General features: G+C 67.3%; 53 protein-coding genes (1 of these 53 cut by a window edge). 21 read left to right on the top strand and 32 right to left on the bottom strand.

What is annotated here, in order from left to right:
* Nucleotides 1-508 precede the first annotated feature (508 nt).
* Both gabT and AC1DBN_RS07445 read right to left on the bottom strand, forming a co-directional pair.
* On the bottom strand, nucleotides 509-1879 hold the full coding sequence (gabT, locus tag AC1DBN_RS07450) for a 4-aminobutyrate--2-oxoglutarate transaminase (RefSeq protein ID WP_477722913.1): 1371 nt from the start codon (nucleotides 1877-1879) through the stop codon (nucleotides 509-511).
* Between the two features lie 14 nt (nucleotides 1880-1893).
* Nucleotides 1894-3324, bottom strand: coding sequence for an aminobutyraldehyde dehydrogenase (locus tag AC1DBN_RS07445; protein ID WP_091724078.1), 1431 nt, complete (start codon nucleotides 3322-3324; stop codon nucleotides 1894-1896).
* Between the two features lie 166 nt (nucleotides 3325-3490).
* On the opposite strand from AC1DBN_RS07445, the gene AC1DBN_RS07440 reads away from it, so the two are divergent.
* Nucleotides 3491-4927, top strand: coding sequence for a PucR family transcriptional regulator (locus AC1DBN_RS07440; protein ID WP_477722912.1), 1437 nt, complete (start codon nucleotides 3491-3493; stop codon nucleotides 4925-4927).
* A gap of 36 nt (nucleotides 4928-4963) precedes the next feature.
* Here the strand turns inward: AC1DBN_RS07440 and AC1DBN_RS07435 are convergent, their stop codons facing one another.
* Nucleotides 4964-5263, bottom strand: coding sequence for a helix-turn-helix domain-containing protein (locus AC1DBN_RS07435; RefSeq protein ID WP_477722911.1), 300 nt, complete (start codon nucleotides 5261-5263; stop codon nucleotides 4964-4966).
* A 113-nt stretch (nucleotides 5264-5376) separates the two neighbouring features.
* Here AC1DBN_RS07435 and map point away from each other — a divergent pair, with 113 nt between their 5' ends.
* Nucleotides 5377-6159 (top strand): type I methionyl aminopeptidase, encoded by a 783-nt coding sequence (map, locus tag AC1DBN_RS07430; RefSeq protein ID WP_091722230.1) that lies wholly within the window; start codon nucleotides 5377-5379, stop codon nucleotides 6157-6159.
* A gap of 73 nt (nucleotides 6160-6232) precedes the next feature.
* On the opposite strand, the gene AC1DBN_RS07425 is transcribed toward map, so the two are convergent.
* Nucleotides 6233-7855: a CYTH and CHAD domain-containing protein gene (locus AC1DBN_RS07425; protein WP_477722910.1), complete on the bottom strand. Its 1623-nt coding sequence runs from the start codon at nucleotides 7853-7855 to the stop codon at nucleotides 6233-6235.
* 151 nt (nucleotides 7856-8006) lie between these two features.
* Here AC1DBN_RS07425 and AC1DBN_RS07420 point away from each other — a divergent pair, with 151 nt between their 5' ends.
* The 3 genes from AC1DBN_RS07420 (at nucleotide 8007) to AC1DBN_RS07410 (ending at nucleotide 11237) form a co-directional block, all read left to right on the top strand.
* Nucleotides 8007-9278, top strand: coding sequence for an MFS transporter (locus AC1DBN_RS07420; protein WP_477722909.1), 1272 nt, complete (start codon nucleotides 8007-8009; stop codon nucleotides 9276-9278).
* A 6-nt stretch (nucleotides 9279-9284) separates the two neighbouring features.
* Nucleotides 9285-9965 (top strand): FadR/GntR family transcriptional regulator, encoded by a 681-nt coding sequence (locus AC1DBN_RS07415; RefSeq protein ID WP_477722908.1) that lies wholly within the window; start codon nucleotides 9285-9287, stop codon nucleotides 9963-9965.
* Nucleotides 9966-10073: 108 nt separating this feature from the next.
* Complete coding sequence (locus tag AC1DBN_RS07410) at nucleotides 10074-11237, top strand: AI-2E family transporter (protein WP_477722907.1); 1164 nt, start codon at nucleotides 10074-10076, stop codon at nucleotides 11235-11237.
* A 94-nt stretch (nucleotides 11238-11331) separates the two neighbouring features.
* Here the strand turns inward: AC1DBN_RS07410 and AC1DBN_RS07405 are convergent, their stop codons facing one another.
* A complete protein-coding gene (locus AC1DBN_RS07405; protein WP_091722242.1) occupies nucleotides 11332-11868 on the bottom strand; it encodes a hypothetical protein in 537 nt (178 codons plus the stop codon).
* A 156-nt stretch (nucleotides 11869-12024) separates the two neighbouring features.
* On the opposite strand from AC1DBN_RS07405, the gene AC1DBN_RS07400 reads away from it, so the two are divergent.
* The 3 genes from AC1DBN_RS07400 to AC1DBN_RS07390 are packed head-to-tail and all read left to right on the top strand — an operon-like array spanning nucleotide 12025 to nucleotide 14398.
* On the top strand, nucleotides 12025-12315 hold the full coding sequence (locus AC1DBN_RS07400) for a hypothetical protein (protein WP_091724080.1): 291 nt from the start codon (nucleotides 12025-12027) through the stop codon (nucleotides 12313-12315).
* A gap of 3 nt (nucleotides 12316-12318) precedes the next feature.
* Entirely contained in the window at nucleotides 12319-13149 is an 831-nt protein-coding gene (locus AC1DBN_RS07395) for a DUF1206 domain-containing protein (RefSeq protein ID WP_091722244.1), read from the top strand.
* 28 nt (nucleotides 13150-13177) lie between these two features.
* Complete coding sequence (locus AC1DBN_RS07390) at nucleotides 13178-14398, top strand: SRPBCC family protein (RefSeq protein WP_314214137.1); 1221 nt, start codon at nucleotides 13178-13180, stop codon at nucleotides 14396-14398.
* An 83-nt stretch (nucleotides 14399-14481) separates the two neighbouring features.
* Here AC1DBN_RS07390 and AC1DBN_RS07385 read toward each other — a convergent pair whose 3' ends face one another.
* The 6 genes from AC1DBN_RS07385 to AC1DBN_RS07360 form a co-directional block, all read right to left on the bottom strand.
* Entirely contained in the window at nucleotides 14482-15948 is a 1467-nt protein-coding gene (locus AC1DBN_RS07385; RefSeq protein WP_477722906.1) for an FAD-dependent oxidoreductase, read from the bottom strand.
* An 87-nt stretch (nucleotides 15949-16035) separates the two neighbouring features.
* Complete coding sequence (gene cobA, locus AC1DBN_RS07380; protein WP_477722905.1) at nucleotides 16036-17298, bottom strand: uroporphyrinogen-III C-methyltransferase; 1263 nt, start codon at nucleotides 17296-17298, stop codon at nucleotides 16036-16038.
* A 74-nt stretch (nucleotides 17299-17372) separates the two neighbouring features.
* Nucleotides 17373-17858, bottom strand: a complete 486-nt coding sequence (locus tag AC1DBN_RS07375; protein WP_477722904.1) for an SRPBCC family protein — start codon at nucleotides 17856-17858, stop codon at nucleotides 17373-17375.
* 215 nt (nucleotides 17859-18073) lie between these two features.
* Nucleotides 18074-19111 carry an ABC transporter permease gene (locus AC1DBN_RS07370; RefSeq protein WP_477722903.1) on the bottom strand — a complete coding sequence of 346 codons (1038 nt, stop codon included), beginning with the start codon at nucleotides 19109-19111 and terminating at the stop codon, nucleotides 18074-18076.
* Complete coding sequence (locus AC1DBN_RS07365) at nucleotides 19101-19826, bottom strand: ABC transporter ATP-binding protein (protein ID WP_056075674.1); 726 nt, start codon at nucleotides 19824-19826, stop codon at nucleotides 19101-19103. Before AC1DBN_RS07365 ends, AC1DBN_RS07370 begins: the two co-directional genes overlap by 11 nt.
* Nucleotides 19827-19853: 27 nt before the next feature.
* Nucleotides 19854-20990: an ABC transporter substrate-binding protein gene (locus AC1DBN_RS07360; protein ID WP_091722258.1), complete on the bottom strand. Its 1137-nt coding sequence runs from the start codon at nucleotides 20988-20990 to the stop codon at nucleotides 19854-19856.
* Nucleotides 20991-21283: 293 nt separating this feature from the next.
* Here AC1DBN_RS07360 and AC1DBN_RS07355 point away from each other — a divergent pair, with 293 nt between their 5' ends.
* Complete coding sequence (locus AC1DBN_RS07355; protein ID WP_091722262.1) at nucleotides 21284-21721, top strand: SRPBCC family protein; 438 nt, start codon at nucleotides 21284-21286, stop codon at nucleotides 21719-21721.
* Nucleotides 21722-21811: 90 nt separating this feature from the next.
* Here AC1DBN_RS07355 and AC1DBN_RS07350 read toward each other — a convergent pair whose 3' ends face one another.
* From AC1DBN_RS07350 to AC1DBN_RS07330, 5 genes are read right to left on the bottom strand one after another with little or no spacing between them, the layout of a single operon-like run.
* On the bottom strand, nucleotides 21812-23221 hold the full coding sequence (locus AC1DBN_RS07350) for a sulfate adenylyltransferase subunit 1 (RefSeq protein ID WP_477722902.1): 1410 nt from the start codon (nucleotides 23219-23221) through the stop codon (nucleotides 21812-21814).
* On the bottom strand, nucleotides 23221-24168 hold the full coding sequence (gene cysD, locus AC1DBN_RS07345) for a sulfate adenylyltransferase subunit CysD (RefSeq protein ID WP_091722267.1): 948 nt from the start codon (nucleotides 24166-24168) through the stop codon (nucleotides 23221-23223). The genes AC1DBN_RS07350 and cysD overlap by 1 nt, the downstream gene beginning before the upstream one ends.
* Nucleotides 24165-24956, bottom strand: coding sequence for a phosphoadenylyl-sulfate reductase (locus AC1DBN_RS07340; RefSeq protein ID WP_477722901.1), 792 nt, complete (start codon nucleotides 24954-24956; stop codon nucleotides 24165-24167). Before AC1DBN_RS07340 ends, cysD begins: the two co-directional genes overlap by 4 nt.
* Complete coding sequence (locus tag AC1DBN_RS07335) at nucleotides 24956-26701, bottom strand: nitrite/sulfite reductase (RefSeq protein ID WP_314214144.1); 1746 nt, start codon at nucleotides 26699-26701, stop codon at nucleotides 24956-24958. The genes AC1DBN_RS07340 and AC1DBN_RS07335 overlap by 1 nt, the downstream gene beginning before the upstream one ends.
* Nucleotides 26702-26755: 54 nt before the next feature.
* Nucleotides 26756-27625, bottom strand: coding sequence for a sirohydrochlorin chelatase (locus AC1DBN_RS07330; protein ID WP_477722900.1), 870 nt, complete (start codon nucleotides 27623-27625; stop codon nucleotides 26756-26758).
* A 60-nt stretch (nucleotides 27626-27685) separates the two neighbouring features.
* On the opposite strand from AC1DBN_RS07330, the gene AC1DBN_RS07325 reads away from it, so the two are divergent.
* Together AC1DBN_RS07325 and AC1DBN_RS07320 are read left to right on the top strand one after the other, a co-directional pair.
* Entirely contained in the window at nucleotides 27686-28342 is a 657-nt protein-coding gene (locus AC1DBN_RS07325; protein ID WP_477722899.1) for a trimeric intracellular cation channel family protein, read from the top strand.
* A gap of 59 nt (nucleotides 28343-28401) precedes the next feature.
* Complete coding sequence (locus tag AC1DBN_RS07320) at nucleotides 28402-28827, top strand: hypothetical protein (protein WP_091722276.1); 426 nt, start codon at nucleotides 28402-28404, stop codon at nucleotides 28825-28827.
* Nucleotides 28828-28928: 101 nt separating this feature from the next.
* Here the strand turns inward: AC1DBN_RS07320 and AC1DBN_RS07315 are convergent, their stop codons facing one another.
* From AC1DBN_RS07315 to AC1DBN_RS07300, 4 genes are all read right to left on the bottom strand, one after another.
* A complete protein-coding gene (locus AC1DBN_RS07315; RefSeq protein WP_231994317.1) occupies nucleotides 28929-29426 on the bottom strand; it encodes an endonuclease domain-containing protein in 498 nt (165 codons plus the stop codon).
* A gap of 829 nt (nucleotides 29427-30255) precedes the next feature.
* Complete coding sequence (locus AC1DBN_RS07310; protein ID WP_477722898.1) at nucleotides 30256-31356, bottom strand: polyprenyl synthetase family protein; 1101 nt, start codon at nucleotides 31354-31356, stop codon at nucleotides 30256-30258.
* Nucleotides 31353-32684: a geranylgeranyl reductase family protein gene (locus tag AC1DBN_RS07305; RefSeq protein ID WP_477722897.1), complete on the bottom strand. Its 1332-nt coding sequence runs from the start codon at nucleotides 32682-32684 to the stop codon at nucleotides 31353-31355. Before AC1DBN_RS07305 ends, AC1DBN_RS07310 begins: the two co-directional genes overlap by 4 nt.
* A gap of 3 nt (nucleotides 32685-32687) precedes the next feature.
* The gene (locus tag AC1DBN_RS07300; protein ID WP_231994318.1) at nucleotides 32688-33461 is read right to left on the bottom strand and encodes a demethylmenaquinone methyltransferase; all 774 of its coding nucleotides are present in this window, start codon (nucleotides 33459-33461) and stop codon (nucleotides 32688-32690) included.
* Nucleotides 33462-33584: 123 nt separating this feature from the next.
* On the opposite strand from AC1DBN_RS07300, the gene AC1DBN_RS07295 reads away from it, so the two are divergent.
* The 6 genes from AC1DBN_RS07295 to AC1DBN_RS07270 all read left to right on the top strand — a co-directional run bounded on the left by AC1DBN_RS07295 (nucleotide 33585) and on the right by AC1DBN_RS07270 (nucleotide 40040).
* Nucleotides 33585-35033 (top strand): isochorismate synthase, encoded by a 1449-nt coding sequence (locus AC1DBN_RS07295; RefSeq protein WP_477722896.1) that lies wholly within the window; start codon nucleotides 33585-33587, stop codon nucleotides 35031-35033.
* 168 nt (nucleotides 35034-35201) lie between these two features.
* Nucleotides 35202-36002, top strand: coding sequence for an ABC transporter substrate-binding protein (locus AC1DBN_RS07290; RefSeq protein ID WP_091722289.1), 801 nt, complete (start codon nucleotides 35202-35204; stop codon nucleotides 36000-36002).
* 116 nt (nucleotides 36003-36118) lie between these two features.
* Nucleotides 36119-36910, top strand: coding sequence for an amino acid ABC transporter permease (locus AC1DBN_RS07285; RefSeq protein ID WP_091722292.1), 792 nt, complete (start codon nucleotides 36119-36121; stop codon nucleotides 36908-36910).
* Nucleotides 36911-36921: 11 nt separating this feature from the next.
* Complete coding sequence (locus tag AC1DBN_RS07280; RefSeq protein ID WP_091722293.1) at nucleotides 36922-37710, top strand: amino acid ABC transporter ATP-binding protein; 789 nt, start codon at nucleotides 36922-36924, stop codon at nucleotides 37708-37710.
* 261 nt (nucleotides 37711-37971) lie between these two features.
* The gene (locus tag AC1DBN_RS07275; protein WP_314214157.1) at nucleotides 37972-39183 is read left to right on the top strand and encodes an aminotransferase class I/II-fold pyridoxal phosphate-dependent enzyme; all 1212 of its coding nucleotides are present in this window, start codon (nucleotides 37972-37974) and stop codon (nucleotides 39181-39183) included.
* A gap of 29 nt (nucleotides 39184-39212) precedes the next feature.
* Nucleotides 39213-40040 carry a VOC family protein gene (locus tag AC1DBN_RS07270; RefSeq protein WP_477722895.1) on the top strand — a complete coding sequence of 276 codons (828 nt, stop codon included), beginning with the start codon at nucleotides 39213-39215 and terminating at the stop codon, nucleotides 40038-40040.
* Nucleotides 40041-40057: 17 nt separating this feature from the next.
* Here AC1DBN_RS07270 and menD read toward each other — a convergent pair whose 3' ends face one another.
* The 4 genes from menD to AC1DBN_RS07250 all read right to left on the bottom strand — a co-directional run bounded on the left by menD (nucleotide 40058) and on the right by AC1DBN_RS07250 (nucleotide 46459).
* Nucleotides 40058-41896: a 2-succinyl-5-enolpyruvyl-6-hydroxy-3-cyclohexene-1-carboxylic-acid synthase gene (menD, locus tag AC1DBN_RS07265; protein WP_390896667.1), complete on the bottom strand. Its 1839-nt coding sequence runs from the start codon at nucleotides 41894-41896 to the stop codon at nucleotides 40058-40060.
* A gap of 171 nt (nucleotides 41897-42067) precedes the next feature.
* Entirely contained in the window at nucleotides 42068-44149 is a 2082-nt protein-coding gene (locus tag AC1DBN_RS07260) for a PhoX family protein (RefSeq protein WP_091722298.1), read from the bottom strand.
* 228 nt (nucleotides 44150-44377) lie between these two features.
* Nucleotides 44378-45379 carry an o-succinylbenzoate synthase gene (locus tag AC1DBN_RS07255; RefSeq protein ID WP_091722301.1) on the bottom strand — a complete coding sequence of 334 codons (1002 nt, stop codon included), beginning with the start codon at nucleotides 45377-45379 and terminating at the stop codon, nucleotides 44378-44380.
* Nucleotides 45380-45442: 63 nt separating this feature from the next.
* Nucleotides 45443-46459 (bottom strand): magnesium and cobalt transport protein CorA, encoded by a 1017-nt coding sequence (locus tag AC1DBN_RS07250; protein WP_091722304.1) that lies wholly within the window; start codon nucleotides 46457-46459, stop codon nucleotides 45443-45445.
* Nucleotides 46460-46584: 125 nt separating this feature from the next.
* Here AC1DBN_RS07250 and AC1DBN_RS07245 point away from each other — a divergent pair, with 125 nt between their 5' ends.
* From AC1DBN_RS07245 to AC1DBN_RS07230, 4 genes are all read left to right on the top strand, one after another.
* Nucleotides 46585-46926, top strand: coding sequence for an ArsR/SmtB family transcription factor (locus AC1DBN_RS07245; protein WP_091722306.1), 342 nt, complete (start codon nucleotides 46585-46587; stop codon nucleotides 46924-46926).
* 12 nt (nucleotides 46927-46938) lie between these two features.
* Complete coding sequence (locus AC1DBN_RS07240; RefSeq protein WP_091722309.1) at nucleotides 46939-47448, top strand: SRPBCC family protein; 510 nt, start codon at nucleotides 46939-46941, stop codon at nucleotides 47446-47448.
* Nucleotides 47449-47495: 47 nt separating this feature from the next.
* Nucleotides 47496-48683: an MFS transporter gene (locus tag AC1DBN_RS07235; protein ID WP_314214164.1), complete on the top strand. Its 1188-nt coding sequence runs from the start codon at nucleotides 47496-47498 to the stop codon at nucleotides 48681-48683.
* 68 nt (nucleotides 48684-48751) lie between these two features.
* Nucleotides 48752-49642: a phosphatase PAP2 family protein gene (locus AC1DBN_RS07230; protein WP_091722311.1), complete on the top strand. Its 891-nt coding sequence runs from the start codon at nucleotides 48752-48754 to the stop codon at nucleotides 49640-49642.
* A gap of 22 nt (nucleotides 49643-49664) precedes the next feature.
* Here AC1DBN_RS07230 and AC1DBN_RS07225 read toward each other — a convergent pair whose 3' ends face one another.
* The 8 genes from AC1DBN_RS07225 to AC1DBN_RS07190 form a co-directional block, all read right to left on the bottom strand.
* Nucleotides 49665-50015, bottom strand: a complete 351-nt coding sequence (locus AC1DBN_RS07225; protein ID WP_314214167.1) for a hypothetical protein — start codon at nucleotides 50013-50015, stop codon at nucleotides 49665-49667.
* A 562-nt stretch (nucleotides 50016-50577) separates the two neighbouring features.
* Nucleotides 50578-51027 carry a hypothetical protein gene (locus AC1DBN_RS07220; protein ID WP_314214169.1) on the bottom strand — a complete coding sequence of 150 codons (450 nt, stop codon included), beginning with the start codon at nucleotides 51025-51027 and terminating at the stop codon, nucleotides 50578-50580.
* Nucleotides 51028-51060: 33 nt separating this feature from the next.
* On the bottom strand, nucleotides 51061-51714 hold the full coding sequence (locus AC1DBN_RS07215; RefSeq protein ID WP_314214171.1) for a signal peptidase I: 654 nt from the start codon (nucleotides 51712-51714) through the stop codon (nucleotides 51061-51063).
* A complete protein-coding gene (locus AC1DBN_RS07210) occupies nucleotides 51704-52309 on the bottom strand; it encodes a hypothetical protein (protein WP_314214173.1) in 606 nt (201 codons plus the stop codon). The genes AC1DBN_RS07215 and AC1DBN_RS07210 overlap by 11 nt, the downstream gene beginning before the upstream one ends.
* A 71-nt stretch (nucleotides 52310-52380) precedes the next feature.
* Nucleotides 52381-52926, bottom strand: a complete 546-nt coding sequence (locus tag AC1DBN_RS07205; protein WP_314214174.1) for an alternate-type signal peptide domain-containing protein — start codon at nucleotides 52924-52926, stop codon at nucleotides 52381-52383.
* Between the two features lie 174 nt (nucleotides 52927-53100).
* Nucleotides 53101-53817, bottom strand: a complete 717-nt coding sequence (locus tag AC1DBN_RS07200) for an esterase/lipase family protein (protein ID WP_314214176.1) — start codon at nucleotides 53815-53817, stop codon at nucleotides 53101-53103.
* Nucleotides 53818-53882: 65 nt separating this feature from the next.
* Nucleotides 53883-55097: an FAD-dependent oxidoreductase gene (locus tag AC1DBN_RS07195; RefSeq protein WP_314214178.1), complete on the bottom strand. Its 1215-nt coding sequence runs from the start codon at nucleotides 55095-55097 to the stop codon at nucleotides 53883-53885.
* Between the two features lie 88 nt (nucleotides 55098-55185).
* Nucleotides 55186-55843: the 3' portion of an MFS transporter gene (locus AC1DBN_RS07190; protein WP_477722894.1), read on the bottom strand. Its footprint extends 560 nt past the window's final position; the window shows 658 of its 1218 coding nt (coding positions 561-1218); its start codon lies off the right edge, out of view — the gene reads right to left on this strand; it ends in the stop codon at nucleotides 55186-55188.

Genomic DNA, 55843 nt, shown 5'->3' with positions numbered 1-55843 from the left:
GCATCGCGTCGTTTCCCCTCTGTGTTGTGCAGGATGTCCTTTGCCGGTTTGGGGTGATGCCGCTGCCGCCGCTCGAACCCTGTGCCGCCGTCCGGATGTTGGTAGGCGCTTACTCGCTTCGCTGTGAGGCGTTCGTCATTGTGGAGGGGCTTCGCCGTCCGGAAACTCCTCAAAGATGCACTCCAGGGGCCGCTTTCCGGGGTCCCGGTGTGTCCAAGTTACGAGTAGCTGAGGATGGTTAACACGAGTACCAAGTACTCCAAAAAATTCTTGGGGATACTTACCGCAACCTGCCTTAACTACCGGGTGGTTAGGTGTTTGCCGGGCAGGCAAGTAGGGGGCATTAGGTAGTCCGCCTTCCCCGGCGCGGGGAGTGGGTAGTTACCCCGGTAGAAGGGCACCGAAAACGCGAAAATACTTGTTAACCAAAAAGCAGCACCCCCGCAGTGCGGGGGTGCTGCCGTGGTGCTTGGCGGCCTGCTGTTGAGGCGTTGGCCGTGGTGCCTGCCTAGGCGTTGGCCTTGATGGCGGCGGCCAGGACATCGAGGCCGTCGTTCAGCAACTCATCGGTGATGACCAGCGGCGGGAGCAGCCGGATGACGTTGCCGTAGGTGCCGCAGGTGAGGATGATGACGCCTTCCTTGAGGCAGGCGGCGGCAACGGCCTTGGTCAGTTCCGGGTTGGGCTCCTTGGAGCCGGCCTGGACCAGTTCGATGGCGAGCATTGCGCCGCGGCCGCGGATGTCACCGATCACTGCGGAGCCGGCGCCGGCCAGTTCCTCCTGCAGGGCGCTGAGCCTGGTGGTGGCCAGTTCCTCGATGTGCTTGGCGCGGGCGTTGAGGCCGTACTCCTCCATGGAGCCGATGGAGGCCAGCGCAGCGGCGCAGGCCACCGGGTTGCCGCCGTAGGTGCCGCCGAGGCCGCCCGGGTGGACGGCGTCGAGCAGGTCTGCCCGGCCGGTGATGGCGGACAGCGGCATGCCGCCGGCAATGCCCTTGGCCATGGTGATGATGTCCGGGACGACGCCTTCGTGGTTGACGGCGAACCATTCACCGGTGCGGCAGAAGCCGGACTGGACCTCGTCGGCGATGAAGACGATGCCCTTGTCCTTGGCCCAGGCGGCCAGGGCCGGCAGGAAGCCCTCGGCCGGGACGATGAACCCGCCTTCGCCCTGGATGGGTTCGATGATGATCGCGGCAACCTGGTCGCCGCCGATCTGCTTCTCAATGGCAGTGATGGCGCGCTTGGCTGCCTCGACACCGGTGATCGAGGGGTTTTCCTCGCGGTACGGGTAGCTCATGGGCATCCGGTAGACCTCGGGGGCGAAGGGGCCGAAGTTGGTCTTATACGGCATGGCCTTGGCGGTCAGCGCCATGGTGAGGTTGGTGCGGCCGTGGTAGGCGTGGTCGAAGGCCACGACGGCGTCGCGCCCGGTAGCCAGGCGGGCCACCTTGACCGCGTTTTCCACGGCCTCGGCGCCGGAGTTGAAGAGGACGGTGCGCTTCTCGTGGTCGCCCGGGGTGAGCCGGTTCAGCTGCTCGGCCACAGCCACGTAGCCTTCGTAGGGCGTGACCATGAAGCACGTGTGGGTGAAGTGCTCCACGGCTTCCTTGACGGCACCGACGACGGCGGGATCGGACGCTCCCACGCTGGTCACCGCGATGCCCGAGCCGAGGTCGATGAAGGAGTTGCCGTCGACGTCCTGGATGATGCCGCCGTCAGCGTCCGCCACGTAGACCGGGACGCTGGAGGCGACGCCGGCCGCGACGACCGACTTGCGGCGTTCGGTCAGTGCCACGGACTTGGGGCCGGGGAAGTCGGCCTGGACGCGGCGCTTCTGCTCCAGGCGGTAAGTGATGTCTGCTGCAGTGGTGGTCATGAGGGGTTTTCCTTCTAGGAGTCGAGGGCGGACATGACGTGCTTGATGCGCGTGTAGTCCTCCACGCCGTACATGGAGAGGTCCTTGCCGTAGCCGGACTGTTTGAAGCCGCCGTGGGGCATTTCGGCTGTGAGGAGGATGTGGGTGTTGATCCAGACAGCGCCGAAGTCGAGGTCCCGGCTGAGGCGCATGGCAGTGCCGTGGTCGGTGGTCCAGACGCTGGAGGCGAGGGCGTATTCAACCCCGTTGGCCAGCTCCACGGCTTCCTCCTCAGTGCTGAACTTCTGGACGGTGATAACGGGGCCGAAAGTCTCCTGCTGCACCACGTCATCGGTCTGCTTGGCGCCGGTGATGATGGTGGGCTCGAAGAAGTAGCCCTTCTCCCCCGCCCGGTGGCCGCCGGTTTCGATGCGGCAGTTGGCCGGCAGGTTCTCCACCACGGACGTGACGGCGTTGAAGTGGTTCACGTTGTTCAAAGGCCCGAAGTAGTTGTCTTCGTCGTTCTGCGAACCGGTGTGCAGGGTCCGGGTGTGCTCCACCATGGCGGCGACAACGTCATCGTGCACGGAGTCCTCCACCAGGACGCGGGTGATGGCGGTGCAGTCCTGGCCGGCGTTGAAGAACGCGAATTCGGCGATGGCCGCGGCGCTCTTCTTGATGTCGGCGTCCTTGAAGACGATGGCGGGTGCCTTGCCGCCAAGTTCCAGGTGGGCGCGCTTGAGGCCCTTGGCGGCGCCGGAAGCGACGGCAATGCCGGCGCGGACCGAGCCGGTGATGGACACCAGGCCGGGGACCTTGTGGTCCACCATCATGGCGCCGGTTTTGCCGGTGCCAAGCACCACGTTCAGGACACCTGCCGGCAGGATCTCTCCAGCCAGCCGGGCGAGGACCAGCGTGGACTCCGGGGTGGTGTCCGAGGGCTTGAGGACCACGGTGTTGCCGGCGGCCAGGGCCGGGCCGATCTTCCAGATGGCCATGAGGAACGGGTAGTTCCACGGGGCCACCTGCGCCACCACGCCGATGGGCTCGCGTCGGACGTACGAGGTGTGGCCCTCGAAGTACTCACCGGCGGACTTGCCCTCAAGGATGCGGGCGGCACCGGCGAAGAACCGCAGCTGGTCGGCGCCGGCAGCAACTTCCTCGGACGCGATCAGGGAGCGGACCTGGCCGGTGTTGCGGTGCTGCGCCTCGACGAGTTCGTCGCTGTTGGCCTCGACGGCGTCGGCGAGCTTGAGCAGCATCAGCTGGCGCTGGCCGGGGGTTGCGTGCTTCCAGCTCTTGAACGCCTCCGCGGCAGCAGCCATGGCGGCGTCCACGTCCGCCTGCACAGAGATCGGCGAGTGGGCCACGACTTCCCCGTTGGTGGGGTTGACCACGTCCAGCACCTCGGTGCCGGCGGGGGTGACGAACTTCCCGTTGATGAAGTTCTGCAAGGTTTGGACCACGGTGTGCAACCTCTTTCTTAGGGGCCAACGCGCCCGGCGGAGACCACGGCGGATGGATGGAACTGCCTTGAGCCTATGCCAGCCCCCAACCCGAGTGAATAGCCACCTGCACACCCTTCGCGCAAGGGCTTAGTGCGGTTGTCCAGCATCCCCGTATCCTTGTTCCATGGCCATTTCCCTCGCCGCCCTGCTGGGCGTGAACTCCCTGAAGCTGTCCAAGGCAGGGGTTGCGGAGACCACCTGGCACCAGGACATCAACTGGGTTGCCGTTACGGAGCTGGAAGACCCGCAGCGGTTCCTCAACGGCGGCGAACTGATCCTCACCACGGGGCTGAGATTGAAGTCCGCCCCGGAGCAGCGACGCTTTGTCCGCCAGGTCCAGCGGGCCGGCGCCGTGGGGATCGGATTCGGAGTGGGGCTCTCGCACGAGGCGGTGCCGCCGGCGCTGCTGGCGGAGGCAAACCGCTGGGGCCTGCCCGTGGTGGAAGTCCCGTACGAGACCCCCTTCATCGCCATCACCAAACTGGTGGCGGATGCGCAGTCCGCGGACCACTACTCCAAGCTCGAACGCCTGATCGCCGGGCACCAGATCCTGGCCCGTGCGCTGCTCACCGGCGGCGGCCTCGCCGAACTGCTCAAGCAGCTCGGCAGCATGCTCCGCACGGACATCGCACTCACGCAGTTCACAGCACAGCTGTACAACAGCAGCACCGCCGCCCCCGCAGCCGATGCCTGGTCATCCTTTCCCATCCCCACCGGCCGCCGCGACGCCTGCACGCTCTGGGTCCGCCAGCCGTTCGAGGACACGGGAATCGTGGGCTATGCGCAGAACCTCATCAGCGTGGAGCTGAACAACATGGTCAAGCAGCGGCAGGCGCAGCGTGCCCTGTGCGGCCAAGTGCTCGAGGACGTCATCCACGGCGCCCTTGAGACCAGTGAGGCGCAGCGGAGGCTGGCCGGGGTGGGCATCAACAGCACCCGCAAGAACGTGGTGCTGCTGGCTGTCTCCCCTGCCCACAACAAGGCCTTGGGGAGCACATCGGTTCCGCGTGCGCTGGAAGGAACCGTGGCCGCCGTCGTGGGCAAGGACCTGGTGGTGGTGATCAACGACGACGGCGGCGCGGCGCCGGCCCTGGCGCGCCAGCTCAGCGACCACCTGGCTGAGGCGGGCATCCACGCCACCATCGGCATCGGCGGCGCCTACACGAAGCCGAACGGCCTGCGCTGGAGCTACTTCGAGGCCCGCGATGCCGCAGGCCACGGGCTGCCGGTCAACGAGCCTGAACGGTTGAGCCTGACCTCGCTCCTGCTGGCCAGCGAGGACGTGCCCCTGGCGGACATGGCCCACGAATCGCTGAACCCGCTGCGGGCCTTCGATGCCGCGCACGGCGCCGAGCTGATGACCACGCTGGAGAGCTACCTGACCAACAACGGCTCGGTGGCGGCCGTGGCGGAGCAGCTCACCCTGCACCGGAACACTGTCCGGTACCGGCTGGCCCAGATCACCGAACTGACCGGGTACGATCCCTCGGTCACGGCGGACCGGGTGCAGCTGTGGCTGGCCCTGGCCGTGGCCCGTCTGTCCGCGCGGCAGGGGAAATAGCCGCCCGACCGCGGGGAGCGGGCACGGTGCCGGAGCCTAGGACGCGAGCCGCTGTGGAGCCGTGCGGGCGGTGGCCCGGCCGGTCCCTGACGGCGGTTCATTGATCTCGGCCCACACGGCGTCGAGGGAAAGCCCCAGGACGTCGGCGATGGCCGCAATGGTGGGAAAAGCAGGCGTGGCCACGCGGCCCGACTCGATCTTCCGCAGGGTCTCCGGAGACACCAGGGCGTCGAGCGCCGTCTCAAGCATCGAGCGGTCGCCCCGGGCACGCCGCAGCAGCGCACCGAGGCGCTGTCCGCGCTGGACTTCTTCGGGGGTAAGCGGCAGTCTGACCATAGTTCCAATGATAATACCGGGATAATATGACCGGTATAGTTATTGGCCGTGAACCCTGCTGGAAACACAGGAAGCCACCTACGGAACCAGCCAGCCACCGGAAAGGGCACCGCATGATCGAAATCCTCAACCCCGCCGAGATCGCCAAGGCCCGGGTCACGGGCGCCCTGGTGGCCGACATCCTCCAGGCAATGAAGGGCCGGGCCACCGTGGGTACGAACCTGCTGGAGATCGACCGCTGGACCGCGGAGATGATTACCGAGGCGGGCGCCGAATCCTGCTACGTGGACTACGCACCGTCCTTTGGGCGCGGGCCGTTCGGGCACTACATCTGCACCGGCGTCAATGACGCCGTGCTGCACGGGCTCCCCCGCGACTACGCGCTGGCAGACGGGGACCTGCTGACCCTTGACCTCGCCGTCGTCAAGGACGGCATTGCCGCAGACGCCGCCATCAGCTTCCTGGTGGGCGGTTCAGGGCCAGCCGAAAGCGTGGCCATGATCGATGCCACCGAGCGCGCCCTCGCCGCAGGCATCGCAGCCGCAGGCCCGAATGCCAAGATCGGGGACGTTTCCTACGCCATCGGCCGCGTCCTCACCGATGCCGGCTACCCCATCAACAGGCAGTTCGGCGGCCACGGCATCGGCTCCACCATGCACCAGGATCCGCACGTGCCCAACATGGGCCGGCCCGGACGCGGCTTCAAGCTCCGCCCCGGACTGATGCTTGCGTTGGAACCGTGGATCATGGCGGATACGGCCGAACTCGTCACTGACGCGGACGGCTGGACGCTCCGCAGCTCCACGGGCTGCCGGACGGCGCACACCGAACACACCATCGCCATCACCGAGGACGGGGCCGAGATCCTCACGCTGCCCACGGGAACTCGCCCCTGACCCGCGTTGCGCTATCAGATCGGGTCCCTGACACAGGGTTTCAGGGACCCGATCTGATGACGCAAACAGGGGGTTAGAGGACGCCGCCCCGCAGGAGGTGCCGTGACTTCCTGCGCGCCTTGCGGTACTTCTTCTCCGCTGCGGACATCAGCTCATGCTGCCTGGCCAGCAGGGCCGCAAACGCATCTGCGGCCGCCGGCGGCGCTTCGGAGCCCAGTCCGGCCAGTAGGTCCCGGGCAATGACGGCGTCGTGGTAATCGCCGAGGATCTTCTGCTGCCGGTGCGCGGCCTTGGCTACCTTTCGGGCGCGTTTGCCGCTGACTGCCGCCGCAGATTCTGCGACATGCCGCAGCCGCTTGGCATCCTTGCGCACCTGGTGGAGGGCGGTTTCACGCTCGCTTCCCCGGCGGGCGTGCGAGGCCGCCTTATGGGAACGCCGGATCCGCTTGGCCGCCTTGTCCACCGCTTTCGCCACCGCGCGCCGCCCCGGCTCCACGGCGGTGCCGCGGACCGGCGGGGTGTCCCGGAAATCCTCGAGGCTGTCCAGGAGCCGGAAGTAGCGCTCGGACGCCAGCGCCTCCTGCAGGAGCCGGTACCCGGCGTCGAACGTTGCTCCGGCGCGGCGGTCCAGGAAGTCCCGGGCTGCTTCGGTCCCCTCGCCCGGCGGCAGTTCAGCCACCTGGCCCAGCAAACGGGAGCGCAGCACCTCGGCATCCCGGGGCGCACCGAGCACCCCGCCCAGCCATGAGAGCTCGTCACGCAGGCGACGCACGGGAACGGCACGGTAGAGCTTGCGGTAGGCGGCGAGCGCAGACCGCATCCGGCGGGCGGCCGAGCGCATGTCGTGAATCGCTTCCGGCTCCTCCAAGCGCACTCCGGCGTCGCGCTCAAGAAGCTGATTGAGCTGGCCCGCAAGGAAGACGGTGACGACGGCGGCTGCCGGAGCCTTCTTCCCCGCCAGCAGGGCGGTGCCGCCGCCCGTTTCGCTGCCCGGGACCTTCGCCGTTCCGCCCGCCCCGAGCGCCTTGGCCAGCTTGGACGCGTGGCCGGCCGGGCGGGCGCCGGCGGCGGCGAGGACGTGGCCGGCAGGTTCAAACAGGCTGGCCGATCCATGGACCAGCTCCAGTTCCCATTCGCGCCAGCGCTTCCCGCCGGCGGCCGCGCCGCCGCCGAGGGGTTGGGCGTCCACCCTGTCGTCTGCGAGGTCGGCCAGGTGCACGCCGTCAGGTCCGTAGAGCGGGTAGGTTGTCCGCTCGGTCTTCAGCCGTACCACGGGCACGAGGGGGTTCCCGCGCACAAAGGCCTGCACGTAGGCCAGCAGGCTGTCGGGAACGACGTCGGGCTGGCCCAGCGGGGCGTGCAGCTCGCGCCGCCGCGGGGGTTCGGACTCCGCCTTGGGCGCACCTTCAGGAACGGCGCCCTGCACGAGATTCCGGGGGCCGGCTTCCCCGGGTGACGTCGCTTCCGCCGGAAGCTTAAGGTGCCATCCGGCGTCGGCCCCTCTTGTCCGCCGCCGCAGGGTGATGCGGCAGGACTGCAGGGTCCGCTGGCCTGTGTCGAAGTAGACGGCTTCCAATTCGGCGGTGTGGGCCTCCCCCACCCTCGCTACTCCGGGAAGGTCCTGGAGCTGCGGCACTACGGCATCATCGCCGACGTCGTACTTCTTCTCGACCTCCACTGCCTGCACAGCCTTCACAACCGCTCCTCCCACGCATCCGGTACCGGCTGCGGCCGGATCAGCCGGGCCGCCGGGCTCCCGCTCGCATTCTATGGCCCCCACCTTCAGGGCCGGGAGAGCTTCCCCACAAAACACTAGACATCAAACGTCTAACCTTTACTCTGGAGAGATGTCCGCTTCTCCGCCCCCTGCCGCCACACGCACATCACACCCGCCAGCATCTGTCGCCGCACCTGAGGACGCCCTCAACACCGCAGCGCAAGGATTGGCAGCGCCGAAGACGCGTACCGCCGTCGTGTTCAGCGTCGTCGCCCTGGTGCTCATCGGGCTGAACCTGCGCGCCGGCATCACGGGCGCGTCAGCGCTGCTGCACGACCTGCAGCTGATACTCGGCTATGGCCCGCTGGTGGCGGCCATCATCCCGTCCATCCCCACACTGTGCTTTGCGCTGGCGGGTGCGGCGACGTCGTGGCTGACGGGCAAGGTGGGCGTGGAGAAGGCCATCCTTCTCTCCCTGGCCCTGCTGGCCGGCGGGCTCCTCCTGCGGGGCATTCCCGCCACCGGAATGCTGGTGGCCGGAACCGTGGTGGGCATGTCCGGGCTGGCTGTATGCAACGTGGCCATGCCGTCCTTCATCCGCGAACACTTCGCGGCCCGCACGTCGCTGATGACGGCGGTCTACACCGTCACCATGACCACCGGCGGCACCGTGACGTCCGTAGCCGTGGTGCCGCTGGCGCAGGCCCTCGGCTCGCCGTCGGCAGCGGTGGGCTCCATCGGCATCATGGCCCTGGCCGCGCTGCTGGGCTTCCTGCCCGTTGCACTGCACGCCCACCGGCACAGCGCCCGGCCCGCGGGCGCCGGCACCTTGCCGTGGCCGCTGCTGCGGACCCGCAAGGGCGCACTCCTCACCGCAATCTTCACGCTGCAGGCGCTGCTCGCCTACGCACTCCTGAGTTGGTTCCCCTACATGCTCACCACGCTGGGCCTCAGCGCCTCGGAGAGCGGGCTGTTGTTCGGCGTGATGCAGCTGGTGTCCGTGCCCGCCGGCGTGCTGCTGATTGCGCTGGGTTCCAGGCCGGGCATGCTGCGGCCCGCGTTCTACCTGGTCAGCACCACCATGGCCGCGGGCGTGGCGCTGCTGCTGTTCCTGCCCGTCAGCCTGTCACTGATTCCGGCGGTGCTGCTGGGATTCGGGCTGGGCATTTTCCCGCTGGTCATGGTGATGATCAGCCGCAGCGGAAGGGACACTGCCGAGACCACGGCGCTGTCCACGCTGGCCCAGTCCACCGGCTACCTCCTGGCCACAGCCGGCCCGTTCGGCATGGGCATGCTGCACAGCGCCACCGGCGGCTGGACACTGCCGCTGGCACTGCTGCTGGTGCTGGCCGTGGTGCAGATGGCGGTGGCGCATCTGCTCACGTCCGGGAAAGTAAAGTAGCAACCCATGAGCCTTAGCCCGTCCGTCCGGCCCGCGCTTGCCGACGAGGTCACCGCCAAACTGCGCGCCATGATCCACTCCGGCGAGTGGCCGCTCCAACAGCGGATCCCCTCCGAATCTGAGCTCATAGCCCGCCTGGGCGTTTCGCGCGGCACGCTCCGCGAGGCGGTCAAGGCCCTGGCGCACAGCGGGATGCTGGAGGTCCGGCGGGGCGATGGAACTTACGTGCGCGCCACCAGCGAAATTTCCGGCGCCGCCCGCCGGCTGTTCCAGGACCACACCGCCGAACACATCCTGGAGGTACGGCTGGGCCTGGACACCCAGGCGGCCCGGCTCGCTGCCAAGCACGCCACGGCCGACGACGTCACAGCACTCCGGGCGCTCCTCACCGCCCGGGACCAGGCCTGGCGCAGCGGCGACTGCGAGGCCTGGGCAACGGCGGACTGGGGCTTCCACGCACGGGTGGCGCAGGCGTCGGGCAATCCCCTGCTGCATGAGCTGTACGTCAGCTTTGGCCCGGCCCTGCACCAGGACCTCCTGGCGCAGCAGAAGAGGCCGGGCTTCGACGGGCTTCCCCTCGAGGGGCATGGCGTCCTGGTGGATGCGATCGAGCGCGGCGACGCTGATGCCGCGGTGGCCACTGTCAACCGGAACCTGAACTCCTGCGCCGAATGGCTCACCACATAGGCGGCCCGTTTCGCCTGGGCCGGACCGGTCAGTAGGCTTACTAGCTGACCCAGCTCCCCTCTTCCGCCGTGTTCCGGTGGAATTCGCTTACCCCTGAGGACCCTCGCCATGGCCCTGTTCTCCCGCCATCCCCGCCGCACATGTTCCGAGCATGGAACTGCCGCCACCCCGGAGGGCGGCAGCAAGACCCCGCAGCAACTGTGGGGCGATGGCTACGGCCGTGTGGGTATACGCGCAGCCCAGACCTTGCTCATCCTTGCGGTGTCCGTAGTAACGGTCTTCGCACTCCTGCAGGTCAAGCTGCTGGTAATCCCCATGCTGATCGCCCTGATCCTGGCCGCCGCCATCAGCCCGTTCGTGAACGTCCTCAAAAGGCGCGGCATTAACGACGCCCTTGCCACAGTCATTGCTTTCGTGTCGCTCCTGGTTGTCCTGGGCGGGGTTTTCACCGTTATCTATTTCTCGGTCCGGAGCCAATGGGACGACCTGGTCCAGCAAGCCAGCTCGGGGCTGGACCAGCTGCAAAGCTTCCTTCAAAGCGGGCCGCTGCACGTTGACGAAGCGCAAATCGATGCTGCCCGGAACGCGATCGTGGACTTCGCCACCAGCAGCCAGACCCGCTCCGGCGCCATCACCGGACTGTCCGTGGTGACGGAATTCCTGACCGGAGCCGTGCTCCTGGTGGTCATCCTGTTCTTCTTCCTCAAGGACGGCGAGCGGATCTGGAGTTTCCTGATCAGCCCCTTTACGGGCGCTCGCGCCAGCCGCCTGCGCCGTGTGGGTACCCGCAGCCAGGAAGTGCTGGGCGGCTACGTCCGCGGCACCGCCATCGTTGCCCTGGTGGACACAGTGGGCATTGGCGCCGCACTGCTGATCCTCCAGGTTCCGCTGGCGCTGCCCCTTGCCATGGTGGTGTTCATCGGCGCGTTCATTCCGATTGTCGGTGCCACCATGGCAGGCATCCTCGCCGCCCTGGTAGCCCTGGTAGCGAACGGTCCGGTGGTGGCGTTGATCGTGGTGGCAGTGGTGGTGGCCGTCAACCAGCTTGAGGGCAACCTGCTTCAGCCGGTGGTCATGGGCAAGTCGCTGCAGCTGCACGCGCTGGTCATCCTTCTTGCCCTCACCGCGGGCACCCTCCTGGCCGGCATTGTGGGCGCGGTCCTGGCTGTACCCATCACTGCCGTTGCCTGGGCCATCATCAAAGTCTGGACCACCGACGACGGGCAGGGCGCCGGCCGGGACCCGATGGTTGCCGGGACCGCGGCTAAGTAGCCCCTAACGCACGACGGCGGCCCCGCACCTTTCGCCTTGAAGGGTGCGGGGCCGCCGTCGTGTGCCTTGCCCGCTTCAGCGAGCAAGGCCGCGGTCAGCGCTGCAGGCCCGCGAAGACGTTTTTGGGCCGCTGCATCTCGCCGTGCTTGGCGCCAAGAACCACCACTGCCCCCGCGAAGGCGGGGATGACCCACTGGAGGGCCTTGAGCTGCTGCTGCGCGGCCTTCAGTTCATCGGATGCGCCGGGCCGCGGCTCGGTGGCACCTTCGGACCCTTCACCGGCGAGCTTCTCCACCTTCTTGCCGAGGATGCCGGAATAGAGCGTGACGGCCGCGCCTGCCACGGTCACGGCGGTCTTGATGACCGTGTCCCGGGCAACGCCGTCCTGCTTGGCGATGCGGCCCTTGTTCTCGAAGGCTATGGCGAGGTCGGCGGCGAGGTGCGTGGCGAACGCTGCCGTCTGGACCGGAGCCCACCGCATCCAGCCCGCGCTCGAAAGCCGGGTGCGTTCGGAGGGGTCCTTTGCTTCCGCTGCCGCGCCGTTCAATCCGATGGCGCCCATCAGGGAGCCGCCGAACCATGCTGCTGCCGTCAGATCGTGGACTGACCGGGCAATGAGGTTTCCTGCCATGTTGTACATTCCTAACGTTGAACTGGTTCCGAGCTGCCGCCGGAGCGGCGTTGGCTTTCCGTGGCCCAACCATGGCCACTGTCCGCCCATGGTAAGCACACTTACTAATGTTACGAAAGCCCGTCCCTGTCGGCGGGAACGCGTAATATCGTGGCCATGGGAAATACAGGGACATTGTTCGGCTGGGCCTTCGGGGACCCGGCCCGCGAAAGTGATGGCACGTACGTTGGCGGCCTCCAGGACGAGGCGCTGCGCAACGCCCGCGAGACCGCGCAGGCCAAGCACGTGGACGTGGTGGCAGGCTCGGAAGTCTTCACGGTCCTCAGCGGCAACGATTCCCTGGTGGAGCTGGACAACGCGCCGGGACGCCTGGTGGTCCGCTGCACCGTCCACGTCGAAGGACCCGGTGCGGAGAAGCTGCGCGCCGAAGGGCCCATGAACGGCTGACCTGTGTCCGATGGCGAATCCACGCTCAGCCAGGCGGCAGATGCCGTCGAGGAAGCGTCAAACCACAAAGTCCTGGACGTCCTGGCCCGGCTGGGCTTCGCGGTCATGGCCCTGCTGCATGTGATTGTGGGGGCCATTGCCGTTGCCATTGCCTTCGGCCAGCCCGGCCAGGCGGACGCCACCGGAGCCATTGAACAGCTGGCCGCCAACCCCTGGGGCCCTGCCGTCATGTGGGCCTGCGTTGCGGCCTGCACCGGGCTGTCCCTGTGGCAGGCCAGCGAGGCCACCCTCAGGATGCGCGGCGAACCACGCAAGGAACGTGTGGCAAAGCTGGTGTCCTCCGGCTTCCTGGCCATCGCCTACGGCAGCGTGGGGCTCAGCTTTGCCGGCTTCGCTGTGGGGCTCCGCGGGGATTCCGGGGACAGCACGCGGGACTTCAGCGCAGCACTGATGGGCCATCCGCTGGGACCGTGGGTGCTCGTGGCGTTGGGGCTGACCATCATCGGAATCGGCGTCTACTTTGTGGTCAAGGGAGTCACCCGCGGCTTCAAGAAAGAGGAACTCTTTCATTTCAACGGGACCAGGCGCGGCAGGATAGTTGACAGCCTGGGAGTGGTGGGGCACATCGCCAAAGGCATCGCCCTGGGCCTCACCGGGCTGCTGTTCATCATCGCCGCGGCGAAGCACAGCCCTGAAGAGTCCACCGGCCTGGACGGAAGCCTCCAGGCCCTGCGCGACCACCCCTTCGGCCCCTACCTGCTGGTGGCCATTGGTGCCGGCTTCATCGCCTACGGTATCTTCGCCCTGATCCGGGCCCGGTTCGGGCACATGTAGCCCGCGTGATTATGGGTAGGGAGTAAATATGACCCAGCACCCGGGCGGCGCGCCCGCCGCCACACGCAGCGCCGGGCAGGCGTTCGCCGCCCTGTTCCGGCTCCTGAAGGTTGCCCGGCCGGAGCGGCCCATCCATCCTCACGGGCTCGGCCTGTCCGGCGAGCTCACCCGCACCGGCAGCCCCGCAGCCCCGAGCGGCATCGACTGGCTCGACAACGCCGGAGTGGATGCCGTGGAGGCCCGCTTCTCCCGGTCAATAGGCCTGCCCCAGACGCTGCCCGACATCCTGGGGCTCGCACTGAGGGTCACCCCTCCAGGTGACGGCGACGCTCCTCCCGGCCCGGCGGACGTTCTGTTCGCCTCCACCGGGTGGCGCCTGCCCTGGCGTTTCCTGCTGCGGCCGCGGCTGGACGTTGCCGGCGCCACCATGACCACGCTGATGCCCTACCGCGGCCGGCAGGGCCCTGTCCTCCTGGGCCTGCGCACCCGCAGCCTCCCGCCCGGATCCCTCGCGTCAGGCGAGTGGGTCCTCGGACTGCACTGGACCACCCCGTCAGGGCGGTGGCGGGAGTGCGGCGAACTGCGGCTGCACGCCGGACCCCATCCAACGGACACTCCCCTGCGCTTCGATCCACTCGGAAACCAGCCGCCGGGGGCACAGGCCTACGCGTGGACCCGGCGCCTGCGGAAGCCCTCGTACCGCGCGGCCCAGCGGACAGCACCTCCCGCCGTCGCACGCCCCGGCGGCGGCCAGCCGGAACGGCCCAAGCAAAGCACTGCCAGCACCCCCGCAACCGGAAGGAACGCCATGTCCACCGTTTCGCAGCACTTCAGCTCCCCGCCCGGCGACGTCTGGCGGGTCATTGCCGACGGCTGGCTGTATTCCGGATGGGTGGTCGGCGCGTCACGCATCCGGGATGTGGACGCCGAGTGGCCACAGGTGGGATCCCGGCTGCACCATTCCGTGGGCGCCTGGCCGCTGGTGATCGATGACAGCTCCCGGGTAACCGCCGTGGAACCCAACCGTTCGCTGGAACTGGTTGCCCGGGGCTGGCCGATGGGCGAGGCCAAGGTGGAGATCACCCTTGAGGAGGCTGGGGACGGCTGCCGCGTGACCATCGCCGAGGACGCCATCCGCGGACCGGGCAAGCTGGTGCCCAAGGTCCTGCGGGACGCCGCCATTTCCGCCCGCAACCGTGAGACCCTCCGCCGGCTGGAACTGATGGCGGCCGGCGGTGCGGGCAAATAGAGCAGCAGGGTTAAGGGCCCCACGGCCCGGTTAACGCCAAAGGCCCGCGGAACCGGGAGGTTCGGCGGGCCTTTGGACGGGCTTTAGACCTGTGCTGCGACGCCGTCGCGGGAGATGGCAACCATGTCCTCGCGCGGCACCACCTTGATGCGCTCACGCTTGACCTCAACACCGTGCGATCCGCCGGCCTCCGTGGCTGCGGCACCGAGGGCGAGCTCGTGGGCGTCCAGGGCCAGCCAGCCTTCCCAGCTGGTGAACTTCACGCCGCGGGCGTCCAGGAGTTCGACGACGGCGTCCTCGGCGGGTGCCGCGGCAACGGGCAGGTTTTCGCGGTCCTCGAGGAGGTAGGTCACGGTCTCGAGGGCGTCGCCCTTGGTGTGGCCGATCAGTCCCACGGGTCCGCGCTTGATCCAGCCGGTGGCGTAGATGCCCGGCACGTGGTTGCCATCAGCGTCCAGGACGCGGCCGCCGTCGTTCGTCACGACGCCCTTCTTGTGGTCGAACTCCACGTCCGGCAGGGCGGAACCGAAGTAACCGATGGCCCGGTAGACGGCCTGGACCGGGTAGTCCACAAACTCGCCGGTGCCGCGGGCGTTGCCCGTGCCGTCCAGCTCGGTGCGCTCGAACTTGATGCCAGCCACCTTGCCGGGGGCATCGGCGTCGTCGTAGATCTCCACCGGGCTGTGCAGGAAGTGCAGGTGCAGGCGGCGGGACGCCTTGAGCTCGGAAAGGTCCTCAGGCTGCTCGGCGATCCAGTTGGTGAGAGTGCCCACCATGGTCTTGGTCTGGTTGTTCGTCTGGATCTGGCGGTCCGATTCCTCGTCGAACTCGAAGTCCTCCGGGTACAGGATGATGTCCACGTCCTTGGAGTGGGACAGTTCGCGCAGCTCCAGCGGCGTGAACTTCACCTGAGCCGGGCCGCGGCGGCCGAAGACGTGCACGTCGGTGACCGGAGAGTTCTTCAGGCCCGCATAGACGTTGTCCGGGATCTCGGAAACCAAGAGGTCATCGGCGTGCTTGGACAGGACGCGGGCCACGTCCAGGGCCACGTTGCCGTTGCCGAGCACGGCGATTTCCTTGGCCTCGAGCGGCCATTCACGGGAGACGTCCGGGTGGCCGTCGTACCAGGACACGAAGTCTGCGCCGCCGTAGGAGCCGTCCAGCTCGATGCCGGGGATGTTGAGGTCCGCGTCCTTGATGGCGCCGGTGGCGAAGATGACGGCGTCGTAGTGCGTGCGGAGGTCCTCGATGGTGAGGTCCGTGCCGTAGTCCACGTTGCCGAAGAAGCGGATGTCGCCGCGGTCCAGCACCTTGTGCAGGGCGTTGACGATACCCTTGATGCGGGGGTGGTCCGGGGCCACGCCGTAGCGGATCAGGCCATAGGGTGCCGGGTAGCGGTCAAAGAGGTCGATGCTCACGGTCAGCTCGCCGCTCTTGACGGCTTCGCTCTTGGTGAGGATGTCTGCGGCGTAGACGCCGGCCGGACCGGAACCCACGACGGCGACGCGCAGCGGACGCTCGGCAGAACCTACGGTGGTGCTAGATGACACGGCTGTGTTCCTTTTCTTCTGCATCGATTGCTGAGTAACGGCCGTTTTGAAGGGTCATAACGGACGTTACGGAGCAGTCGATGGGTTTCAGGTGGTGAAGACGGTCTTGCGGGGCTGGTTGGGGCTGGTGGTGCTGTAGTCAGCGGTTTTGAAGTGCGACGGCGCGAACGGGCTCACGCGCACCACGTCACCGATGACAATCACTGCGGGATTCGCGACGCCGGCGGCTTCGGCCTGGTCCGCAATGGAACCGAGCGTTCCGATGGTGACACGCTGGTCCGGCAAGTAGCCGTTTTCCACGATACCAACAGGGGTCCCGGCGGGCAGTCCGGCTTCGCCCAGCGCGGATGCCGATTCCCGGAGCTGGCCCACTCCCATGAGCAGGACGATCGTGTGGTCTGCGCGGGCGGGAACTTCGGACAGTTCTTCGTGGCCGGTGACCACGCTGAAGCCCTTGGCGAGGCCGCGGTGGGTGACGGGGATGCCTGCCGCCGCGGGCACCGAGATGGCGGACGTGACACCGGAAACCACTTCAACCTCGACGCCGTGCCGGCGGCAGTGTTCGGCTTCCTCGCCGCCGCGGCCCAGGACGTACGGGTCGCCGCCCTTGAGCCGGACCACCCGGTGGCCCTTGAGCGCTTCCTCGACCAGAATGCGGTTGATGTCGGCCTGCGGAACGGGGTGGTGGCCGGGGGTCTTGCCCACTTCGATGACGCGGACGTCCGGGGCGAGTTCGTTGAGGAGTTCACGGGGGCCCAGGCGGTCGGCAACCACGACGTCGGCCTGGCCCAGGAGCCGGCGGCCGCGGACGGTGATGAGGCCGGTATCGCCGGGGCCGCCGCCCACCAGGGCAACGGAGCCGCGGTGGGCGCGGCGACGGCGGAGCGGAAGGTCCCCGGTTTCCAGGGCGGTGGCGACGGCGTCGCGGACGGCCATGGCGCGGCGCGGGTCTCCCCCGGCGTTCACGGCAATCTTGACGTCATCCACCACGGCGACGGCGGGCGTCCAGGCGGCGGAGGCTTCATGGTCGGAGGCGTTGACGCACCAGACGCGCTGCGCCTCGCCGTCGGCCGATACCTGGGCGTCCACGGCGGGATCGCCGGTGGCGGTCTGGACGAACCACGCGCCGTCGACGTCCGTGGATTCGTAGGGGCGCGCTGCCCAGGTGAGCAGGCCGGCGCCGGCCATGTCCTGCAGCGCGGGAGAGGCAACGGGTGCCACGACGGTGACCACGGCACCGGCGTCGAGCAACCCCTTGGCGCGGCGGGTGGCTACGGGTCCGCCGCCCACCACCAGCACGGGGCGGCCGAGCAGCCGCAGCGCCGTGGGGTAAATATCCTGAATTGCCATGGATCAACGGTAGGGCTGCGTCACAATGGCCCACAAAGGCTCAGCAACACCAGTTCACGTAAGGTAACGCTGCGTCACATAGCCGGACTGCCGCCGTCGTGCCTGCTGCCGTCCTGTCCCGCGGCCGCGAGGAAGCGGCCGCGGTCCCGGATGAGCCGTTCCAGGTATGGCCTGAGGACCAGGCGTTCGACGACGCGGCCCGCGGCGCCGAGCGGGGCACTGAACTCCACCCGGTCGGTCATGATGCTGCCGGTGGCCGTGGCTTCAAAGTCGTGGACGTGCCGGAAGGCCTTGAAGGGGCCCTTCACCTGCTCGTCCGTGAAGCTGCGGGGGAAGTCCAGGTGCGTGACCCTGCTGGTCATGGTGAGGGGGACGCCAAAGTGCCGTGCCCGCCAGGTAACCTCCTGGCCGCTCCCGATCAGCCCTTCGGTGATTCCCGCTACGGCCCGCTCCCCCGAGGTCCGCTGGGAATCCAGGTGCAGGTCGATGCTGCGGGCCCGGTCAAACAGCAGCTCCACTGGAAGAGGGGACTCGGTGCGGCACACGAAGCTGACGGTCATGGCGCCAGTCTGCCATTCTTCCCGGCCAGCTTGGGCCCCGCCGTGGGGCACTTAGGCGGGCTTCGGCGTCGTATTGTCCTGGTTCCCCGGCGTGTCCGTGCCGAAGTGCCCCGGTTTGCCGGTGGGACCGGCGGTGGAGCTGCGCCAGGAAACAGCAGGGCCCGACGGCGGGAGGTCGCCGTCGGGCTCGTGCGGTGCGTTGGGAAGGTGTTGGGTCAGCGGGTGCTGCCGGCCAGGAGGCCGCGGCGGCGCAGGAGGCGCTTTTCGATGGGCGCGAACACCAGCAGTTCAATCAGGATGCCGACGCCGAGGATCAGCAGGATCGCGGACATCACCACTGTCATGTCGGACAGCGCCCGGCCCTGGTCGAGCAGCGAGCCGAGGCCAAAGCCAATGGTCCCGCCCACGGCAATGATTTCCGCGGCCATGAGGGAGCGCCAGGAGAAGGCCCAGCCCTGCTTGAGGCCGCCCAGGTATCCGGGCAGCGCGGCCGGCAGGACCACCTGCAGGGCCATCTGCAGCCGGTTGGCGCCGAGGACGGTTCCCACCCGGCGGAACTGCGGCGGGATCTGGTCCACACCGGAGATCAGCCCGTTGATGATCGAGGGGATGGCGCCCATGAACACCACGAAGTAGACGGTGGCGTCGGTGAGGCCGAACCAGATGATGGCAGCGGGGACCCAGGCAACCGACGGCAGCACCTGCAGGCCCGAGATCAAGGGGCCGAAAGCTCGGCGCAGCGGCGCCACCTGAGCCAGCAGCAGTCCCACGGGCGTGGCGATGGCCACCGAGATCAGGAACCCAACCAGGCCGCGCTGCAGCGAGGTCCACATGGCTTCCTGCAGCTTGCCTTCTGACCACAGGACGCCCATCTGGCCCGCCACATCCAGCGGGCCGGGAACCAGGTCGCGGCGCTTGACGCCCAGCGACACGTAGAACTGCCAGACGAGCACCAGGACCACCAGGGCGGCCACGGGCAGGAGGATGCGGCTCCAGTCCACCCGGTGCTTGCGCTCGGCGTCGGACTGCAGCGAATCGAGCCCGGACTCGAGCTCCCGGAGGTCCTCGTTTCCGCTCGAAGTCCTTGTCAAAGCGGCATGCACGTGAGGTGACGAGGGCGTAGCGCCGGATGCCGCCGTGGGAGTGGCATCGGGCCTGTCGGAGCCGGACGCTTCGTCCGAAGGACGAAAGCCGTCCGGCGAAGGGGCGGGGGCGGCATCCGGCGCGGAGCCGGACAGGAACTTACTTGGCATGGCGGCGAATCTCCTCACGCAGCCGGGCGGTGATGACCCCGGTGAGCTGGCCGGCGAGCCCGGCGTCGGTTCGGTGTTCCTCGGTGACGTCCCATTCCTGGACCACGCGGCCGGGGCGGGAGGAGAGCAGCAGCACGCGCTGTCCCAGCCGGACGGCCTCGCGGACGTTGTGGGTGACGAAGACGATGGTGCGCCCGGTTTCCTTCCAGATGCGCTCCAACTCGTCATGCAGCAGGTCGCGGGTGATCGCGTCCAGGGCGGCGAACGGCTCGTCCATGAGCAGCAACTGGCGGTCCTGGGCGAGCGAACGGGCCAGTGAGACGCGCTGGCGCATGCCGCCGGACAGCTCGTGCGGCCGCTTGTCCCCCGCCGTGCCCAGGTGGACCAGTTCCAGGAGTTCCTGTGCCTTGGTGCGCCGGTCGGCCTTGCCCACGCCGCGCAGTTTCAGTGCCAGCTCGATGTTTTCCCGGGCCGTCAGCCAGGGGAACAGTGCGGCGTCCTGGAACATGAAGGCTGCGCCGTCGCTGGGGACTTCGAGGGCGCCCGACGACGGTGCCTCCAGTCCCGCGATGATGTTCAGCAGGGTGGATTTGCCGCAGCCGGACGCACCGAGGAGGGCGACAAACTCGCCTTTCCCGATGTTGGCGTTGACGTCGTCCAGCACCGGGGCGCCGTCGCCGAAGCGCTTGCCCAGGTTTTCCAGTACGACTGGCATGGTGCCGTCCTTAGGTAGTGGGGTGGTTCAGTCCTGGCCGAGGCCGGCTGCTGAAATCTTGCTGGTGCCGGTGGCAGCGGCAACCTCGTTGAGGGCGCGGAGGTCGAATAGCCCGCTGAGGTCGGCCTTCTTGGTGGTCCCTGCTTCGACGCCGTCCTGCAGCAGCCGGGGGTAGCTTCCGGCCAGCGGGTCCAGGGTGAAGGTGATGTTGGCCAGCGAGCGGGCCAGGACGTCGTCGGCGAGTGTGGCACCGGCGGACTCCTGCAGGCCCGCGTTGATGACACTGGCCTTCTCGGCCTCCGGAGCTTCGTTGAGCCAGGCGACGGACTTTGCGTGGCCGGCCAGCAGTGCCTTGACGGTGTCGGGGTGGTCGGCGGCGTACTTCTGGTTGACGATCAGGATGGTGGTGGGGAACTCGCCGGGCTTGCCGGTGCCGGTCCCGTCCCACAGGTCCTTCTCATCCACCAGGACCTTGGCGCCGGCCTGGAGCACCAGGCGTGAGGCCCACGGCTCAGGCAACCACGCGCCGTCGAGCTTTCCGTCCTGGAACAGCTTGAGGGTCTGGGCGTTGTCCGTGGGGTTGATGGCGACGTCGCCGCTGCCGTCCACATTGGTCTTGTAGCCCTGCCCGGAGAGCCAGGCGCGGAGGGCCACGTCCTGGGTGCCGCCCAGTTGCGGGGAAGCGAGGGTCTTGCCACGGAGGTCCGCGGCGGAATCGATCCCCGGCTTAACCACCAATTGGGCCCCGCCTGCTGCCGCGCCGGCGATGACCTTCACGGACTGGCCGGAGCTCTTGACGAAGGAGTTGATGGCCGGGTTGGGGCCGATGTAGGCAGCGTCGATGGCCCCGGCATTCAGCGCCTCGATGGCGGCCGGGCCGGCGTTGAACGATTCCGTGCTCAGCTGGGTGCTGCCCAGGGCTTCGGCGAGGAAACCCTTCTTGATGCCCACCAGAGCGGGGGCGTGCGTCACATTTCCGAAGTAGCCGAGCTTCAGCGCAGCTGCCGGCGTCGGTTCGGCTGCCTGGGCCTCGGTGTTGCGGGCAACGGAGGACGCCACCACGGCGCCGACGGCGATCAGCAGGACCAGCCCGATGGCCAGGGCGGCCTCGATGGCACGCTTGCGCTTGGGAACAGCGCTTTCGCCTGCCACGATGCGGGTCATCCCGGGCTTGGAACTAGTCATTGTTTCACCATAGGGAGTGGCCCAAAGCCGTTCAATGGAGCCTCAACGGAGGGTCACGCAGGTTCATGCGGCGTCATATTCGGCCGCACCGTCACCGGGTTTTGACGCGCCGGCTGCCCTTAACGTTGACCAACCGGCGCAGCTTGTGCCGCACCGCGACGGGGCCGGACGCGCCCAGACTCCGCGGTTCCCGCATCCTGGCTCCGCGGCTAACGTGGCATCAGGGCAACAGCCACAACCGGCCGCCGCCGGACGCCGGAAGGAGACGCAACATGGTGAACGTGCAGACCCGGATCCACATCGACAGGCCCCGCGCCGAAGTGGCGGACTTTGCTGCCAACCCGGACAACGCCCCGCAGTGGTACGTGAACATCCACAGCTCGCAGCGGCTCACCGGCGGGCCCTTGGGCGTTGGTTCGAAGGTGGCCTTCAACGCCGCGTTCATGGGCCGGGAGCTCAGCTACACCTACGAGTTCGTGGAGTACGTCCCGGGCGGGAAGCTGGTGATGCGCACCGCGCAGGGCCCGTTCCCCATGGAGACCACCTACACCTGGGCGGACGACGACGGCGGCACGGTGATGACGCTCGGCAACACCGGGAGCCCCTCGGGTTTCCCGCGGCTGGCCGGGCTGGTTATGGCACCGATGATCCGCCGCCAAACCCGGAAGGACCTGCAGAAGCTCAAGTCGATCCTTGAGCGGCGGCAGTAGCCCTGCCGAAACGACAAAACCGCGGCTTGTTCGCAAGACCCAACCTTGAAGGCCGGGTTTTGCGAACAAGCCGCGGTTTCATTGCGGAACCTAGATGCTGTAGCGCTCATCCTCATGGTCGCCCGGGTGGTCCTTGACCAGGCCGGCTGCCAGCGTGTTGCCGTCCAGCGGGTCGATCACCAGGAACGCACCGGTGCGGCGGTGGTGCAGGTAGTTCTCCAGCGGCAGCGGCGCGGCGAGCCGGAGCTGCGCGTGGCCAATGTCGTTGAGCTCCAGGCTGGAGGCGCCCTCGAGCTTGAAGGAGGCCAGGTCCAGTTTCCCGGAAACGCTGCGGACCAGCGCCTGGACGGTGCGGGTGCCGTGCTTGACCAGGACCTTCTGGCCCTCACGGAGGGGCTTCGGCGACAGCCAGCACAGCGCTGCGTACAGGTCTGCGGTGGCTTCACGGACGGTGCCTGCCGCGGCGATGGTGTCACCACGGGCGACGTCGAACTCGTCAGCCAGGCGGACAGCCACGGACTGCGGGGCGGCGGCTTCTTCCAGGGACTTTCCGGCGAAGTCGATGCCCACCACGGTGGTGGTGCGCGGGGCCTGGCCCGGCGTCAGCACGGATACCTGGTCCCCCACCTTCACGGAGCCCTCGGTGATCTGGCCGGCGTACGCACGGTAGTCGCGGTAAGCCTCCACTTCCAGGCCGGCTGCCACAGCGTCGGGAGCCAGCGCACCCTGTGGGCGGACCACCAGCTGCACCGGGAAGCGGAAGCTTTCGAGGTGGCTTTCCAGCTCATCGGCGGCAGGCAGGGTTTCCAGGACCTCCAGCAGCGCGGGGCCGGTGTACCAGGGGGTGCGGTCCGAGCGCTCCACCACGTTGTCGCCGTCGAGGGCGGACACGGGAACCACCAGCAGGTCGCTGATTCCATCGGAACCCAGGCCCAGCTCGCGGCCCACCTGCTGCACGTCGGCTTCGATGTCGCGGAACACGGACTCGCTGAAGTCCACCAGGTCGATCTTGTTGACGGCCACGATCACGTGGGCCACGCGCAGCAGCTGCAGCACGGACAGGTGCCGGCGGGTCTGCTCCAGCACGCCCTTGCGGGCGTCGATGAGGACGACGACGGCATCCGCGGTGGACGCGCCGGTCACCGTGTTCTTCGTGTACTGAACGTGCCCGGGGCAGTCCGCCAGGATGAAGCTGCGGCGGTCGGTGGCGAAGTAGCGGTAGGCCACGTCGATGGTGATGCCCTGTTCGCGCTCGGCGCGCAGGCCGTCGGTCAGCAAGGCGAGGTCGATGCCGCCCTTTTCGCCGCCGAAGCCGCGGTCCGCGGACGTACGGGCCACCGCGTCGAGTGTGTCAGCGAGGATGGCCTTGGAATCGTGAAGGAGGCGGCCCACCAAAGTGGACTTGCCGTCGTCGACCGATCCTGCGGTGGCGAAGCGGAAGAGTGTGGTGGGCAGGTTCTCGTTGATTGAGCCCGCCGGGATCTCAGAAATCGTGGTCATTAGAAGTACCCGTCCTTCTTGCGGTCTTCCATGGCGGCCTCGGAGATGCGGTCATCTGCTCGGGTGGCGCCACGTTCGGTCAGGGTGGAGGCGGCAACTTCAACAACGACGTCGGCCACGGTGAAGGCGTTGGACTCGACGGCGCCGGTGCAGGACATGTCGCCCACGGTGCGGTAACGGACGGTCTTGGTGATGATGTCCTCGCCGTCGCGCGGCTGGGAGACCTCGCCCACTGCGCGCCACATGCCGTCGCGGGCAAAGACTTCGCGCTCGTGGGCGTAGTAAAGGCCGGGGAGCTCGATGTTCTCGCGCTCGATGTAGCGCCAGATGTCCAGCTCGGTCCAGTTGCTGATGGGGAACGCGCGGACGTGCTGGCCCACCGTGTGCCGGCCGTTGTACAGGTTCCACAGCTCGGGGCGCTGGTTGCGCGGGTCCCACTGGCCGAACTCGTCGCGGAGGCTCAGGATGCGCTCCTTGGCGCGGGCCTTGTCCTCGTCGCGGCGGCCGCCGCCGAAGACGGCGTCGAACTTGTTCTGCTGGATGGCGTCCAGCAGCGGGACGGTCTGCAGCGGGTTGCGGGTGCCGTCGGCGCGCTCGGCAAGCTCGCCACGGTCAATGAACTCCTGGACGGAGCCGACGACGAGCTTCAGTCCCAGGCGCTCCACGGTGCGGTCGCGGAAGTCGATGACCTCGGGGAAGTTGTGGCCGGTGTCCACGTGCAGCACGGGGAACGGGACCTTGCCCGGCCAGAAGGCCTTGGTGGCCAGGTGCAGCATCACCACGGAGTCCTTGCCGCCGGAGAACAGCAGGGCGGGCTTTTCGAACTCGGCAACAACCTCGCGGATGATGTGGATGGCCTCGGACTCGAGGGTGTCCAGGCTGGAGAGTCGCGTTGAGACGGCGGAGTCAGTCACCTGGGTGGTCTCCTCGGTTAGTGAAGTGCTCATACGTGTAGTCCGCATTCTGTCTTGTCGGAGTTCGCCCAGCGGCCGGCGCGGGGATCCTCGCCGGGTGCCACCTTGCGGGTGCAGGGCTGGCAGCCGATGGAGGGGTATCCCTGGGCGAGGAGCGGGTTGACGGGCAGGAGGTTGTCTTCGGAGTATTCGACCAGCTGGTCGAAGGTCCAGGCAGCCATCGGGTTGACCTTGACCAGGCCGTTCTTGTCATCCCAGCTGACCAGCGGCGTGTTGGTGCGGGTGGGGGCTTCGTCGCGGCGCACGCCGGTGAACCAGAGTTCGTACCCGGCCAGGGTGCGCTGCAGCGGCGCCACCTTGCGGAGGGCACAGCACTGGGCGGCGTCGCGGGCGAAGAGGTCCTTGCCCAGCAGCCGGTCCTGCTGCTCCACGGTGGTCTCCGGAAGGACGTCCACCACGTTGACGCGGAGGTTTGCAGCCACCTCGTCACGCGTGGCGTAGGTTTCCGGGAAGTGGTAGCCGGTCTCCAGGAACAGGACGTCGACGCCGGGCATCTGGTCCGCGACCAGCGCCGGCAGGACGGCGTCGGCCATGGAGCAGGCCACGGAAACGGCGGGCAGGTCGAAGTTCCGCTCCACCCAGGCGATGACGTCGCGGGCGGGGGCGTCCCAGCCGAGCTCGGCGGCACCGGCTTCGGCGAGGGCCTTCAGTTCTTCGTTGGAGCGTTTCTTAGGCGCTGCGGTGGCCACTGTGGCCTCGACCTGGGCCGAAGCCTCGGCCGGGGCCGCAACGGGGTCAACTCCGAGTGCGTGCTTGGACATTACTGCAGTGCCTCCTCGTCTGCTGCGTGGGCCCACTCGGCGAAGGTCTGGCCTTCGGCACGCTGGGCCACGAACGTGCGGACCACGCGTTCCACGTAGTCGGGCAGGTCGTCAACGTACACCTTGAGGCCGCGGACCGTACGTCCCAGGCCGGCCTCGCCGCGTTCGTTGGATGCCAGCCCGCCGCCCAGGTGGACCTGGAATCCCGGGGAGGGATCGCCGTCGGGCGTGGGAAGCATCATGCCCTTCAGGCCAATGTCCGCCGTCTGGATGCGGGCGCAGGAGTTGGGGCAGCCGTTGATGTGCAGCGACAGTGCCTGCGGCAGTTCACCGGACGTGGCCAGGTCCCCCAGGCGGCGTTCCAGCTCGGCCACGGCGGTGGCAGCGGTGTGCTTGGTCTCCACGATGGCAAGCTTGCAGTACTCGATGCCGGTGCAGGCGATGGTGCCGCGGCGGAACACGGACGGGCGGGCGGACAGGCCCAGCTCGTCCAGTTCAGCCACCAGCGGCTCCACCTGATCCTTCTCGACGTCCAGGACAACGAGCTTCTGGTGCGGGGTGGTGCGCAGGCGGTAGGAGCCGCGGGCCTCCAGGGTGTCCGCGAGCTTGACCAGGCCCGAACCGGACAGCCGGCCGGCCAGCGGGGTGGCACCGATGAAGAACTTGCCGTCCTTCTGCTCATGCACGCCGATGTGGTCGCCGGGGGTAGTGGGCTTCGGCGCGGCAGGACCGTCGGCCAGTTTGTAGCCCAGGTATTCGTCTTCGAGGATCTGGCGGAACTTCTCCGGGCCCCAGTCGGCCATCAGGAACTTCAGGCGGGCCTTGGTGCGCATGCGCCGGTAGCCGTAGTCGCGGAAGATGCTGGTGACGCCGAGCCACACGTCGGCAGCTTCTTCGGGCCTGACGAAAGCACCCAGGCGCTTGCCGAGCATGGGGTTGGTGGACAGTGCGCCGCCGGCCCACAGGTCGTAGCCGATGCCCAGTTCAGGGTGTTCCACGCCTACCAGCGCGAAGTCGTTGATCTCGTGGACCACGTCCTGGCTGGGGTGGCCGGTGATGGCGGTCTTGTACTTGCGCGGCAGGTTGGACAGCAGCGGGTTGCCGATGAATCGCTCGCCCAGCTCGGCGATCAGCGGGGTGGGGTCGATGATCTCGTCCTTGGCGATGCCGGCAACGGGCGAGCCCAGGATGACGCGGGGCACATCGCCGCAGGCCTCGGTGGTGGACAGGCCAACACCTTCAAGGCGGTTCCAGATCTCGGGGATATCCTCCACCCGGATCCAGTGCAGCTGGATGTTCTGGCGGTCGGTGAGGTCGGCAGAGTCGCGGGCGAAGTCCACGGAGATCTGGCCGATGACGCGCAGCTGCTCGGTGGTGAGCGCGCCGCCGTCGATCCTCACGCGCAGCATGAAGTACTTGTCTTCGAGCTCGTGCGGCTCAAGGGTTGCGGTCTTGCCGCCGTCGATCCCGGGCTTGCGCTGTGTGTAAAGGCCCCACCAGCGGAACCGGCCGTGCAGGTCCTGGCCGGGGATCGCGTCGAAGCCTTCTTTGGCGTAAATGGTCTCGATACGCTCGCGCACGTTCAGGCCGTCGTCTTCCTGTTTCCAGGTTTCGTTGGCGTTCAGGGGCGTCTTGCCGTCCACTTTCCACTGCCCGTGCGGCTTTGCAGCGGGGCGGGACGGGCGGGCGGGGCGCTTGGAGGCAGCGGAGTCCGCGGACGCTCCGGCTAGAGCTGTATCAGTCATGAAACGACTGTAGGTCCCGCTCGAATAGCGTCACAAAGGACCGGAAATGCGAGGTCACCTAGGGAAATATTTCGTCACGAAACGCCGCAGGGCCTTGAACAAGCCACCCTCGTGTGCATTTGCAGCCGGTCCCGGCGGGGTTTCTTGGGGGGCTTGGGCTGCTGTTTCGGCCGGCGTATGGGCGGCCGCTTCACGGGCTTTTTCGACGGCCTCGTCGTACCTGTCCAATGCAATCTCGGCGAGCACGCGGGACGGGAGCAGTGGCTCGGTGATGACGTCCGCACCCGCCTTGCCCAGCTGATCGTGGAAGAAGCCCGGCGCCAAGAGGTAGGAGGCGATCACTACCCGCCCGCCGACGTCGACCGCTCCCGCGGACTCCCCCGCGCCGGCACCCCCGTCCAGCTCCTCGCGAAGCATCGCGACGGCGTCGGGCACGGACGGCTGGGCGGAGGCACCGTAGGCGGCCACCATCCGGTTGGACCGCAGCTCCCGCAGCTGGCCGAGGAGTTCCTCGACGCTGACGGCGGCATTGGGGTTGGAGGAACCTGCGGCCGCCAGGACAATGACGTCGTTATCCGTGGTGCCTGCCTCGCGAAGCCTTTGGTCCAGCAGCTGGGCCAGCCGGGGGTCCGGGCCCAGGGGCGCGGCCGCCGCACTGCCCGGGCGGCTCTTCACGGCCCGCGCAATGTCCACCTTCACGTGGTATCCCACGCTGAGCAGCAACGGCACCACCACTGCGGGTTCCCCCTCAGGCAGGCCTGCCACCACGTCCACCAGGTCCGGCTGCTGCACATCAACGTAGGCTTCGCGGACATCGAGTCCCGGCCGGAGCCCGGCGATGGCGGCGCGCAGGGCGTTGACCTCGGCCGCTCCCTGGCTGCTGGACGTCCCGTGGGCACAGGCGATCATGATGGGGCTGTTCATAGGGGCTAGCGTAACGTTGGAGCCGCCCCGTCCGCCCTTCTTGAATTACCTGGACCTTTGATGACCTTCGCCTTTGACAACGCCCCGGTATGGCTGGATCTGCTCGGTGTCTTCTTCTTTGCCGTGTCGGGCTCGCTGCTGGCCGCGCGGAAGCACATCGACATCGTGGGTTCCCTGCTTTTGGCCTCGCTGGTGGGGCTCGGCGGCGGCGTGATCCGGGACATCATCCTCAACAGCGGCCCGCCGGCGGCGTTCACCACGCCCGCCTATCTGGTGCCGCCGGTGCTGGCCACAGCCCTGGTGTATTTCCTGTTCCCCAGCGTCCAGCGCTTCACCTCCATGCTCACGCTGTTCGACGCCGGCGGCCTGGCCCTGTTCTGCATGACCGGAACGCTCAAGGCACTGGCGGTCGGCATGAACCCCGTGGCGTCAGTCCTCCTAGGGGTCACCACCGCAGTGGGCGGCGGGCTGCTCCGCGACGTCACGGCCAATGAGGTGCCCGAGCTGTTCAACCCGAAATCCATCTACGCGCTGCCGGCCTTCGTGGGGGCAGTGATGACCACCGTGCTGTGGATCCTGGGCGTCTTCAACGTCCTGACGGCAGCCGGGGTGGCCGCCGTGGTGTTCACCTTCCGGGTGCTGGCGTGGCGCCGCTCCTGGCAGGCACCCCTTGCGGTCAATGGGTGGCACCGGCGGGGCAAAGACAGCAACTTCTAAAGCCCCGGAGGCGCCTCCGGTGGCATTTTGGCAGGCCCGGAATTGGCTAGGATATGAGCATGACTGACATGTTCCTCGAGAAGTTCCGCGCGCTTGTTCCAAAGTATCTCGAGGACGAATGGCAGGAAGAGGACGGACTGGACGCCGAGGAGCTGGACAAGGCCCTCGCCGACCACCAGTTCCAGATCCCCCTGGTCCTCCGCGAGTTCTACCTCGCCGTGGGTGGCTGCGAGGACCTGATGGAGGCGTACCACTACTTCTGGGACCCGGACGAGCTCGAAGTCGATGACGAAGGCTTCCTGATGTTCCTTGAGGACGAGGAAGAGGAATACACCTGGGGTTTCCGCACCGGCGACCTCAGCGTCCCCGACCCCATCGTCTACCGCCGCAACAATGCCCGCGGCCAGTGGAAGTCCGAAGAGGGAACCTTCTCCGAGTTCGTGTTCGACATGTTCGAGTGGGCCTTCGGGGACGAGGAAGACTAGAGCCTTCCTTTCGTCCGTTGACGCAAATGCGTCACTTATGGACCGGATCTTGGCGAGTGCCCCTGCGTTTGCAGGGGCACTCGCCGTTTAAGCCCCATAAATCACGCAAACATGTCGCCCGGCCTCCTGTTCGCTGGCCTCCGCCACACCAGCAGCACCGCCTGGACCTCCGCGACCATGGCGTCGGGCCGGTGGACAACGTCCTCATAGTAGTAGCGCAGCACCAGGTAGCCCCCAATAATGCTCTGGTTGTTGCGCCGCTGGTCCCGCTTGATGGATTTTGGCTCGAAGTGGGTTGAGCCATCAGTCTCCACCACCAGGCATTCCTCGACCAGGAAATCCACTTCTCCAACTCCCGGAATGAAGACATGCCGCCGAACCCGTAACCCGGCCCGGGCGAAATGGACATTAGCGAGTATTTCCAGCACGGAATCCGCGCGGGGAATCGTCAGGTCCAGGACCGACCTGGCACGCCCATTGCGGCGCCCCTGGCAGCGGCCATGCAGGAAATCGAGCGAGACGTCTCCGGCACCCACAGCCGACTGCACCATCACCAGCGCCTCCAAATCCGGCAGGCAGTGCAGCGCATGCAGGAGCACGTCCGCCAGCCCTAGTACTGGAAGCCACGGATGCCGCGGATGTCTTGGCCGGCCGTGGTCGACGACTCCGGGCGTGAGAGTGGGGTGGCTCCGGCTTAGGTGCAGGCCTGTTGGCTCGTTGAGAGTCCACAGACGGTAGACGGGAGCAGCGGACAAACACGTGAGCCGCCCGCCCGCCGCCAAGACTCCAGCAACGCGCGTGTCGCCGGGCAGGGCGTAAACTCCCCGCCTGACTTTCACCAACAGGCCCAGATCCACCGCGCGGCCCACCCCGGTTCGCGTAAACCCAGCTTTTTGCAATTCAAGGGACCGGGCTGCTCCCCCGCGCCTGGCCAGGTAGTCGCAGATATCCATCCCTCATCGTGCCTACGCGAAGCCCGTCACGAGGCAGAGGATTCCTTCCATGTGGATATCCCTTGCATACGGACTGACGCGATTGCGCGACTTTCAGACTCTCCAGCCACCCGTTCCCGCGTGGACCGTGGGTCCGGATCCACGCTTCCGGCTGTAAAACACGCAATTGAGCACGTCGCGTGCCCCACGGCCGCGGAGAATCTCAGCACGAAAACCTTATGACACTCTCAGTAAATTAAGACTTGCATTCTGTGACAGATGTGTCATAAGCTGTTCACGGATCCGCTAAACGCCTCCGGCGGATCTGATGCGAACGGAGAGATAGCCCCGGTTCACAGCAGCTTCGGTTGCTGGGCACCGGGGCTATCCCGTTAAAAGCACCCTGCAGCAGGCCGGCAAGGTCCGCCAGCGCAGAAGGTCACAAAAGCAGAAGCCCGGCACCGTTGATTGGCACCGGGCTTCGACGCACAACACATCAGCTGGCGCGGTCCACCACGGCAACAGCGAAGTTGGACAGCGAATCCTTGACGACACCCTCAGGCAGGGGCGCCAGGGCAGCAATGGCCTCATCGGCCCACCGGCGGGCAACAACCCACGATTCTGCAGTAACGGGGTGCTCGCGCAGACCCGCTACCGCTGCGGCTAGTGCCTCGTCGGAGGACAGGTCCCCGTCAATCCGGGTCAGGAGGTCGACGGCGGACTGGTCGCCGTCAGCAGCAGCCTTACGCAGGAGCAGCACCGGCAGGGTGGGAACGCCTTCGCGGAGGTCGGTTCCCGGGGACTTGCCGGACTTCACCTTGACGCCGGTGACATCGATGACGTCGTCGGCGAGCTGGAAAGCCACGCCCACCTTCTCGCCGTATTCCACCAGAACGTCCTCGTAGGCCTCGTCGGCGCCGGAGAAGATGGCACCGAACTGGCCGGAGGCGGCCACCAGGGAACCGGTCTTGTCAGCGATGACGGACAGGTAGTGCTCCACCGGGTCTTCGTCCGGCCGCGGTCCAACCGTCTCGTGCAGCTGGCCCAGGCACAGCCGTTCAAAGGTCCGGGCCTGGATGCCCAGCGCACGGCCGCCGAGCTCCGACACCAGGATGGAGGCGCGGGCGAAGATCAGGTCGCCGGTAAGGACGGCCACCGAGTTGCCCCACACCTCGTGGGCCGTGGGGGCGCCACGGCGGAAGGGCGCGGAGTCCATGACGTCGTCGTGGTAGAGGGTGGCGAGGTGCGTCAGTTCAACCACGACGGCGGCCTGCACCACGGCGGGCAGCGATGCGTCCCCGAGGTGGGCGCAGAGCAGGGTCAGCAGCGGCCGGATGCGCTTGCCGCCGGCTTCCACCAGGTGGCGCGACGTCGCGTCAGCCAGCGGATCCGAGTTGGCGATGGCTTCGCGCAGTTTCTTTTCCACGCGGGCCAGGTTGTTGGTGATGGCCGGGCCCAGCTCGGGATCCCCGGCGATGGCGGCGAAGCCCGCCGGCAGCTGGAGGCCGGTGGCAATGGCGGTGGTGTTAAGACTGGGTTCGGAGTCCGGCAGGCCGTGCCCGGCATGCGTCCAGCTGTGGTCTGCGGAGTTGGTCACGGGTTAACCCTAACTTTTTGTTGCGGATACCGCTGATTCGTCGCCGGAGAGGCATTGGATGTGGCCGGCACCAGGGATTCGAGGACACGGATCATCCGGTCTTCGATGCCCTTGGCGGACGGATCGGTCAGGTTGGCCAGCAGCCGCACCACGAACCGCATCAGCACCGGGATGGGCATGCCAGTCCGCAGCGCCAGCTTCATGACGGCGGGTTTGCCGATCAGCGTGGCAAACGCCCGGCCCAGGGTGAAGTGCGAACCCCACTGGACCCGCACGTAGTCCGCGTACCGCGAAAGGTGCGCATCGGCGTCGTACGTGGCGCCCGAAGAAGCCGAGCGTGAGGAGGCGTCGATGATGAACTCAGCGGCGAAGCGTGCCGACTCCATGGCATAGGAGATGCCTTCGCCGTTGAACGGGGACACCATTCCGCCGGAGTCACCGAGCAGCAGCAGCCCGGGTGAGTAGTGCGGGGTGCGGTTGAAGCCCATTGGCAGGGCAGCACCGCGGATTTCGCCCACCTGGTTTTCCGGCGTGAAGCCCCATTCGGAGGGCATGCCGGCGGTCCATTCGCGCAGGACCTGCTTGTAATCGAGCTTGCCGAAGTCCTTGGAAGAGTTCAGGATGCCCAGGCCCACGTTGGAGGTGCCGTCGCCCACGCCGAACACCCAGCCGTAGCCAGGCAGCAGCTTTCCGTCGCGGCCGGGGAGCTCCAGCCAGCCTTCCATCCAGTCATCGTCCGTGCGGGGCGAGGTGAAGTAGGTCCTGACGGCGACGCCCAGCGGACGGTCGTCGCGCTTCTGGATGCCGAGCGAGACCGCTGTGCGGGTGGAGTTTCCGTCCGCGGCAAGAACGACGTCGGCACTGAACTCGCGCGTCTCGCCCGTCTTGCGTCCGGACTCGTCCAGGAGCGCTGCGCGGACACCGGTAACCCGGCCGTCGTCGTCCCTCAGTGCTTCGGTGACGCTGTGCCGCTCAAGGATGGTGGCGCCGGCGGACTCGGCATGCCGCGCCAGTTCCTCGTCGAAGCCCAGCCGCGTACGGATGAGACCGTACTGCGGGAAGTCTGAAACTTCCGGCCAGGGAAGTTCGATGGTGCGGCCGCCCGCGATCAGGCGCAGTCCCTTGTTCCGGCGCCAGCCTTCGCCCTCCGGATGCGGCAGGCCGAGCTTCTGGATTTCGCGGACCGCCCGCGGGGTTAGCCCGTCACCGCAGACCTTCTCGCGCGGAAAGCTGGTCTTCTCCAGAACCGTGACGGAGAGGCCGGCCTTGGCCAGGTAATACGCGGCGGTGGATCCGGCCGGACCCGCGCCGACAATCAGTACCTCCACTGGTCAGCGGGCGATGTTGCGGCGCAGCTTGGCCACCGGGCCCTTGTGCGCGGCGATCGCGGCGGCTGCGCTGTCCGGGGCGCCAGCCGGCTTGAACGCGCGGTGGACCGCCACGATGCCGCCGGTGAGGTTGCGGTAGTTGACGTTTTCCCAGCCTTCGTCCTGCAGCCACGCGGCCAGGTGGTCCTGGTCCGGCCACGCGCGAATGGACTCGGCGAGGTAGACGTAGGCGTCCGGGTTGGAGGCAACCTTGACGGCGATGGCTGGCAGGGCACGCATCAGGTATTCCGTGTACATGGTGCGCCAGAGCGGAACAACAGGCTGCGAGAACTCGGCAATGACCAGCCGGCCGCCGGGCTTGGTGACCCGAAGCATCTCCGCGAGGGCCTTCTTGGGTTCGTTGACGTTGCGCAGGCCGAAGGAAATGGTGGTGGCGTCAAAGGTGTTGTCCGCGAAGGGCAGGTTGGTGGCGTCCCCGGCAATGAAGTCGATGTCGGGGCGGCGGCGCTTGCCGACCTTAAGCATCCCGAGGGAGAAGTCACACGCCACAACGTCTATGCCTGCATCGGCATATGGCTCGCTGGATGTGCCGGTTCCCGCGGCGAGATCCAGGACCCGCTGGCCCTTGGAGACTTCCATCGCATCAACCACGATTTTCCGCCAGCGGCGGGTCTGCCCCATGGACAGGACATCGTTGACGACGTCGTATTTCGGTGCGACGTCGTCAAACATCGTGGCTACTTCGTCCGGACGCTTATCCAAGGATGCTCGGTTCACCATGACATTGTCTCAAATGTTCCGGCGGGTCCGGACCATGCCTCAAGGTTTCCCCAACTGCCCGTCGGGCACCGGAAGTTACTCGGCAGGGTAAGCATTTTTAAGTACTAGTGTTGACTCATCATGACGAGCAAGATCGGCACCGGACTCCTGAAAAGCCTGACAGTCCCCCTGGATGGAAAAGAATTTTCCGGGGGGCTTCCTGCGTTTCTGGTGCGGGACGATGTCCTTTGCTGGACCCGGCGCGAGGCCGGCCTGGCGGGTTTCGGCGAGATCGCACGTTTCACCTCGACCGGCCCCGAGCGCTTCCTCGAGGCAGATATCTGGTGGCGCCACCTGGTCCTCGAAGCCCGTGTCACCGATTCCGTGGAACTCCCCGGCACCGGGCCCGTTGCTTTCGGATCCTTCGCCTTCTCCAAAACCTCCGCCCACGAATCCCGGCTCATCGTCCCGGAAATCGTGGTGGGCGTGCGGGATAACACGGCGTGGCTCACCCAGTTGACGTTCGACGACGGCCCGCTCACCGAAGCGGGCGCCCTCGCCGCGCTGGAGCGCTGGCTCGGCGGGAAGCCCGTCAGCGCGGATGCGCCGGCGGGACGGACGTCGGCAGCAGCTGCGCCGGCAGGAATCACGACGGCGGCAGCGGACTCAGCCGGGGATGCCCGCCCGGGTGCGGTTCCCGCGAAGGAGGGCGCCGCCGTCGTACGTCCCCTCCCCCTGGCCGCGGGAGCAACACTGCACACCGGCTCGCTCAGCGAAGAAGCGTGGATGGACGCCGTGGCAGCCGGCGTGGAGGAAATCCGGACGGGTGCCCTGGAGAAGCTGGTGCTGGCACGCGACGTGGTGGCCACGATTCCCGGCGGCGTCAATGCCTCCCAGGTGCTGCGCGAGTTGGCCGCCCGCTACCGCGAATGCTGGACGTACGGGGTAGACGGACTGGTGGGCGCCACTCCGGAGATGCTGATCCAGGTGGAGGGGCGGACCGCCCAGGCGCGAGTGCTGGCCGGGACCCTAGACCGCCGGGACGCCCATGGCGAGGACGGCCTGCCCATGGACTACGCCACCCGGGTATTGGCAGGCTCCGAGAAGCAGCGGCATGAGCACGAGATCGCCATCCAGTCGCTGACCTCCCAGCTGGCCCCGTTCTCCGAGGCGATGAACGCCCATGACGAACCGTTCATCCTTGAATTGCCCAACGTCTGGCACCTGGCCTCGGACGTCAAGGCCGAACTCGCCGAGGTGGAAGGCCATGTTCCCACCTGCCTGGCCCTCATCAACGCCCTGCACCCCACCGCCGCTGTCTGCGGAACCCCCACCCAGGTGGCCGGCGCCCTGATTCGCAAGCTGGAGCACCTGGACCGTGGACCGTACGCCGGGCCGGTGGGCTGGCTGGACGCCGCGGGCAACGGCGAGTGGGGCATCGCGCTGCGCGGCGCAGTGATCGAATCCCCGGACACCGTGCGCCTGTATGCCGGCTGCGGCATCGTGGACGGGTCGCAGCCGGAGGCGGAACTGGCCGAGACGTGGGCCAAGTTCAGGCCGATGCTGGAATCGCTCGGCATCCGCAGTTAGCCCAAACGTCCGGTATCCGAGACAGCAAGGCTTCGCCTAGGCTTGAAAGTGCGGGTAATTTAGTTATCCAATAGTGAAACTAAGTTTCCTGTGATGCACATCTCACATTCGGCGCTACACTATGAACCGATTTAGTACCGCATACCCCTGCAACAAAAGGTAAGAAACATGCAGCTCAAGTCCCTGGCCACGGCCAAATTGACCGCCAAGGCAGCAGCACTCTTCGCCGTCGGTGCCCTCACGCTCACGGCGTGCGGCGGCAGCTCCACCCCCGCAGCATCCGAGGGCGGCATCCAGCTCATCAACGCAGGCAAGCTCACCGTCTGCTCCGACGTCCCCTACGAGCCCTTCGAATTCCAGAAGGATGGCAAGACGGTTGGCTTCGACATCGACATCGCCAACGAGGTGGCCAAGGACCTGAAGGCCGAGCTGAACATCGTGGACAGCTCCTTCGAGGCCATCGAGACCGGCACCGCGCTGACCGGCTGCGACGTCTCCATCTCGTCTGTGTCCATCACGGACACCCGCAAGCAGGTCATGGACTTCTCCAACCCCTACATGGATGACGACCTGACCCTCGTTGCGAAGGAAGGCTCCGGCGTGGAGAACATCGACTCCGCCAAGGGCAAGAAGGTGGGCGTGCAGCAGGCCACCACCGGCGCCAAGTACGCCCAGGAAAAGGGCATCGAGGCACAGCAGTTCGAGGACTCCGGCCTCCTGGTCCAGGCCCTCGAAGCCGGCACCATCGACGCCGCCCTGGGCAACCAGTCCGTGCTCGGCTACGCCATCAAGGACAACACCCAGTTCACCCGCGTTGAGGACTACGCCACCGGCGAGAAGCTCGGCATTGCCATCAAGAAGGGCAACACCGCGATGCTGGACCAGGTCAACGGCACGCTCAAGCGCCTCACCGACGACGGCAGCCTGGCGAAATTCAAGACCACCTGGTTCGGCGAAACCGCCAAGTAGCCACCGCTTGGGGCCACCCCGGGCCCCGGTGAGCAGAGTTTAGGCAATGAGGCCCCGGCTGGCACGCACGGCAGCCGTCCGGGGCCTCAGCCACGCACAACGAATGTGAGCACCCAATGGCAATGACCGCACGCCAGCGAGCCAGAGTAAGCCTGTATGTCCAGGCCGGAATCTTTGTGGTGGCCATCGCCGCACTGGTCCTGGCCACGGACTGGAAGACCATGGCCACCAACGTCTTCAACTTCGGCAAGATCGGGCCGATGTTCCCGGACATCTTCCTGGTGGGCCTGAAGAACACCCTGATCTACACGTTCCTCGGCTTCGTGGTGGGGCTCAGCGGCGGCCTGCTGCTGGCCCTGATGAAACTGTCCAGCTTCCCGCTGTACCGCTGGATCGCCACCGGCTACATCGAATTCTTCCGCGGCATCCCGGCCCTGTTGGTCTTCATCGCCTTCGGCTACGGCGTCCCCCTGGCCTTCGGCGTCCAGTGGAACGTGACCATCATCGTGATGATCTCGCTGGGCATCGTCGCATCGGCGTACATCGCCGAAACCCTCCGCGCCGGCCTGCAGGCAGTGCCCAAGGGCCAGCTGGAAGCAGCCCGTTCCCTGGGCATGCCGCAGTGGCGGGCCATGGTCACCATCGTCATTCCGCAGGCCTTCAAGATCGTTCTTCCGCCGCTGACCAACGAGGTCATCCTCCTCACCAAGGACTCATCGCTGATCTACGTCCTGGGCCTGACAGCTTCGCAGTACGAACTCACCAAGTTCGGCCGCGACGGCATCTCCAGCCTGGGCGCCGGCCTCACGCCGCTCCTGGTGGCCGGTGCCTTCTACCTGGTGGTCACCATCCCCCTGAGCCTCCTGGCCCGGAAGTTCGAAAGCCGCTCCGCGCGGACCAAGCGATAGGCAGGGAAGCCATGAACGACGTCGTACATTCCACCACCGTGCACGCAGCCGGCGTGGACATCTCAGACCTCCGCAAGTCCTACGGTTCCAATGAGGTCCTCAAGGGCATCAGCCTGAACGTGAAGCCCGGCGAGGTGGTGTGCCTGATCGGTCCCTCCGGTTCCGGCAAGTCCACCCTGCTGCGCTGCGTCAACCTGCTGGAACAGCCCAACCAGGGCAGCATCCAGGTGGGCGGCTTCGAGGCCACCGATCCCGACGTGGACATCGATAAGATGCGCCGCAAGGTGGGCATGGTGTTCCAGCAGTTCAACCTGTTCCCGCACCTGAACGCCCTGCGCAACTGCTCCATCGCGCAGACCAAGGTTCTCAAGCGGTCCCAGGCCGAAGCGGACAAGGTCTCGCTGCACAACCTGGAGCGCGTGGGCCTGGGGCACCTGGCCGACCGCTTCCCGGACCAGCTCTCCGGCGGCCAGCAGCAGCGCGTGGCCATCGCCCGCGCCCTGAGCATGAACCCCGAGCTGATGCTCTTTGACGAGCCCACCTCAGCCCTGGACCCGGAGACCGTTGGCGATGTCCTCTCGGTCATGCGGAACCTGGCCAAGGAAGGCATGACCATGCTGGTGGTCACCCACGAGATGGCCTTCGCCCGCGAGGTGGCTGACCGCGTGGTCTTCATGGACGGCGGTGTTGTGGTGGAGGAAGGCGTGGCCGAGCAGGTCATCGGCTCCCCCGCCCAGCCGCGCACCAAGGAGTTCCTGCGCCGCGTGCTGGACCCCACCCACATCAACATCGAGGACTAGGCCGGGCCCTTCTTCGGCTTTCAACGATCCCTGGCGCTGCGGACATCCCCGCAGCGCCAGGGATTTCGTGCGTTATGGGCACCTTTGCGCGTAGAGGACACAGGGCCGCGGACGACGGCGGGACCTGGCGTGGGCAGTCACGCCAGCCTTTACACGGTGGCAGGCGGAGCCGAGAATGGGTCCCACCACAGCCCCCGCCCCGCAGCGCCCTGCCCGAGCCGTCTGCGATCCGGTCCCGGGTCACCAGAGGAGCGCCGATCCATGAACGATGCAACCGCCCCGCAGGCAGCCTCGTGGGTCTCCGCCCGGGCGGCCCGGCTGGCATCGATCCCGTCCTTCCTGCGGGTTGACGAATACATCCGGGAGTTTGGCGCACGGAGGGACGGGGTGGCGGGAGGCTGCGATTTCACGTTCGGCAATCCCCACCAGATGCCCGCCAGCCGCTACGTCACTGCGCTGCAGGATGCCCTGGTCCCGCAGCATGACCAGTGGTTCGCGTACCAGGCCAACGGCCGCGCCGCCTGTGAGGCCGCCGCGGAGTCGCTCCAGGTGTTACTGGACGTGCCCTTCCGCCCGGAGGACATCTACCTCACCACCGGCGGTTTTGCTGCGATTGCGCTGGCGCTGAAGACCGTTGCCGATCCCGGCGACGAGGTGGTTTACAGCCTGCCGCCGTGGTTCCTGTACGAGCCGCTCATCCTTGAGGCGGGCCTGATACCCGTGAAGGTCACGGTGGACACCACCACGTTCGATCTGGACCTGGATGCTATCGATTCAGCCATCACCGGCCGGACCCGCTGCGTCATCGTCAACACGCCCAACAACCCCACCGGCCGCATTTATCCGCCCGAACTGCTGACCCGGCTCGCGCAGTTACTGGAGACGGCATCGGCACGGATCGGCCGGCGGATCTATCTCATTTCGGACGAGCCCTACAACCGGATCGTGTTCGACGGCATCCGCTTTCACAGTCCCGTGGAGTTCTACCCCTACACGCTGTTGGCCTATTCCTACGGCAAAACCCACCTGTCCCCCGGCCAGCGGGTTGGTTATCTTGCCCTGCCGCCCGGAATGCCGCACCGGGACGACCTGCGTCCGGCCATCTCCGGCCTGCAGGTGGCCATGGGCTGGATCTACCCGAACGCACTGCTGCAGCATGCGCTGCCGGAACTCGAAAAGTTCTCCATCGACGTCGCGCAGCTGCAGCGGCGCCGGGACCGCCTGGTCAACGCGCTCGGCGGCATGGGCTACCGAGTGCACCCGCCGGAAGGCACCTTCTATCTGTACGTCACCTCACCCATCCCGGACGACGAAGCGTTCACCGCGCGGCTCGCCGCCCGGGACGTCTTTGTCCTCCCGGGTGCGCTGTTCGAGACCCCTGGCTTCTTCCGGATTTCCCTCACGGCCAACGAGGACATGATTGAGCGCAGCCTGCCGGTCTTCGAAACTGCCCTGAAAGAAAACCCTGCATGACAACTGTCCCCAACGCACAGGAGTGAAGCATGAATCCCAGGACCTACCCCGCCGGCGTCCCCTGCTGGATCGACACCACCCAGCCCGATGTTGACGCCGCAGCGGCCTTCTACTCGGGGCTGTTCGGCTGGACATTCGAGGACGTCATGCCTCCCGGCGCCCCCGGCCGGTACCTGATCGCGAAGCTCGACGGCCAGGATGTTGCAGGTCTGGGAAGCGGCGGCGGCGCGGAAGCCTCCTGGAGCACGTATATTGCCGTTGACGACGCCGATGCCGCCGTCCAACGGCTTGTTGCGGGAGGTGCCACCCTTCTTTCCGCGCCGGAGGACGCCGGCGAGGGCGGCAGGGACGCGGCCCTCGCCGATCCGCAGGGGGCCGGTTTCCACGTCTGGCAGGCCAGGCGGAGGCCGGGTGTGCAGGTGGCGAACATGCCGGGATCCTGGAACTTCAGCGACCTCCATACATCGGACCCGGGCCCGGCCATCAGCTTCTACCAGGAGGCCTTCGGCTGGGAGGTGGACGATCTCGGTTTCGGCATGCTGGTCCGGCGCCCCGGCTACGGAGACCATCTGGAAGCCACGGTTGACCCGGACATCAGGGCGCGGCAGTCCGAGATAGCCTCACCCATGGGGTTTGAGGACGCGATTGCCTGGATCGTCACCACCGGTCCGGACAGGCCGCCGCACTGGCACGTCACGTTCACCGTCGCGGACCGGGACCAGACCGCCTCCGATGCCGAGCGGCTGGGCGCCGAGGTGCTGCAGCGGGACGAATCAGACTGGACACGCGAGGCACTCATCCGGGATCCGCAGGGAGCTATCTTCTCCGCCAGCCAGTTCACTCCCCCGGGTGGCTGACTGCGCGGGCTTCCCGCCTACTGGCCCGCCAGCACGCCTGTCACGGCGGCAGACACCGCATCCTTGATCCGCCCGTGGAGCTGCCGCAGGGCGCTGCGGTCGGTGCGGACCTCCACGATGCTGCGCCCCTGGACGGGCCGGCCAAGCGCTTCGGCGAGTCCCGCCGTCGTGGTCACCTGTGAATGGCCGACGCCGAAAGCCGCGGCGAGTGCCGCAATGTCGGCTGAGTGCGGGGTGGCGAAGAGGCGTTCGACGGCGTCTCCGTAGCGGCCGCCGTCGCGCACGGCACCGTGCTCCAGCAGGTCGAAAATCGCTCCGCCCGCATCGTTGAGGACCACGATCCGCAGGTCGGGCACCTCCTCGCCCGTGCCGAGGAGCAAGCCGCCGGCGTCGTGCAGGAACGTGACGTCGCCCAGCAGGACGGTGGTTTCCTGGCGGCCGCCCAGAGCCAGCCCGGTGGCGGTGGAGATGGTGCCGTCGATGCCCGCCAGACCTCGGTTCGCGTACACGGTGGCGGCGGGGTCCGGGGCGGGGAGGGCCGCGAGGTCGGCGTCGCGGATGCCGTTGGAGGAGCCCAGAAGCAGCTGGCCGCGGGTGTGCTTCCACACCAGTGACGCCACGGACGGGCCCGTGGCGGCTGCCTCCGCGGCCACCACCTGGTCCACGGCGTGCTGGGCTGCCGAGCCCGCCAGAAGCCAGGTGTCCAGCCACTGCGATGATCCCCTGCCCGCAAAATCGGCGAGATCGGCCAGGTCCGCCAGCGGCAGTTCGGTGCGGCGGCCGGGCTCGTACCAAGCTACTGGTACCGGCTGGTACAGCGCAGACTGGACGTCGGGACGGGCCAGCAGGGCGGCCACCGGCCGGGAAAGTGTGGGCCTGCCGAACAGCACTACCCGCTCCACGGGCTGCGCTCCACTGGGGCCGAAGTGCTCCAGCAGCAGCCGGTAGGGGCCCACGGCGTTCGGACCGAACCGGGCATTCGAGGACGGCTCGGCGAGCAGCGGCAGGTTGTGGGCGCGGGCAAACGCTTCGGCGACCGGGCCGGCGTCGTGCCCTGCCAGCACTACGGTGCGGCGCTCCGGCAGGTTTTCGGAGGCAGGGGGCAGCTCCATGACCAGCGGCTCGGCACCGATCCGGAAGCGCCGGCGTGTTGCTGCCGCGGGAAGCCCTTCCCCGTGAGCCGGCACCAGCGGGTCCCGGAAGGCGAGGTTGAGCTGGACCGGGCCCGGCGGAATGCCATCGAACGCACCGGTCGCGGCGGACAGCGCCGTGCTGACGGCCCGTTCGGGGCTGGCACCTGCGGGAACGTCAACGGCGAACCGGACGTGGTCGCCGAACAGGTCCGGCTGGATGGTGGTCTGGTTCGCCCCGGTGCCGCGGAGCTCGTCCGGCCGGTCCGCGGAGAGGACAACCAGCGGGACGGCGGCGTGGTTGGCTTCCATCACCGCCGGCATCAGGTTTCCGACGGCGGTCCCGGACGTAGTCAGCACGGCAGCGGGCGAACCGGTGGCCAGGGCGAGTCCTAGGGCCGTGAAGCCCGCGGCCCGCTCGTCGATCCGGACCAGCAGCTCTACCCGGCCCGCTGCCGACGCCTCAGCCAGGGCGTAGGCCATCGGTGCCGACCGCGATCCCGGGCAGACCACCACATGCTGCACACCGCCGTCGAGCAGGATCCCGACGACGATGCGCGCCGCGGCAATGGCGCTCAGCGCGGGCGCGTCCCCGGCTTCGGCTGGAGCGTCGAAGGTGGCGGCGTCGTGCCCGTCGGAAGTAGCGGCGTCGTGGGAGGGAGAACTGGCGGCGGCGTGCCCGTCGGAAGTGGCGGCGTCGTGGGCGGGATCGTTCTGCGAAGTCACCAACCCAGTCTGCCACCCTCCAACGCCCGCTCACTTCCGGTCGCTTAAATCGAAACGCCCGCTCACTTCCGGTCGCTTAAACCAAAACGCCCGCTCACTGGCCCCAGACGCCTGGAAGTCCGGTGAGCGGGCGTTTGCCCCGAAGGCGCCACAAGTGAGCGCGCGTCGGGGTTAGCCGCGGAACACCTGGATCACTGCCGGGCGCGGGGCACGCACCTGTCCGGCGGCCGGCTTTGCACCCGCACCAACGTAGTCCGGGAAGTACGAGTGCGGCGCTTCGAAGGTGCCTTCCTCGCCCGGGTGTTGGACTGCGACGAACACGGTCCGCTCCTCGTCGTGGATGATGGGGCCGCAGGTCTCTGCGTCGCGCGGGACGGCCAGGAACTGTTCCACCTTGCCACGCTCCGCGCCGTCCAGGGTGACCTTGAACAGGCCGTCGTTGTAGCCAATACCGGAGGGGGCGCCGTCAGTGGAGATCCAGAGGTTGCCCACCGAGTCGAAGGCAACGTTGTCCGGGCATGAGATGGGCGAAACCTTGTCCACCGGGTAGCCGGAGAAGTAGGTGACGTCGCCCTGGGCCGGATCGCCGCAGACCATCAGCAGGTTCCAGCCGAAGCTGGTGGACGTCTGGTCGCCAGTCTCGGTAATTTCCACGATGTGGCCGTCGCGGTTCTGGGTGCGGGGGTTGACCTCCGTGGCACCTTCCTTACCGGCCTTGCCGCGGTCGGAGTTGTTGGTGCAGACCACGTAGACCTTGCCGGTGTGCAGGCTCGGCTGGACGTCCTCGCAGCGGTCCATCTTGGTGGGGCCGCCCTTGGCGTTGGCCGCCTTATCAGCGGCGATGCGGGTATGAACCAGGACCTCTTCGACGGACATGCCGGCGATGGCTGACTTGCCGTCAACCACCAGGGGCAGCCATTCGCCGATTCCGTCGAACGCACCGTCGGAGGGGACCGCGCCGGTACCGGTGATCTCCGCGGCGGGCGAGTTGCCGGTGAACTGGGCCACGAAGAGGTTGCCCTCGGACAGCAGGCCCATGTTGTTCTTGCGGTCGCCTTCGATGTACTTGCCCTTGGAAACGAACTTGTACAGGTAGTCGAACCGCTCGTCGTCGCCCATGTAAGCCACCACGTGGCCTGATTTGGCGACAATCACGTTGGCGCCTTCGTGCTTGAAGCGGCCCATAGCGGAGTGCTTCTTCGGAGTAGAGGTGGGGTCGAAAGGATCGACCTCGACGATCCAGCCGAACCGGTTGGCCTCGTTTTCGTAGCCGGCGTTGCGGGTGTCGAAGCGGGGGTCGTCAAGTTCCCACTTGCGGGAGGTGGCGTTGGCGGTCAGGCCGTAGCGCTTGTCGCTGGCCGAGGTGCCACCGGCCACGAAGTAGCCGTTGAAGTTCTCCTCGCCGGAGAGGATGGTTCCCCAGGGAGTGGTGCCGCCGGAGCAGTTGCCGAACGTGCCCTTGATAGCCTTGCCGCTGGGGTCGGCGACCGTCTTCACCAGGGCCGAGCCGGCAACCGGGCCGGTCAGTTCATAGGTGGTGTCGTCGAGGAAGCGGCGGTTAAGGGGTGCGCCCTTGACGTAGGACCACGGCTTGGTGGTGTTCTTGCGCTCGAGTTCGACGACGGCCAGGCCATGGGCGGCGCGGCCGATGGCCCGGGTTTCCTTGGCGTCGTAGCCGGCGGGAACCATGATGTTCTCGTTCGTGTACTCGTGGTTGGTGAACAGGACTGCGCGGCGGCCCTTGGTGTTGGGGATTTCCAGGATGTCCGTGTAGTCGTTGTTGTAACCGAACTGGCGGGCCTGGGCGGCGGCGGTCTGCTTGTTGATGTCGAAGTCCGGCGAGTCGCTGAACAGCGGGTCACCCCAGCGAATGACCGGCTGCCAGGTGAAACCGTCCGGGACGGTGACCGCATCGACGGCGGCGTCCACCGGCTTGATGGCGGTGAACTTGAGCTTCGACTTGCCGAAGCCTTCCTTGGCGGCCTTTGACAGGCCGGCGGCGGAGGCCGGTTCAGCCGATGTGACGGCGGAGCCGAGCGCCACGGCGAGGGCACCGGCAGCACCAAGGCCGAGTGCGGCGCGACGGGACATCGTGGCCGAGGCGACATCGCGGAAGTAGCTGTTGGAGCTGGTGTTGCAGGTTTCGCCCGCACACGCGTTGTCGCACTTCAGGGCACAGGTGACCGGGCTGCGCTTGCCCTTGGTATGGCCGAGCATGGGCAGCAGGTTAAATTTGCGGGCAGTTTCAGACATGGGGAACCTTCCAAGGAATCTCTCTGGGGTGCCCGATCACCCTTCCAGCCGGTTCCGACGCGGAGCCATCCAGCAGGTGAAGTTGAGGTTAACCGCCCATGACCTGCAGAAACGTCAGGAGTTTGCACACGGGTTTGCGGGAAAGCCGCCACAAAAGAGCGCGCGTCACAGGGAGAGCCGCCACAAAAGAGCGCGCGTTACAGGGAAGGGACCGGAGGGCGGGCGGGCTTACCCGGCCAGGAGGGCGTGGACGCGGCGGAGCCGTGCCAGCCACCAATCCCGGCGTTCGGGCGCTGCCGCGAACTGCTCCAGCAGCCCGGGATCGACGGCGGCTTCGCGGAGGGTGATGGCGCCGTCGTCGGCCGTCAACGGATCCCGGGTGATGTCGGATTCGAACAGGGATACCGTCCCCAGCCCGCACGCATACGGCAGGTCGGGGAGCGCCGCGGCAAGGGCCAGCCCGGCACGGATCCCCACGGAGGTGTCCAGCGCGGAGCTGACGACGGCGGGCAGCCCGGCCTGCGCCACGATGTCCAGCGCACGCCGCACTCCCCCGAGCGGCGCCACCTTAACCACGATCAGGTCGGCCGCGCCGGCCCGTGCCACTTTCAGGGGATCGTCCTCCTTGCGGACACTTTCATCGGCGGCCACCAGCACCGGCGTTCCCGCAGCCCGCAGCCGCGAACGCACCTCGGCCAGGCCCTCGATGTCGGGGACGGGCTGCTCGGCGTATTCGAGGCCGACGGCGGACAGCCGGGTCAGCGCCCTGACCGCGGCGGGCACGTCCCACCCGCCATTGGCGTCAACCCGGATGGCTGCATCCGGAAAGGCGGCCCGGACGGCTTCCACCCGGGCGGCGTCGTCATCCAGGGTTTGGCCGCGCTCCGCCACCTTGACCTTGACGGCATCCACCCTGCCGAAACGTGCCAGGACCTCCGGCACCCTGGAGGCTTCCACGGCAGGCACCGTGGCGTTGACGGGTATGGCCGTGCGCAGCGGCTGGGGAAACCCCTGCCAGGCGGCCTCGATGGCGGCGGCCAGCCACCGCGAAGCCTCGGCATCGCCATACTCCGGGAACGGGCAGAATTCGCCCCAACCGGCAGGGCCCTGGATCAGCAGCGATTCCCGGTCCATGATCCCGCGGAACTTCACCCGCATGGGCAGGCTGACAACGTGTGCCCCTGCCAGCAGTTCGTCCAGTGGGGGGATCTGTGCGTCGGGGGCAGGCATGGGATTCACTGTACCGGCGGGCCGCGCGGCCGCCGCGGCAGCAGAAGGCCAATGTGGAGAAACCTAGATCCACTTGTTGTGCTTGAAGGTGACGTACAGCCCCAATCCCATAGCCAGCATCAGGCCGATGGCATAGGGGTAGCCGTAGGTCCAGGTCAGCTCGGGCATCGCAGTGAAGTTCATGCCGTAAATGGACGCCACGAGGGTGGGGGCGAACAGGATGGCGGCCCAGGACGAGATGCGCTTGACCTGTTCGTTCTGCTCAAAGCTGGATTCGGTCATCCGCTGCATCTCCTCGTTCTGCCGCTGCGCCACCAGGGCCGCGTTGACCGCGAGCGCGTTCTGGAGCAGTGCCCGGAAGGACGCCACGCGTTCGTTGAGCCGCAGGACGTGGTCCAGCACATCGCGGAGGTGGTCCTGGAGGTCGGCATCAGCGGGGCGTTCCGGGGTTCCGGCCATCAGGGCCTGCAGGATCCCGGCCAGCGGGCTGGTGGCGCGCTGGAACGTGATGACCTGCCGGGAGAGTTCGTAGATGCGCCGGGAGACCTCGGGGTCGGCGCCGAAGAGGTCGTCCTCGATTTCGTCGATGTCGTTTTCCAGGCCGGCGGCCACGGGCTCGTACTCGTCCACCACCTGGTCCAGGATCCCGTACAGGACAGCCTCGGGGCCGAGGGCCAGGAACTCCGGCATCGATTCCATGCGCCGCCGGACCTTGGCCAGGTCCGGTGACTCTGCGTGCCGGACGGTCACCACGTACTCGTCACCGGCAAAGACGTGGATCTCGCCGAAGTCCACCTTCTCCACGTCATCGCGGTACCGGGCCGGCCGCAGCACCAGGAACAGGCATTCGCCGTAGTGTTCCAGCTTGGCCCGCTGGTGGCCTGCGAGGGCGTCCTCGACGGCGAGCGGGTTCAGGTCGAATTCCTCCCCTACCGATTGCAGTTCCTCGGCGTCCGGGCGGTACAGGCCGATCCAGGCCATTCCCTCGCGCTGCCTCAGCGCAAAGTAGGTTTCGTCCAGGCTTTCCGGGTCCGCTGTCCGCATCCCGTTCACGTAGACGGCATTGTCGACGATCGTCACGGCTTTGCCTCCTTCAGGAGCCACCGCGGGGCCCGCACCGGACCCCTTGCACGAAGGGTAGACCTTCGGGACCGGCACGCCAACAGCCCTTTCTTTACATATCCATATGGGTATACGATGAGGCCATGGCACGGGCAGCGACAACCGCAGATGCGTTCAACGCCGTGGCCGAGCCCCGCCGTCGGGAAATCCTGGACGTCCTGGCCGGCGGCGAGCGGACCGTCAGCGAACTGGTGGAACTGCTGGAGCTGGCGCAACCGCACGTATCCCGGCACCTGCGGGTCTTGCGGGAAGTGGGCGCCGTGGAAGTCCGCGACGCCGGGCGGCAACGGGTCTACCGGCTCCAGCCGCAGGCGCTGAAGCCCATCCACGACTGGGTCTCCGGCTACGCGGACCTTTGGGCGGACCGCTTCGACCTCCTCGACGGCGTACTGGAAGACATCCGGGATCAGGAAAGCGGACACTAAGGAGCAGGACAAATGGCACAGGCAGGCAGCAGGACCATGGACGTGACCTTCCCCAGCGACGAGGAAATCCTCATCACCCGGACGGTGGACGCCCCACCGCACCTCGTCTTCAAGGCCTGGACCACACCGGAGCTCGTCCGGCGCTGGTGGCCGGGACGGCGCGGCGAGATGACAGTGGCGGAGATGGACTTCCGGGTGGGCGGGAAATGGCGGTACGCCATGCTGGCGCACGGCGAAGCGGAGGTGGCCTTCCACGGCACCTACCGCGAGATCGAGCCGGACCGGCGGATCGTGCACACGGAAGTGATGGAGTTCCCGGGCATGGCACAGGACGGCGAAGAGGGCGCGGTGGTCAACACGGTCACCTTCGAACCGGCCGACGACGGCGCCGCCACCAGGGTCAGCATCCGCACCCATGCGGGCAGCAGGGAAGTCCGGGACATGATTGCGCAGTCCGGCATGGAAGGCGGCGTCCGCGAACAGTTCGAGATCATCGGGGAAATCGTGGCCGACCTCGCCTGACACGGGGATGCGCGCCAGGAGATCCAACAGTTGTTACAGTCCATCGTGTGACTGAGTCCGGAACCCCTTCCCGCCACCGGGTAGCCACCCGCACCGCCACGGCCCCGCTGTACGCCGCAGGGTTTGTGACGGCCTTCGGTGCCCACAGCATCGCGGCCGGCCTGGGCGCGCAAAGCGGGAACATCGGCCTGACGCTGCTGAACCTCGGCATCCTGCTGGCCCTGTACGACGTCGCCGAGGTCTTCCTCAAACCCGTGTTCGGCGCCCTCAGCGACCGGGTGGGGCCCAAACCGGTCATCGTGGGCGGGCTCCTGGCCTTCGCCGCCCTGTCGCTCATCGGGCTGTGGGCAGCGGACCCGCTCATGCTCGCCCTGGCCCGGCTGGGACAGGGCGCCGCCGCCTCAGCCTTCTCGCCGGCGTCGTCCGCCATGGTGGCGAGGCTCGCCCGCGGTGGAAAGGCGGGCGCCTACTTTGGCAAATACGGCTCCTGGAAGAGCCTTGGCTACATCATCGGTCCGCTGCTGGGCGCCGGGCTGATCCTGGCCGGCGGCTTCGCCCTGCTGTTCGGCGCCCTGGCCGTGCTGGCAGCGGCCACTGCCGTGTGGGTGCTGGCAGCGGTACCGCACCTCGAGCCGCTCCCCCGCCAGCGCTACACGGTCATGGACCTGGCCCGGCAGGTGGGCGAGCGCAGGTTCTGGGTTCCCACGCTGGTCCTCGCCGCCTCCACCGGCGCGCTCGGGGCGGCCATCGGCTTCCTTCCCGCACTGGCTACCCGACACGGCATGGACGCCTTCGCCGGTACCGCCGCCGTCAGCGTCCTGGCGCTCGGCTCGGTACTGACCCAGCCGTGGATGGGCAGGCTGCGGGACCAGGGCCGGGTCACGGACAACAGGGGCACGACGGCGGGGCTCCTCCTGATTGCCGCCGGCGTCGCACTGCTGGCGGCCGCCCCCGCGGCGGTCACCATCTTCGTCGCGGCGGCGGCGATCGGAGTGGGCATCGGCGCCGCCACTCCCCTGGGCTTCGCGCACCTCGCGGACAGCACCCCGCCGGAACGGATGGGCCGCACCATGGGATCCGCCGAGCTCGGCAGGGAACTCGGCGACGCCGGCGGACCGCTCCTGGTGGGCGGCGTGGCTACTCTGACGGCCCTGCCGTTCGGACTGGGCGCCCTTGCGCTGGTGGTGGCAGCGGCCAGCATTCCCCGGCTGCCCCCAACCAGCCCGCCCGAGTAGCGAACACCGACGGCGCGCCCAGCACACGCGGAGAGGCCTCCCAGCTTTCTATGACACCCTTAACGGCGATGACTTCCTCACGGCAAACGCACCCCAGGACGCCTGCCCGGCCCGCACCGGGCTCGGGTTTCCTGTTCGTGCTGGCCACCCTGGCCTGCGTTGCCGGGCTCGTGGCCACGTACTACTACTTCGTGCAAACCACCACGGGGCAGTTCATCGATGAGTCCGCACTGGTGGAAGCGGTGGACATCCACGGCCCGGCCGGCAAGGCAACCACCCGGTTCCTGGACCTGCTGCCCACCATCTCCCTGGTGATGGCCGCCGTCGTGATCCTGTTCGTCACCGTGATCAGGAAGCACTGGACCGAAGCCGGGATCGCCGTGGCGGCCTGCATCGGCGCGAACGTGGCCACGCAGGTGCTTAAGGACCTGCTCCCGGCCCGGCCGGACAAGGGTGTGGTGACCCTGGAGCTGAACTCGCTGCCGTCCGGCCACACCACCCTGGCGGCCTCGGCTGCGGCGGCCGTGTTCCTGATGGCCTCGCCCCGTTGGCGGCCCATGGCAGGGTTCGTGGGCGGCACGTTCGCCATCGCCTCCGGGGTGTCCACCCTGATCAACCAGTGGCACCGCCCGGCCGATGTTGTGGCCGCGTTCCTGCTGGTGGGGGCATTCATGATTCCGGCCGGGTGGCTGATCCTGCGGCGCGGAACCTGGATCGCGTGGGAGGGCTTCAACCGGCACATCGGCTCGGCCAGGATCTGGCTGGTACTTCCCGTGCTGCTGGGCCTTGCCTCCGCGGCCGTTGCGGCCTATTCGCTGATCCGGATTGCGCCGAGCCCCTGGCAGGAAACCAGCACCACCAACTACTTCTGGGCCGGGATCTCGCTGATCGTGATCGCCGGCTACCTGGCCACCGTGGCCACCACATCGCTGTTCGCCTTCGCGGCGCGGCGCCGCTGACGCCCGGCCCGCTGCCGCTCCCCTACTCCTCGTCAAGGTGCGGCGGGATGCCCAAGCCGGACTGCCCGCCGTCGGGCTCCTCATCCATGGCCGCCGCGAGCTCAATCGAATCCAGGTACCGGGCCGCGGGCCGGCCGGTGGCCAGCGCGAGTTCCTCGAGGGACGCCAGGTGTTGCCGAGCAAGCTCAATGGCCACCCGTTCAAGGATGTCCGGGCCGTTCCTCATCACCAGATCGCCCAGGAACACCTGCATCCGTCCGGGAGGCTTCCCGCCGCTTTCGAGGTCCGCGGCCGCCAACCGGGTCAGGGCGGCAGCGGCCAGGGCAGGCTTGTCACTGAAAAGTTCCACCAGCACCATCCCTTCCGTGATCACGGGGAAACCACGGACCCTTCGCTCCCAAAATATCCCGGCCCACGCAGGACGGTAGGGCCTTCCTGCCCTTGGTGAGACGCTTTTGGGCGCGGAATGGTTCAAATCATGACGCGAAGTTGAGTGTTCCTTGCGGCAGATCCGGCCGTACCTTGATCCGGCTACCGGATAGTAGCTCTTACCGGGTTGCTGGGACCCGGCATCGCGGCTCCTGCTGGAGACGCCCCAATTCTCCTGGCGGCGTCTTGAAGTGGGCGCCGCCAGGAACCCACTTCCCAGTCATCATGAGCCGTTCCCGCCCGGGCAGCGGCTCTTCGCTTTTAACGGCTTGTTGCCCCGCCGGCGCCTTGCCTTGGGTGAACCGCAGGGCAATCCAGGGAATCCGGCCGGCCACGCCCGGCGTGTCACGGCCCTGGGATCCTCGGGCGCGCCCTGGGGTTCCCTGCTACCGGCGGATCTTCCAGCCCTTAAACCAAACCAGCTCGGCAGAAGCTGGCGCCGCCCTCGGGGGGGGTGGTGGCGGCGCCTGCTTCCGCCGAGCTGGCGAACTTTTGGTGGCCAATTCCTAAGAACAGGTGACCTCGCTGTTGCCGTTTCCCTTGCGGATAGACCGGAGGACCGAGGCCGACGAATTGTCCTTGTAGGTGACGGTCACTTCGATGTCGATCAGCCCAGTGCTCTGGCTGCTCACGAGGGGGTGCCCTGTGGTGAGAGTGATCTTGCCGCTCGTGTTGGGCGCCGTAATCTGCCAATCCGAATAGCTTGCCGAGGAGTTGACCGCAGAGACAGAGAGCGTCGCCGGCAGCTGATTCGACGAGAGGGTGGTACTCGGCGCCACCGTTAGTTCCACGGATTTCTTCGACGGGTCGGCACACGACAATGTGAACGCGGGCCCAGCCCAGGAACCAGCAGCTGCGACAGTCATGGCGGCTGTCGCGCTTTGCTGCCACAGGGCCGACGCCGCAGTTCCACCGATCCCCAGAATGACTGTCAGCACGAAGGCACCGACGGCCACCGCGGCTCCTGGCAGGTTCCGGAACGTGCGCATCTAGGCCACGGCTCCGGCCGGGTCCTTGCTGCCGCGGGGCTTGCGGACTGATTTGTAGACCGTGATGGCGCCGTAGCCGATGAGGCCGACGGCGGCCAGGACGGTCCAGGTGTCCCGGTCCGCGTTGCCCAGGGCGTTTGCCACGAAGCCCACGTACGGAACTGCGTAGAACAGCTTGCCCTTGACCTGGATGGCCCGGACGGGCTCAGGATCGTTGGCGCCGTTGTTGTCACCCTTGGTGATCAGAGTTTTCTCGCCCGACTGGGTGGACCCGAAACCGACAATCCGGTGCGTGTCCACGTCCGGCCGGCCGGAATACATCTGGAAGGTGATGACGTCGCCGTACTTCAGTTCGTCGAACGCCACTGGCTTCATCACCATGAAGGTGCCCGGCGGGAACTTCTGCACCATGGACTTGGTCAGGATGGTGTAGGACTGCGAGCCGGTTGCCACCGGAATCACGATCAGGACCACGGCCGCGAACAGCGCCACGAGCATGGCGGACATGCTCAGGATGCGTCCGACGGCGGCCCACGCCCCGGTGCCCTTGCGGCGGCTTTCGTCAGCGGCCGACGGCGACGGCTTGGCGGAGCGAAACTTCTTGCGCGATGCGCGGGCCGGGAAGGCCGGCCCGGCGGTCAGGTCAGCAGCCACCGGACACCCCGCACTGACGGGCGGTGAGCGGAAGGGTGATGTTCACTGCTTGTCCTTTCACGGATGCGGGGGCCGCCGAGCTGAGGCTGGCCTGGAAACAAAAGATGGTGAAACCGTTCTTAGCCACAGTGGGCGACGCGAGCCCGCCGGTGCCGATCGCCGTAAACCCGGTGCCGTTGCTGCATTCTGCGGTGGAGGTGGCCAGCTTCGCGGTAACACTGATGTAGCTGGCCAGGGTCCCGCCGCTGACATTGGCAATGGTTGGCTGGCCCGCTGTGATGACGGTGTTGAACTGGCCACCGGCGTTGGTGTTGTTGGTGACCTGCACCCCGCCGTAAACCGGGGTTCCCGGCCCCAGCGTGCCTGCCGGAGACAGCGTCAGGGTTGCTGCCGTTCCGTTGGCCAGCGTCATGTTGGTGGTTTGGCCTGTGTTGACGGTAGTCATTGCCATATCGAACGAAGCCGCACTGACGGTCCCGGGAGCTGCTGACGTGGTCGCGTTCCAGAGAGCGTAGCTGCCCTGTACGGTGAGGAGGCCCAGGAGCACTGCTGCGGCGACCAGGGCCGCCGCCTGCAGTGAGCGCTTGATGCGCATCGTGGTCTCCTCCTGGTCGGTTTCCTTATTCTGCTGGCCGGGCGGCCCAAGGGCCACCCGGCCGCGTCAGGTTAGGAAAGACCAGTCTGGGTCAGCTGGGTCAGCGTGTAGCTCACATTGCCGAGGTCGTAGTTCTTGGCAACATCGCTGCGGCCGGTCGTGGTGCTCTTGAATTCGAAAACAGTCGATGCCGTGACGGTCTGCGTGGCGCTCCCGTTGACAGGCTTCAGAACGGTGCTCGACGTGACATCACCTGCGGTGTTGGTGAGCTTCAACGGGGAGATGGCGACGTTGTCAGCGGTGAAGGTGTTGGCCGGAACGTTCGCGAGCACCACGTTGGCGGCCATCTTGTCGCCAGTCAGTGCCACCGTCAGGGTCTGGGTGTAGGTGAGCTTGTCACCCGGAACCACCTTGTAGGAGTTGACGTTGATAGTTGCGCCGGTGCGGTCGGTCCAGACGCCGGCGGCAGCTGTGACGTTCAGGTCGCCGGCGACGATGGTGCCGGGAGCCGCGGTTGCCTCGGCGTTCCAGTTGGCCAGCGATCCGCCGCCGCCCAGCAACAGTGCTGCGCCTACGGCGATGGCTGCGGATCCCTTGATCAGAGTGCTGTTCTTCATGATGTGTCCCCTCAGACTTTGCTTACTTTGGTGGAAGTTGTCTTGCTGGGAACAACAATGCACAGCCAAACTCAGGAACTAAGGGGGCAAAGGGACAAAGAATGCTCAAGTTATTTGAAAGTTAAACCACGGCCTGAACAGGGCTTTTACCCACCTGCAGGCCGCACAGCCGGCTTACAGCGCGGAGCCCGCGGCCGGGAGGGCCAGCTGCTCCGCAATGATCCGGGCGGTCTCCGGGTCGCCCAGGATCCGGAAGTGCCCGGCCGTAGGCAGCGCGATATTGGTGGCGCCCGGCAGGACGCTCCCCTCGGGGATGTGTGGATCGAACGGGCCGTAGATGGAGGTGATCCTGCTGTTGATGGTTTCTTCGCGGGCCAGCTCCAGGGTCAGGGCGTTCCGTGGCGAGAACATCCGCAGGCTCGGCAGCAGCATGTACCTGGCGTAGCTGGAGCCGGAAAAGGGGGTGCACACCGTGATCATTTTGCTGATCCGGTGCTCCGGGTCCATCATCAGCATCGCGTACTTGCCAATCAGCCCGCCTTTGCTGTGCGCCACGATGGCGGCATCACGCAGCCCTGCCTCCTCGATGTGCTGGGCCACCAGCCGGGCCGCCGCCGGAATCTCGAGCTTGTTCCGCTGCAGGACAGTGACCACGTGGACGGGGTGGCCGGCGTCGTGGATCCGCTGGATCAGGGGCAGCATGAACTGCCAGTTTTCGTACACCCCGGGGATGATCACCACGGGGTTCCGTGTGCCCTGGTGGAAGGACCCGGGCTGCACCCGGGACAGCACGCCCTCCACCTGGCACATGGCCGCGTACACATAGTCCTGCACCCACCACAGCGCTTTCTGCAGTGGACTGGTCCGAACCCGAGTCCCCGTTTCACCCATGTGTCGAGGATAACCGCGGTCCGGCGGGTACCCACCAACGCCGCCGGCCAAACTCCCCCGTCGGGTCAGAAAAACCGTGGGTGTTCTGGGCGGAATCCGATGCCGATGAACCGGGCTGCCCTCCGGCGTATCCGCGGGCCGAAGGCACGCAGAACCCACTTGGCCGGCCGGGGAACGAAGGCGCGCCGGCCGGGACGCCGTGCGATGGCGCGGTGGCCCAGGCGTTGAATGCGCTGCATCTTCCGGACGGGTACCTCCCGGCGGTTCTGCACCGCTGCCAGCGTTTCGTCGCGCACCTCGCCGCGGGCCAGCCCGGGGGCGACGGCGTTGGCGAGTGCCACGGCATCCTGGATGGCGTAATTGACGCCGACGCCGAACATGGGCGACATCGCGTGGGCCGCGTCCCCAATGGCGATGAATCCGGGCCGGTGCCACGTCTCCAGCCGGTTGATCTTCACGGACAGGAGTTTGATCTGCTCCCAACCCACGATGCTTTCCGCCGGGACGGCAAGGTGGGAAGCTGCGGCACCGATGCGGGCACGGAACGCCGCAAGCCCTTCGGCTTTGATGCTTTCGAAGCTGTCCTTGCGGATGATCATGCCGGATTGGTAGTAGCTGCCCCGGTCCAGGGTCAGCACCATCCCTTTGCCGGAAACGTAGCCGAGCGTTGGCGGAAGCGGGTCGAGGGGCTTGGGCAGGTGGAACCACAGCACGTCGATGGGCACGCCCGAGCCGGTTGGGTAAAGCCCGGCGTCGTTCCGGAGCGACGATCCGCGCCCGTCGGCCGCCACGGTCAGGGGCGCGCGGACTTCCAGCGCGCCGTCAGCATCCGTGGCCCGCACCCCGGCCACGCGGCCGCCGTCGTGAAGTACTTCATCTGCCCGTGTGCTCATCCGGAGCTCGAACCCCGGCAGCGCCGAGGCCTCGGCCGCCAGGAAGTTCAGGAAATCCCATTGCGGGGCGAACACCAGGAAGTTGTCCGGCGCCGGCAGGGTGCCAAAGTCCGCGATCGTGAAACGCTCCCCGTCGAACACCGCGTCCATGGTGGTGATGCGGGTCAGCGGCAGGTCCAGGAACCGCTCCAGCAGGCCCAGTTCGCGCAGGAGCGTAATGGTGGACGGGTGGATGGTGTCGCCGCGGAAATCACGGAGGAAGTCGGCGTGCTTTTCCAGGACCGTGACCTGCAGGCCAGCCCGCGCGAGGAGGTAGCCGAGCACCATTCCGGCGGGCCCTCCCCCGGCGATGACGCAGTCCCGCTGGATGCTCCGGGGAGTGTTCATGCGTACAGTGTCCACCCACCACAGCCCGTTGCCCTATCACTTGGAGTCCCCAAAACCCGGTTTTGGGGACTCCAAGTGATGGAGCAAGTCAGTAGTTGCGGCGGTGGTTCAGGCGGGGAATAACGACGGCGGACACGGCCGCCGCCGCGAACCCCAGGATGCCGGTGGCTGAGATCCCCGCGCCCAGGGATGCCACGGCGGTCACCCCGGAAAGCAGCAACGGCCCGCCCGTGGAGCCGGCGTCGGCCATGAACCGCCAGAGCCCAAGGAACTGGCCGCGTCCGCGGTCCGGCGAGAAATCGGCCCCCAGCGTCATCACCAGCCCGGAGCTGATGCCGTTGCCGAACCCGATCAGCAACGAGGCCAGCAGCAGCCCGGTGAACGAGCCTGTCAGCGGGATCAGCACCAGCGCCGCACCCATCAGCAGGGTGGACGGTACGGCCACGAACTGCCGGCCCTTGCGGTCCATGAGCTTGCCGGCGGGATAAAACACCAGCATGTCGATCGCCCCGGACAGGCCGTAAATGAGTGAAGCGGACGTGGCGTCCATGCCCAGGTGGTCGGCCCACAGCGGGATCACCACCTGCCGCGAGGAGCGGAGGGCGGACAGCAGGAGAATGCCGATGCCCACGGAGAGGAAGACCCCGGCATGGGACACCGCGACGCTCCGGAGCGTGGGCTGCGGGCCCGGCGTGCCGCCGTCGGACGCGTTCGGGGCGGCCAGGTCCGGGATGGTGAGGGACAGC

The sequence above is a fragment of the Pseudarthrobacter sp. 10T415 genome (assembly GCF_056394175.1).
This window is presented reverse-complemented; position numbering and strand designations above follow the sequence as displayed.

What these genes read in the sequence shown, in the direction of transcription:
- gabT (WP_477722913.1), bottom strand. Translation starts at nt 1,879, where the DNA reads ATGACCACCACTGCAGCAGACATCACTTACCGCCTGGAGCAGAAGCGC.
- AC1DBN_RS07240 (WP_091722309.1), top strand. Translation starts at nt 46,939, where the DNA reads ATGGCACAGGCAGGCAGCAGGACCATGGACGTGACCTTCCCCAGCGAC.
- AC1DBN_RS07325 (WP_477722899.1), top strand. Translation starts at nt 27,686, where the DNA reads ATGACCTTCGCCTTTGACAACGCCCCGGTATGGCTGGATCTGCTCGGT.
- AC1DBN_RS07295 (WP_477722896.1), top strand. Translation starts at nt 33,585, where the DNA reads ATGACGAGCAAGATCGGCACCGGACTCCTGAAAAGCCTGACAGTCCCC.
- AC1DBN_RS07330 (WP_477722900.1), bottom strand. Translation starts at nt 27,625, where the DNA reads ATGAACAGCCCCATCATGATCGCCTGTGCCCACGGGACGTCCAGCAGC.
- AC1DBN_RS07335 (WP_314214144.1), bottom strand. Translation starts at nt 26,701, where the DNA reads ATGACTGATACAGCTCTAGCCGGAGCGTCCGCGGACTCCGCTGCCTCC.
- AC1DBN_RS07275 (WP_314214157.1), top strand. Translation starts at nt 37,972, where the DNA reads ATGAACGATGCAACCGCCCCGCAGGCAGCCTCGTGGGTCTCCGCCCGG.
- AC1DBN_RS07245 (WP_091722306.1), top strand. Translation starts at nt 46,585, where the DNA reads ATGGCACGGGCAGCGACAACCGCAGATGCGTTCAACGCCGTGGCCGAG.
- AC1DBN_RS07405 (WP_091722242.1), bottom strand. Translation starts at nt 11,868, where the DNA reads ATGGCAGGAAACCTCATTGCCCGGTCAGTCCACGATCTGACGGCAGCA.
- AC1DBN_RS07400 (WP_091724080.1), top strand. Translation starts at nt 12,025, where the DNA reads ATGGGAAATACAGGGACATTGTTCGGCTGGGCCTTCGGGGACCCGGCC.
- AC1DBN_RS07360 (WP_091722258.1), bottom strand. Translation starts at nt 20,990, where the DNA reads ATGACCCGCATCGTGGCAGGCGAAAGCGCTGTTCCCAAGCGCAAGCGT.
- AC1DBN_RS07280 (WP_091722293.1), top strand. Translation starts at nt 36,922, where the DNA reads ATGAACGACGTCGTACATTCCACCACCGTGCACGCAGCCGGCGTGGAC.
- AC1DBN_RS07285 (WP_091722292.1), top strand. Translation starts at nt 36,119, where the DNA reads ATGGCAATGACCGCACGCCAGCGAGCCAGAGTAAGCCTGTATGTCCAG.
- AC1DBN_RS07340 (WP_477722901.1), bottom strand. Translation starts at nt 24,956, where the DNA reads ATGTCCAAGCACGCACTCGGAGTTGACCCCGTTGCGGCCCCGGCCGAG.
- AC1DBN_RS07290 (WP_091722289.1), top strand. Translation starts at nt 35,202, where the DNA reads ATGCAGCTCAAGTCCCTGGCCACGGCCAAATTGACCGCCAAGGCAGCA.
- AC1DBN_RS07320 (WP_091722276.1), top strand. Translation starts at nt 28,402, where the DNA reads ATGACTGACATGTTCCTCGAGAAGTTCCGCGCGCTTGTTCCAAAGTAT.
- AC1DBN_RS07260 (WP_091722298.1), bottom strand. Translation starts at nt 44,149, where the DNA reads ATGTCTGAAACTGCCCGCAAATTTAACCTGCTGCCCATGCTCGGCCAT.
- cobA (WP_477722905.1), bottom strand. Translation starts at nt 17,298, where the DNA reads ATGGCAATTCAGGATATTTACCCCACGGCGCTGCGGCTGCTCGGCCGC.
- AC1DBN_RS07270 (WP_477722895.1), top strand. Translation starts at nt 39,213, where the DNA reads ATGAATCCCAGGACCTACCCCGCCGGCGTCCCCTGCTGGATCGACACC.
- AC1DBN_RS07205 (WP_314214174.1), bottom strand. Translation starts at nt 52,926, where the DNA reads ATGAAGAACAGCACTCTGATCAAGGGATCCGCAGCCATCGCCGTAGGC.
- AC1DBN_RS07210 (WP_314214173.1), bottom strand. Translation starts at nt 52,309, where the DNA reads ATGCGCATCAAGCGCTCACTGCAGGCGGCGGCCCTGGTCGCCGCAGCA.
- AC1DBN_RS07355 (WP_091722262.1), top strand. Translation starts at nt 21,284, where the DNA reads ATGGTGAACGTGCAGACCCGGATCCACATCGACAGGCCCCGCGCCGAA.
- AC1DBN_RS07255 (WP_091722301.1), bottom strand. Translation starts at nt 45,379, where the DNA reads ATGCCTGCCCCCGACGCACAGATCCCCCCACTGGACGAACTGCTGGCA.
- AC1DBN_RS07390 (WP_314214137.1), top strand. Translation starts at nt 13,178, where the DNA reads ATGACCCAGCACCCGGGCGGCGCGCCCGCCGCCACACGCAGCGCCGGG.
- AC1DBN_RS07375 (WP_477722904.1), bottom strand. Translation starts at nt 17,858, where the DNA reads ATGACCGTCAGCTTCGTGTGCCGCACCGAGTCCCCTCTTCCAGTGGAG.
- AC1DBN_RS07370 (WP_477722903.1), bottom strand. Translation starts at nt 19,111, where the DNA reads ATGCCAAGTAAGTTCCTGTCCGGCTCCGCGCCGGATGCCGCCCCCGCC.
- map (WP_091722230.1), top strand. Translation starts at nt 5,377, where the DNA reads ATGATCGAAATCCTCAACCCCGCCGAGATCGCCAAGGCCCGGGTCACG.
- AC1DBN_RS07230 (WP_091722311.1), top strand. Translation starts at nt 48,752, where the DNA reads ATGACTTCCTCACGGCAAACGCACCCCAGGACGCCTGCCCGGCCCGCA.
- AC1DBN_RS07365 (WP_056075674.1), bottom strand. Translation starts at nt 19,826, where the DNA reads ATGCCAGTCGTACTGGAAAACCTGGGCAAGCGCTTCGGCGACGGCGCC.
- AC1DBN_RS07195 (WP_314214178.1), bottom strand. Translation starts at nt 55,097, where the DNA reads ATGAACACTCCCCGGAGCATCCAGCGGGACTGCGTCATCGCCGGGGGA.
- AC1DBN_RS07200 (WP_314214176.1), bottom strand. Translation starts at nt 53,817, where the DNA reads ATGGGTGAAACGGGGACTCGGGTTCGGACCAGTCCACTGCAGAAAGCG.
- cysD (WP_091722267.1), bottom strand. Translation starts at nt 24,168, where the DNA reads ATGAGCACTTCACTAACCGAGGAGACCACCCAGGTGACTGACTCCGCC.
- AC1DBN_RS07350 (WP_477722902.1), bottom strand. Translation starts at nt 23,221, where the DNA reads ATGACCACGATTTCTGAGATCCCGGCGGGCTCAATCAACGAGAACCTG.
- AC1DBN_RS07440 (WP_477722912.1), top strand. Translation starts at nt 3,491, where the DNA reads ATGGCCATTTCCCTCGCCGCCCTGCTGGGCGTGAACTCCCTGAAGCTG.
- AC1DBN_RS07420 (WP_477722909.1), top strand. Translation starts at nt 8,007, where the DNA reads ATGTCCGCTTCTCCGCCCCCTGCCGCCACACGCACATCACACCCGCCA.
- AC1DBN_RS07410 (WP_477722907.1), top strand. Translation starts at nt 10,074, where the DNA reads ATGGCCCTGTTCTCCCGCCATCCCCGCCGCACATGTTCCGAGCATGGA.
- AC1DBN_RS07415 (WP_477722908.1), top strand. Translation starts at nt 9,285, where the DNA reads ATGAGCCTTAGCCCGTCCGTCCGGCCCGCGCTTGCCGACGAGGTCACC.
- AC1DBN_RS07435 (WP_477722911.1), bottom strand. Translation starts at nt 5,263, where the DNA reads ATGGTCAGACTGCCGCTTACCCCCGAAGAAGTCCAGCGCGGACAGCGC.